Genomic DNA, 42,796 nt, shown 5'->3' with positions numbered 1-42,796 from the left:
GTGGTGCAGCTGCGCAAGCGCCTGAAGGGCGGCCGCCGGGCGAAGGAGCGGATGGTGGCGGCGAACCTGCGGCTGGTGGTGAGCGTGGCGAAGAAATACACCAAGCGGAACATGGAACTGCTGGACCTGATCCAGGAGGGCACGATCGGTCTGGTGCGGGGCGTGGAGAAGTTCGACCCGACGCGGGGCTACAAGTTCTCGACCTATGCGTACTGGTGGATCCGGCAGGGGATCACGCGGGCGATCGCGGAGAAGAGCCGCACGATCCGGCTGCCGATCCACATCACCGAAACGCTGAACAAGCTCAAGAAAGGTCAGCGGGAACTGAGCCAGGAACTGGGCCGTACCCCCACGATCACGGAGCTGGCGGAGGCGGTGGAGCTGCCGGAGGAGGAGGTGAAGGACCTGCTGTGCCGTGCGCGCCAGCCGGTGAGCCTGGAGACGAAGGTGGGCGACGGGGAGGACACGGAGCTGCTGGACCTGCTGGCGGCGGATGGCAGCCAGCCGGAGGAGCTGGTGGATGGGGAGTGCCTGCGGGGCGACATGCGGGCGCTGCTGGAGCGTCTGCCGGACCTGCAGGGTCGGGTGCTGAAGATGCGCTATGGCATCCCCTGTGCCGATGTGCCCAATCCCGATGAACCGATGAGCCTCACCGGCATCGGCCGCATCCTGGGCATGAGCCGCGATCGCGTGCGCAACCTTGAGCGCGATGGCCTGGCGGCGCTGCGGCGGCTCAGTGAGACGGTGGCGGAGTACGTAGCGGCTTGAGGTGGCGCCTGGTGCCGGGGCGTGTGCTGCGGCGCTGCCTGCGGCACGCTTTGCAGCACACGCCCCGGCACCAGGCGGTCTGGGGGTGGTGGGGGGGGGGGGAGTGAGCTTCCCCGACGGGATGACTTGGAGGTCAGCGGGGGAGCACCGCTGATCTGGGGTGTCTCTAGACCCTCGCTCCCCACTGGTGTGTGACGGAGGGTGGGGAGTTTGGGGGCGTTCCGTTAGTGCTGGCTAGGTTCCTGGGGATGTTGAAGCTCTCTCCCCAGGGATGGCGGTCGTGCCGGGCGGTTGGCTGGCCGACGCTGACGCTGTTGCTGCTGGCCGGCAGCGGGCTGGGCACCGGCGTGCCGCCCGCCCATGGTGCGACCTGCCTGGGCCAGGCCGACGGCCCGCGCTGGCGGGTCGGCATCGTGCCGCAGCTGCCACCCCGGGAGATCGTGGCCAACTGGACGCCCGTGCTCAGCGCGGTGGGCCAGCGCTCAGGCCAGTGCTTCGAGCTGGTGGTGGCGCCGTCGATCGCCGCCTTTGAGAAGCAGCTCCGTGCGGGGGATCTCGATTTCGCCTATCTCAATCCCTACCACCAGGTGATGGCCCAGCGCTGGCAGGGATTCGTTCCCCTGGTGCGCGATGGCCTGGTTCCCCTGGAGGGCCTGCTGGTGGTGCGCAAGGACAGTCTGGTGCGCCGTCTCGCGGATCTGAACGGTGCCACCGTGGCCTTCCCGTCTCCGAATGCCTTTGCGGCCTCCCTGGTGCCACGGGCCCTGCTCGCCCGCGAGGGCATCCGCATCACGCCCAGCTACGTGCGCACCCACTCCAACGTGTACCGCTCCGTGATCCTCGGCAGCAGCCGGGCCGGTGGTGGTGTGAACAACACCTGGCGGCGCGAACGGCCGGAGGTGCGCGAGCAGCTGCGGGTGCTCTGGCGCACGCCCCCGTTCCCCTCCCATCCCTTCTCCGCCGCCGCCAAGGTGCCTGCCGCCGTGCGACAGAAGGTCCAGACGGCGTTCCTGCAACTCGGCAGCACGGCCCAGGGGCAGAAGCTGCTGGGCAAGGTGCAGTTGCCCAAGGTGGTCAAGGCCGACCACCGGCGCGATTACGCGCCGCTGACGCGGCTCGGGCTGGAGCGCTTCGTGGTGGAGGGGGGTGACTGATCGCCGCCAGCCCAATCTGCCGCCGGTCGCCCTGATCGCGAGTCTGGGGATCCTCGGCGGCGTGGTGGTCTCCGGTCTCTCCTACCAGTACTCCCGCAACCTGATCGAGCAGTCGCAGGATCGCGCCAGGGTCGCGCTGGCCCGGGGGCTGGTGGTCGCCTTGAGCGACGACCTGGTGGTGCACGACTACGCCGGCCTGGAATCGCGGCTGTTGCAGGCCATGGCCGACGAGTCGCTCGCATCCGTGCTGGTGACCGACACCGCCGGCAAGGTGCTGGTGAATCTGCAGCGCGATCGGCCCCAGGCCGAGCCAGCCCTGCTGTTTGAACCCACGCAGATCCCCACACCCGGCAAGGGCCAGGCCGCCGGCAGCCGCACCGGCGACCTCACGACGCGCTGGACGGTCATCGAGTCGGGGGAGCCGGTGGGCTGGCTGCGCCTGCGCACCTGGTCGACACAGACGGATGCGGTGCTGGATCTGCTGGCCCGGCAGTACCTGCTGCTGGGCGCGCTGGCGGCGGCCTTGCTGGGCACCATTTTCGGAAGCGGGTACCGGCAGATCCGCCGGCAGGCCGAGCAACGCGAACACCGCCTGCAGAAGGAGAAGGCCGAGCTGGAACGCAAGGCCCTCACCGATCACCTCACCGGCGTCTACAACCGGCGCGGCCTGGAGCTGGAACTGCAGCGCACCCTGGAGAACCCGGAGCGCCGCCGCCAGGCCCAGCTGGCCATCTGCATGATCGACCTGGATGATTTCAAGCCGGTGAACGATGTCTACGGCCATGGCATCGGCGATCAGCTCCTCCAGGCCGTGTGCCGTCGGCTGCGCGGCATCCTGCGGGACGGGGATCTGCTGGCGCGGCTCGGCGGCGATGAGTTCATCGTTGTGTTCCAGCACTGTGGGGATGCGGCGCTGGCGCTCCAGCTGGCCCGGCGGATCACCACGGGCCTGAGCACCACCTTCCGCATCGAAGACCTGCAGGTGCGCATCGGCGCCAGCGTGGGCGTCGCCCTCGATGTGGATGCTCCGGACGACTCCCTGGCGGCCCTGCTGCAGCGGGCCGACCAGGTGATGTATCGGGCCAAGGAGACGGCCAAGGGCCATGTGGCCCTGGCGCCGGGCCCCACGACCCTGGAGTCCCCCCGGGTCTCCGACCTGGCGGACAGACTGCCCCAGTGAGTGCGCCGGCGTCCGTGGCGGTCAGCCCTGATGGGACCCTCCGGCCATCCCCATGGCCACCCTCCCGGTGGGCTTCCGACGGGGAGAGGCTGGCGGCCACGGCGCCGGCGTTGCGCCAGCAGCTTCTGGACTGGTGGGAGCGGCAAGGCCGGCGCAGCCCGGAGCAGAAGCCCTGGATGTTCACCGCCGACGGCCGCTGGCCGGCATCCGGCGAGGACCTGTGCTGTCTTGGCGCCTGGGTCGCGGAGGTGATGCTGCAGCAGACCCAGTTGCAGGTGGCGCTTCCCTACTGGCGGCGCTGGATCGCGGCCTTCCCGAGCCTCGAGGCCCTGGCCGAGGCCGAGGAACACGACGTGCTGCTGCACTGGCAGGGCCTCGGCTACTACGCCCGGGCCCGGCGGCTGCACCAGGGGGCGCGGCGGCTGCTGGAGCCCGCGGGTGCCGCCGCCGCAGGGGCGGCGGCCGATCCCTTCCCCCGCACGCTGGAGGCCTGGCTGGCGCTGCCGGGCATCGGCCGCAGCACCGCCGGCGGCATCCTCTCCTCGGCCTTCGATCTGCCCCAGCCGATCCTGGATGGCAACGTGAAGCGGGTGCTGGCGCGCCTGATCGCGAGCCCCCGGCCGCCGGCGCGGCAGCTCGCCGGGTTCTGGCAACTGAGCGAGCAGCTGCTCGATCCGCGGCGGCCCCGGGAGTTCAACCAGGCGCTGATGGACCTGGGCGCCACCCTCTGCACCCCCCGTCAACCGCGCTGCGGCGCCTGTCCCTGGCAGGGGAGCTGCGCTGCCTACGCTGCCGGCGATCCCGCCCGCTATCCCGTGAAGGACGCCAGCAAGCCCCTGCCCTTCCAGGTGATCGGTGTGGGGGTGGTGCTCGATGGCGACGGCCGGGTGCTGATCGACCAGCGGCTCAACGAGGGCCTGCTCGGCGGCCTGTGGGAATTCCCCGGCGGCAAGCAGGAGCCGGGGGAGGCGATCGAGGCCACCATCGCCCGCGAGCTGGCCGAGGAGCTGGCGATCGAGGCGTCGGTGGGGGAAGAGCTGATCACCCTGGAGCACGCCTACAGCCACAAGCGGCTGCGCTTCGTGGTGCACCTCTGCCGCTGGACCTCCGGGGAGCCCCAGCCCCTCGCCAGCCAGCAGGTGCGCTGGGTGCGGCCCGAGGAGCTGGGCGCCTACCCGTTCCCGGCGGCCAATGCCCGGATCATTGTGGCGCTGCTGGAGCGGCTGGGCGGAGAGGCGGCTGGGGCTCCCTAAGGCCCACGGCGGTCCAACGTGGCACGCATCCGATCGCCCATCTGCTGCGCCGTGAGGGGCTTATCAAAGAAATAGCCCTGATACGTGTCGCATCCCAGCGTTTGGAGCAGCTGCCACTGGGCCTCGTTCTCCACCCCTTCGGCCACGGTCTGCAGCCCGAGTTGGCGGGCAATGAGCAGCACGCCCTGCACCAACTGCAGATCGGTTGTGCTTTCTGGGAGCCTCTGGACAAAGCTCTTGTCGACCTTGACCACCTGCACGGGGAAGGTCTGCAGCAGCTGTAGGGAGGAGTAGCCCGTGCCGAAGTCGTCGATCCCGAGCCGAAAGCCGCCGGCCACCACTTCTTCCAGTTGCTGGAGTGCCAGCGCCCTGTTGCGCAGAACAGCTGTTTCGGTGATCTCCAATTCAATCTGATCGGGTGTGATGCCATGGCGCCGGCAGGTGGCCAGCAGCAGCTCCCCCACCGACGGCTCCTCAGCTGACGGTTCGAGTTGCACCGACGACAGATTGATCGCCAGTCGCGGCGGTTGCAACCCCTCCTGACGCCAGCGGTCCAGTTGGGAACAGGCCGTGTCCAGCACCCACTGACTCAAGCCACGGATCTGACCGGTCTGCTCCGCGATCGGGATGAAGACATCGGGTCCAATGCTGCTGCCGTCTGGTTGCGGCCAGCGCAGCAGAACTTCCGCGCCGATCCAGTCGCCGTGGCGATCCACCTGGGGTTGATAGACCAGCTGGAAGCCCCCGCGCTCGATCGCCAGGTCGAGGTCTCTCTCCAGGTGCAGACGCCACTCGATCGCCTGGCTGAACGCCTCTGAGTAGATGCAATAGCCGGCCTGGCCCCGCTGCTTCGCCTCCATGAGTGCGGTATTGGCCTGTTGCAGCAATGTCCTGGCACAGGTGACTCCGCTGGGATTCAGGGAAGCACCGCCGCTGAGGGTGAGCCGCAAGGGCAGCTCAAGGCGCTCGGCAAACCCGCGTTGGATCGTTTCCTGAAACAGCCGGACAGCCGCTTCCGCCTCGGTGGCCAGATCACTGGAAGCGGGAGCGCTGGGATGGTCGGACCCTTGTCGGTTTGGGTGCAGGATCACCAGGAATTCATCGGCCTCCAGGCGGGCCAGCCAGGCCCCGGCGGGCAGCTGCTGGCGCAACATGGCGGCCGCCTGCTGGATGACGACATCCCCGGAGGCCTGGCCGAAGCTGTCGTTGATCGATTGAAAGCGATCCAGATCCAGATTGATCACGGCCAGATCAGGATCCGGTTCGTGATCGAGAACACCTTGTAACCATTGCTCGGAGGCCAGGCGGTTAGGCAGTGTGGTGAGTTTGTCTTCCAGGAGGAGTTGCATGACCTCCGTGAGCTCCGTCATCACGCCTTCGGTGATGAGAAGCCCATTCTCGTGGCCATAGATCCTTGAGCGGACCTCGTGCCAGCCCCAATCGCCTTGTTGTTTTCGAGCTCGGAAGCGCTGGCTGGAGAAGGATGGAACCGCGCCTGGGTCAATGCCTTGGTAGCAGCTCTGGTAATGGGCCTGGATGTAGGAGACCATCTCAGCCTGGTCGTCGGGGTGGACCTGGCTGACCATGTCGGTCAGGAAAGCTTCTGCAGATCCTGTGGCCCAGACCTCAGCGGACGTGAAGTGGGTGAAGCAGGCATCGGCACTGGTTCGGTTGTAGGTGCGCATCGCCTCTCCTTCTGGGAAGAGGGCAAAATTGAAAATATCGACGCCGGCATCGCTCGTGCTCAGGATGAGCTGGATGGCACGATTTTTCTCGGTAGCCAATGTGTCTTTGCCCGGGCCGTTCTGATCGACAAGGCGGTGCATTGCTGCTTCGCCGGGCCCTTGGATCCCCATTATGAGGTACGCAGCTGGCTCTGTCTCGTTGCCGCGCCGTCGGAGTGGCTGCAGGCTGACCGCAGTTCCGATCCGTCTGGATGAATGCCCGAGTTCTGTCTTCGGTCATCCCCTCAGCAGTGCAGCCTCCCCAGGTGATCTGTCTGGGGGAAGCCCTTCTGGATCGGCTGGGGCCGCCCGGCGGCGATCCGGCCACCGCGCCGGCCGATCAGCTCGACGACCGCCTGGGGGGAGCCCCCGCCAACGTGGCCTGTGCCCTGGCCCAGCTGGGCACGCCCGTGGCCTTCCTCGGCCGCCTGGGGCGCGACGCCATCGGCGCGGCGTTTGCCGAGCTGTTCGCCCGGCGCGGGGTGGAGGTCTCGGGCCTGCAGTGGGATGGGGAGCGGCCCAGCCGCGTGGTGCTGGTGCGGCGCGACGCCTCGGGAGAGCGCCACTTTCAGGGCTTTGCGGGCGGCCGGGATGGCGGTGCCGGCGGCGGCGTGGCTGACGCGGTCTTCGCCGACCAGGCCCTGGCCGCCGAGGCCCTGACCGAACCGCTGCAGCGGCTGATGCCCCAGGCCGCCTGGCTGCTGGTGGGCACGATTCCCCTCGCCAGCCCGCCGGCGGCCGGTGCCCTGCAGCTGGCGCTGGAGCGGGCCGCGGCCGCGGGGGTGGCGCTGGCGGTGGATGTGAACTGGCGGCCCACCTTCTGGGATGGGTGCGCAGCGGCGACGGCGGGCCCATCGGCGGTGGCGACGGCGCGGATCCGGCCCCTGCTGGAGCGGGCCGCCCTGCTCAAGCTGGCGGCCGAGGAGGCCACGTGGCTGTTCGCCAGCCGGGATCCCGCGGCCATCCGCGCCGCCCTGCCCCAGCGGCCCGCCGTGGTGGTGACCGATGGCAGCGCGCCGGTGGCCTGGTGCTTCGGCGACCAGGCGGGAGCGTTGCCGGCCTTCGCGGTGCCCGTGGTCGACAGCACCGGTGCGGGCGATGCGTTCCTGGCCGGGCTGCTGCATCGGCTCTGCCTGGAGCCCGACCTGCTGCGGGCCGCGGCGGACGATGGGCCGCGCCTGCAGGCCGCCATCCGCTTCGCCAGCGCCTGCGGCGCCCTGGTGTGTCAGGGCTCGGGCGCGATCGATCCCCAGCCGATCGAGCAGACCGTGACAGACTTCCTCGCAGGACAATCGAACGAATCGGCAACGCCCCCTAAATCAATGATCGGGCCATGAATAACAGTCTTTTCAGTATCTATATTCAAAAGCATAGTTGCGAATCGCAAGTGTCGGCGCCCTTGGCTCGTCACATCGCATCGTTTAAGGATCATTGTCGGGCATGCTCGGGTACGCACTATCTGCTTGGCGACCAGGATATCCGCGAGGTCTTGGCGGCCAGGCTCGATCGTGCCGTCCTCAAGGCATACGACAGTGTCCGTCCACACGCCTTCAAGTCCGACATTGCCCGCTATGCTCTTCTCTATGTTTACGGGGGAGTTTATGCTGATATCTCCATGCAATTCCTGAATCCACTTCCACCTCTGGTGGATCAGGAAAATGCCTGTCTGAGTTATGGAATAAAAAAGCCGAATATCTACAATGGCCTGCTTGCAGCGCGGCCAGGAGAGCCCCTTTTCGGTAAGGCTCTAGAGTTAATAGTCGAACGGGTCCAAGCGCGCTATTATGGCCCTACGCCAGTCAGTATCACCGGTCCCAGACTATTGGCCGATGCATGTGAAGAGGTGTCCACTTCCGGTTGTCGCTTTTACACCGTCAGAGCCCTGACCCCAGCCATGAGCCATCTCAATATGGCGATTCTGGATGAACAGGGAAATATTATCTGCCTCCGCAATAAGCAGAAGGTGGGTGGGGTCGAAGAGCTCGGACTGCCAACGACTGACTATCGACAGATGTGGAAGGCGCGCGAGGTCTACGGAAGCCCGGGCTGATCCACCAGGGCCAGGCGACCACTCGCCGGATCGCCACTCCAGGCCAATGAGAGCTTGATCCTCCACGCCCGTTCGGGTCTGAAGCTCAGCCTGCAGGGCCATTCCACCGCCAGCAGGGCCCCGAGCGCCAAGGCCTCCTCCTCCTCTTGGGCGAAGAGTTCGTCGGCTGCGGCCGGCAGCTCTAGGCGGTAGAGGTCGAGGTGCACCAAGGCGTGTCCTGATCTCCTTCCCCACGTCTCACCGTAATGATGAGCCAAGGCGAAGGTGGGGCTGGTGATGGCTTCCGGGATGCCGAGGCCCTCAGCGATGCCTTGCACCAGGCAGGTCTTGCCTGCCCCCAGATCACCCTCCAGCAGCAGGATGGCCGGCGTGGCACCCGTGCCTTGGGCGGCGGCGGCAGCCGTCAGCCATTGCTCTGCCAGCTCACGGCCTAGGGCCTGAGTGGCGGCCGCATCGGCCAAGAACACGTTGCGGGATTCCATTCCGGTAGATTGGCCTCAAGCGAGCCCGAAGCCTCGGCGTCTCTGCAGATATTGCACAACACTCCCTCTCCAGGCTGGAATTGACCGGCGGAGCTGGAGCATCAGCATCCCTGACGTCTTCTCTGATGACGCTGGGGTCTTCCTGCATCCACACCCCAACCCTACGCGTCCAACCATGGTGGTCACCCCCGCCCCAGTCTCTGCCAGCCCCGCGCTGCAGACCACGTCGTCGTACGTGATCGCCGACCTCGGCCTGGCCGACTTCGGCCGTAAGGAGATGGCGATCGCCGAAACCGAGATGCCCGGCCTGATGGCCCTGCGGGCCAAGTACGGCGCCGAGCAGCCCCTCAAGGGCGCCCGCATCGCGGGTTCCCTGCACATGACGATCCAGACCGCCGTTCTGATCGAGACCTTGGTGGCCCTCGGCGCCGAGGTGCGCTGGGCCAGCTGCAACATCTTCTCCACCCAGGACCACGCCGCTGCGGCCATCGCCGCCGCCGGTGTGCCCGTGTTCGCCTACAAGGGCGAAACCCTGGATGAGTACTGGGCCTTCACCCACCGCATCCTCGAGTGGGGCGATGGCGGCACGCCCAACATGATCCTCGACGACGGCGGCGATGCCACCGGTCTGGTGATCCTGGGCACCAAGGCCGAGCAGGATCTCTCCGTGCTCGACAACCCCTCCAACGAGGAGGAGACCGCCCTCTTCAACTCCATCCGCCAGAAGCTGGCGGCCCAGCCCGGCTTCTACTCGCGCATCCACGCCAACATCCAGGGCGTCACCGAGGAGACCACCACCGGCGTGGCCCGTCTCTATCAGCTGCAGAAGAGCGGCGAGCTGCCCTTCCCGGCGATCAACGTCAACGACTCGGTCACCAAGAGCAAGTTCGACAACCTCTACGGCTGCCGCGAATCGCTGGTCGACAGCATCAAGCGCGCCACCGACGTGATGGTGGCCGGCAAGGTGGCCCTGGTGCTGGGCTACGGCGATGTGGGCAAGGGTTCGGCCCAGTCGCTGCGGGGCCTCGGCGCCACCGTGATGATCGCCGAGATCGATCCGATCTGCGCCCTGCAGGCGGCGATGGAGGGCTACCGCGTCGTCCGTCTCGACGACGTGGTGGGTGATGTGGACATCTTCGTGACGGCCACCGGTAACTTCCGGGTGATCCGCCACGAGCACCTGATCCAGATGAAGGATCAGGCGATCGTCTGCAACATCGGCCACTTCGACAACGAGATCGATGTGGCGTCGCTCAAGCAGTACCCCTGGGACAACATCAAGCCCCAGGTGGATCACATCGTGCTGCCCTCCGGCAACAAGATCATCCTGCTGGCCGAGGGTCGGCTGGTGAACCTGGGCTGCGCCACCGGCCACCCCAGCTTCGTGATGAGCAACTCCTTCACCAACCAGGTGCTGGCCCAGATCGAGCTGTTCACCAAGGGTGATCAGTACGGCAAGGAGGTGTACGTGCTGCCCAAGCACCTGGATGAGGCCGTGGCCCGTCTCCACCTCGACAAGATCGGCGCCAAGCTCACCGAGCTCACCGCCGAGCAGGCCGCCTACATCAACGTGCCGGTGGAGGGGCCGTACAAGCTCGACCACTACCGCTATTGAGTTGGTGCTCCCTGACGGGAGCTGTCCGGGGCAGGCCCACTGCGTGACGCCTGCCCCGGACAGCTCCCGCCAGGGATGGCTTGGGGCATGGGTGAGGCTCGTGCTCTGACGTTGGGATCCCGCTGCCGCCGCACTGCTGGTGGGGTGGGGTCCTTGCTTTGTCTTGGTTGGCAGGCCCGGCGGGCGGGAGCGGCAGGGCTTTGTTGTGGCCCTGGTTGGGGCGGTTCGGCTGGGGGCTTCAGGATCGATGCCGGACAATCAGCGCAGCAAGCAGGAACCGCGATGGGGATCACTGAACTGGTGCAGCAGCTGCCGCAGCTGATCGGTTCGGCCGTGGAGGCCAATCCCCTGCTGGGCTATGGCGCCATCTTCGCGGCGATGTTCCTGGAGAACCTCTTCCCGCCAATTCCCTCGGAGCTGATCATGCCCCTGGGGGGCTTCTATGTGCAGCAGGGCCAGCTGGCCCTGATCCCGGTGGTGCTGGCGGGCCTGTTCGGCACGGTGCTGGGGGCCCTGCCCTGGTATGGCATCGGCCGGCTGATCAATGAGCAGCGCATCGAGCAATGGCTCGAGCGCCATGGCCGCTGGATCGGCATCAGCCCCCAGGAGCTGCACCGCAGCCGCGACTGGTTCTCCCGCTACGGCACGGCCCTGGTGTTCTGGGGCCGGCTGGTGCCCGGCATCCGCACGCTGATCTCAGTGCCGGCGGGCATCGAGATGATGCCCTTCACGCCGTTTCTGATCTGGACCACCGCGGGCAGCCTGATCTGGACCCTGCTGCTCACCCTGGCGGGCCTGGCCCTCGGTGAGGGCTACACCAACGTGGAGCACTGGATCGAGCCGGTGGCCAAGGCCGTGAAGGTGCTGCTGGTGCTGGCCGTGGCCGGCTTCGCCGTCTGGCTGGGGCTGCGCACCTGGAACAAGCGCAACAACTCCCACTGACGGCTGCCGGGCGAGTCCCGCTGACGCCTGGCGAAGTCGACGGGGAGGCCCCAGGGATCGGCCTGGGGTGACGCTCCCCTTCAGGGCGCCTCGGCCCGGGGTGGCCTCAGAACGGCACTTCCTCGTCGCTGGGCTCGCCGCCGCCGAAGCCGCCGCTGCCCCCGAAGCTGCCGCCGCCGCCGCCGAAGCCGCCGCCCTCGGCGTCGCGCTTGGAGCCGAGCAGTTCCAGCCGGTCGACCCGCACCACGGGCTTGCTGCGCTCCTCGCCACTGGCGCGGTCGGTCCAGCGGTCGAGCTTGAAGCTGCCGATGATCCCCAGCAGCGAGCCCTTGCGGACGTAGTCGGCGGCCACCTGGGCCTGCTTGCCCCAGATCTCGAGGTTGAACCAGTCGGGCTCGTCGTCGCGGCTGCGGCGGTTCACAGCGAGGGTGAGGTTCGCCACCATGCTGCCGGATTCGAAGTAGCGGACTTCGGGGTCGCGGCCGGCCCGGCCGACGAGGGTCACGGAATTGACGCCCATGGCGTTCTCCTGGATGTTCGGTTGGTCAATGATGCGCCACCCGCTCCGGGCGTCGCCTCCAGAGAGTTCCACCGCCGGGCCCGGTTGTACCGCGGGCCTGGTCAGGGGGTCTGGTCGGGGCCGCCGTGGAGGCCCCTCCTATGATTCGCCCCGCTTGGTGGCTGCTCCGTGTTCTTTCGACGTTTCCAGCTCTCCCGTGACATCGGCATCGATCTGGGAACGGCCAACACCCTGATCTATGTGTCCGGCAAGGGCATCGTGCTGCAGGAGCCCTCGGTGGTGGCCCTGGATCTCGAGCGCGGCGTGCCCCTGGCGGTGGGTGACGAGGCCAAGCTGATGCTCGGCCGCACCCCCGGCAACATCCGTGCCGTGCGGCCCCTGCGCGATGGCGTCATCGCCGACTTCGACGCCGCCGAGCAGATGATCAAGACCTTCATCCAGAAGGCCAACGAGGGCCGCGGCATCGTGGCGCCCCGCCTGGTGATCGGCATCCCCAGCGGCGTCACCGGCGTCGAGCGCCGTGCCGTGCGCGAGGCCGGCCTGGCCGGCGCCCGCACCGTGCACCTGATCGATGAGCCGGTGGCGGCCGCCATCGGCGCCGGCCTGCCGGTGACCGAGCCCGTGGGCACGATGATCGTGGACATCGGCGGCGGCACCACCGAGGTGGCCGTGCTCAGCCTCGGCGGCACCGTGCTCAGCGAGTCGGTGCGGGTGGCGGGCGATGAGCTCAGCGACGCCATCGGCGTGTACCTCAAGAAGGTGCACAACCTGGTGGTGGGCGAGCGCACCGCCGAGGACATCAAGATCCGCATCGGCTCGGCCTTCCCCGACGACGCCCACGACAACACGTCCATGGACGTGCGCGGCCTGCACCTGCTCTCCGGCCTGCCCCGCACCATCAACGTGCGGGCCGGCGACATCCGCGAGGCGATGGCCGAGCCCCTCAACGTGATCGTGGAGGCCGTGAAGCGCACCCTGGAGCGCACCCCGCCCGAGCTGGCCGCCGACATCGTGGACCGCGGCATCATGCTGGCCGGCGGCGGCGCCCAGGTGCGCGGCATCAGCGACCTGATCAGCCACGAGACCGGCATCCTGGTGCACGTGGCCGAGGATCCGCTGCTCTGCGTGGTCAACGGCTGCGGCCGCGTGCTGGAGGACTACAAGCGCCTCGAGCGCGTGCTCGACACGCCCGACTTCGCCCGGCAGTCGATCTGAACCCCATGAACGGGCGCCTGCCCCGCGTCCCCACCCTGCAGAAGCTGCTGCAGGCCTGGCCCTGGTGGCTGCTGGTGCTGGCCCTGGTGGGGGTGCGGCTGAGCAAGGGGGCCTTCCTCACCGATGCCTACGCCCTGCTGAGCCGGCCCTTCTGGCCCGGCACCGCCCAGGGGGACTGGATCAAGGCCGCCAGTGGGCTCTCGGACCAGACGCGCCTGGCCCAGCTGGAGCAGGACAACCGGCGCCTGCGGGGGCTGCTGGATCTGCAGCGCAGCCGCGGCGAGGCCGTCACGGCCCCGGTGATCTCCCGCGACGCCGGCGGTTGGTGGCAGCAGCTGGAGCTGGGCAAGGGGCAGCTCGAGGGCCTCGCCGCGGGGAATGCGGTGCTCGGGCCCGGCGGTCTGCTGGGTGTGGTGCACAGCGTGACCCCCAGCACCGCCCGGGTGCGCCTGCTCACCGACCCCGGCAGCCAGGTGGGGGTCTGGGTGGGCCGCACCCAGCGCCATGGCCTGCTGATCGGCCAGGGCACGGCCCGCCCTGTGCTCCACTTCCTCGACAAGGACACGGGTGTGCGGCCCGGCGACGTGGTGTCCACCTCCCCCGCCAGCACCCTGCTGCCCGCCAACGTGACCGTGGGTGTGATCCAGACCGTGAACGACCAGGCCGTGCCGGCCCCCGAGGCCGTGGTGCAGCTCAGCGCCCCCCTCGACGCCGTCGACTGGGTGCAGGTGGTGCCCCGCCGCGCCGGGGCCTGAGCCATGGCCCGCCTGTCTGCCCAGCTCTGGTGCGGTGCCACGGGCCTGTCGGTGCCGCTGCTCACCCTGGCTGCACCCGGGCTGCTGACGATCGGCGGGGTGGGGCCCAGCTGGGCGGTGCTGTGGCTGCTGCCCTGGGCCCTGGTGGACGGGCCCCGCTCCGGCGCCGTGGCGGGCCTGGCCCTGGGAATGGCCCTCGATGGCCTGCAGCTGGGCGGTGCCAGCCAGGTTCCGGCCCTGGCGCTGCTGGGCTGGTGGTGGGGCCGGCTGGGCCGCAACGGCCCCCCGATCGAGCGCAGTTTCAGCCTGGGGCTGCTGGCGGCCCTCGGCAGCCTGCTGCTGGGTGCCAGTCTGCTGCTGCAGCTGGGCCTGCCCGGGCTGGGGGGCTGGAGCGCGGGGGCGGTGCGGCTCTCCGGCCTGCACACCCTCCTGGCCCAGGGGCTGATCACGGCCCTGCTGGCGCCGCTGGTCTGCTCCTTGCTGCTGTTGTTCTGGCGCCAGCAGGTGTCGCTGCGGAACTGACTCCATGGCCCTCCGTCGCCCCTTCCGATTCGTTGCCCTGAGTTCCGCCCTCGTGCTGGCGGCTGCGGCCCTGGGCCTGGCGGGCTGCGGCCGGCCCAGGGTCGAGCGGCGCCAGCTGCAGGTGTGGACCCTGGATCTGGCCCCCAAGTTCAACGACACCATCAACGGCGCCATTGCCGCCTGGGAGCGCCAGCACCCGGATGTGGACGTGGTGTGGACCGACGTGCCCTGGGGCTCGGTGGAGCGCAAGCTGCTGGCCGCCGTGTTCGCCCGCACCGCGCCGGATGTGGTGAACCTCAACCCCCTGTTCGCCGCCAACCTGGCCAGCAAGGGTGGCCTGCTGCCCCTCGATCCGCTGCTGCCCCCCGGCGCCGAGGCCAGCTACCTGCCCCGGCTCTGGCAGGCGGGCCGCAGCGCCGGCCCCGACGGCCGGCCCCAGCAGTTCACCGTGCCCTGGTACCTCACGGTGCGGATCACCCTGGCCAATACGGGTCTGTTGCGGCAGGCGGGCTACACGGCACCGCCGCGCCGCTGGCAGGAGGTGCCGGCCTACGCCGAGGCGGTGAAGCGCAAGACCGGCCGCTACGCCCTGTTCGTGACCGTGGTGCCCGACGACTCGGCCGAGCTGCTGGAGTCGATGGTGCAGATGGGGGTGACCCTGCTGGACGGGCGCCAGCGGGCCGCCTTCAACAGCCCGGCGGGCCGCCGCGCCTTCGCCTTCTGGACCGACCTCTACCGCCGCGGCCTGCTGCCCCGCGAGGTGGTGAGCCAGGGCTACCGCCGCGCCATCGAGCTGTATCAGAGCGGTGAGCTGGCCCAGGTGGGCAGCGGCGCCGAGTTCCTGCGCAGCATCCAGACCAACGCCCCCCGCATCGCCGCCGTCACCCGCCCCTTCCCGCCGCTCACCGGCGCCTCGGGCGACGCCAACGTGGCGGTGATGAACCTGGCGGTGCCCAAGCAGACCCGGCTCCCCAGGGAGGCCCTCAGCTTCGCCCTGTTCCTCACCGACGCCACCAACCAGGCCCGCTTTGCCGAGCAGGCCCGGGTGCTGCCCTCCTCGAAAGGCGCCCTGCGCCAGCTGGAGGCCGGCCTGCGCCGCGAGCGCCCCGCCAGCCCCGACGAGGCCCTGGTGCAGCAGGCCCGCCTGCTCTCCGCCGACACCCTCGAGCGCGCCCGGGTGCTGGTCCCCGCCAGCCCCGGCGTGAAACGCCTGCAGGCCATCGTCTACACCCAGCTGCAGCGGGCCATGCTCGGTCAGCTCAGCAGCGACGCCGCCCTGGCCGAAGCCGAACGCCAGTGGAACGCCTACGCCACCTCCCGCTGGCCCTAATTCCCCAAGACCCGCCGCGCCCGCCCTTCCATGCCCCAGCTCCCTCTCCGGCCAGCCCAGCGGGTGTGCGCCGCACGCAGCGTCGCGCAGCGGGCTGCGGTAGGCACACACCCGCTGGGCTGATAAGAGTCAGCCCAAAGAAAACCTTAAGAGTTCGGGATTGGGGCTGTTTCGCACCGCGCTGGCGGCGCGTGGGGCCCTGTGTGAGCGGTAGTGTTGCGCTTCTTCATCCCTCTGTGCCCATGCCCCTGGAGGATCTTTCCCGGCATGGTCTTGAGCGGACCGGGCGAGGCGTGAGCGGTCAGGGCGTGGGCGAGAACGACGAGGGGCCGGGCCAGGCCGAGCACCGGGCCACCCTGCTGGTGGTGGACGACGAGGCGGCGGTGCGGCGGGTGCTGGTGATGCGCCTGCAGCTGGCGGGGTACCGGGTGGTGTGCGCCGAGGACGGCGAGGAGGCCCTGGCCCTGTTCCACAAGGAGCAGCCCGATCTGGTGGTGCTCGATGTGATGCTGCCGAAGCTGGACGGCTTCGCGGTGTGCCGGCGGCTGCGGGCGGAATCCTGCGTGCCGATCATCTTCCTCTCGGCCCTCGATGCCATCGCCGAGCGGGTGGCGGGCCTGGATCTCGGCGCCGACGACTACCTGCCCAAGCCCTTCAGCCCCAAGGAGCTCGAGGCCCGCATCGCCACGATCCTGCGGCGGGTGGGCCGCGGCTCCGCCGGCGCCGAGCCCCGCGACGTGCCGGCGGGCCAGGGCGTGCTGCGGGTGGGAGATCTGGTGGTGGACACCAACCGCCGCCAGGTGACCCGCGACGGTGAGCGCATTGGCCTCACCTACACCGAATTCAGCCTGCTGGAGCTGCTGTTCCGGGAGCCGGGGCGGGTGGTGCCCCGGGCCGAGATCCTCGAGCAGCTCTGGGGCTATCCCCCCCGCCGTGCCGCCGATCTGCGGGTGGTGGACGTGTACGTGGCCCGGCTGCGGGGCAAGCTCGAGCCCGACCCCCGCAACCCGGAGCTGATCCTCACGGTGCGCGGCACCGGCTACGCCTCCCAGCGGGTGGGCGATCCCGCCCTGGCCACGGCGGTCTGAGCGGTCCCGTCTGGCCCCGGCCGGGCATGAGCTCCGGGTTCCGGCGTTCCTGCAGGATGGCTCCCAGCTGAGACCCCTGGAGCCTTGTCGGAGCTGCGCGAGACCCGCCTGGAGAAAGCCCGGACCCTCGCCGCCCTGGGCCAGGGCCCCTACGGCCTGCGCTTCGAGCCCACCCACCGCACCGCTGCCCTGCAGCACGACCACGCCGACCTGCCCAACGGCCAGGAGCGCGACGTGGCCGTGGCCGTGGCCGGTCGGGTGATGACCCGCCGGGTGATGGGCAAGCTCGCCTTCTTCACCCTGGCCGATGAGAGCGGCCCGATCCAGCTGTTCATCGAGAAGGCCACCCTCGCCGCGTCGATGCCCGAGGACCCCGACGCCTTCGCCCACCTCACCTCCCTAGTGGATGCCGGCGATCTGATCGGCGTGCACGGCAGCCTGCGCCGCACCGACCGGGGCGAGCTCTCGGTGAAGGTGACGGGCTGGACCATGCTCACCAAGGCCCTCCAGCCCCTGCCGGACAAGTGGCATGGCCTGGCCGATGTGGAGAAGCGCTACCGGCAGCGCTACCTGGATCTGATCGTTTCGCCCGACACCCGCGAGACCTTCCGGCGCCGGGCCCTGGCGGTGAGCGCCATGCGCCGCTGGCTGGATGAGCGCGACTTCCTGGAGATCGAGACCCCCGTGCTGCAGAGCCAGCCCGGCGGCGCCGATGCCCGGCCCTTCGAGACCCACCACAACGCCCTGGATCTGCCGCTGACGCTGCGGATCGCCACGGAGCTGCACCTCAAGCGGCTGGTGGTGGGCGGCTTCGAGCGGGTGTACGAGCTGGGCCGGATCTTCCGCAACGAGGGGGTGAGCACGCGCCACAACCCCGAGTTCACGTCGGTGGAGATCTACCAGGCCTACGCCGATTACACCGACATGATGGCGCTCACCGAGCAGCTGATCGCCCACGTGTGCCAGCAGGTGTGCGGCAGCACCCGGATCAGCTACCAGGGCACCGAGATCGACCTCACGCCCCCCTGGCGCCGGGCCACCATGCACGAGCTGGTTCAGGACGCCACGGGGCTGGACTTCACCGGCTTCAGCAGCCGCGACGAGGCCGCCGCGGCGATGCAGGCGAAGGGGCTGGAGGTGCCGGCCCTGGCGGATTCCGTGGGCCGGCTGCTGGTGGAGGCCTTTGAGCAGCGGGTGGAGGCGGATCTGATCCAGCCCACCTTCGTGCTCGATTACCCGGTGGAGAATTCACCCCTGGCCCGCGCCCACCGCAGCAAGCCGGGGCTGGTGGAGCGCTTCGAGCTGTTCATCGTGGGCCGCGAGACGGCCAATGCCTTCAGCGAGCTGATCGATCCGGTGGATCAGCGCCAGCGCCTGGAGGCCCAGCAGGAGCGCAAGGCCGCCGGCGACGACGAGGCCCAGACGGTGGATGAGGACTTCCTGCACGCCCTGGAGGTGGGCATGCCCCCCACGGGCGGTCTGGGTATCGGCATCGACCGGCTGGTGATGCTGCTCACCGACAGCCCCTCGATCCGCGACGTGATTGCCTTCCCGCTGCTGCGTCCAGAGGCGCGGGCTGAAGCGCGCCAGGAGCCGCGGCCGGCCGCAATGGGATAATCGATCACAGTAGGCAATCTCCCCCATCCATGAGCGGTGAGCGCGTCGGTTTTCGCTTCAAGCACGCGGACGCGGTGGTGAAGCGCAACCCCCAGGGCCGTTCCCGCCGGGGATGGGTGATGGAGCCAGTGGAGCAGACCACCAGCCGGGGCACCAAGATGCCGGCCTACCGGATCCGCTGGCGCGACAGTGAACGCCCGGAGATCGTGCTCCAGCACATGCTGATCGCCGATCCCGACCCCACCCCGCCGCCCGAGGGCGTGAGCCTGGTGCCGCCGGCGCCCAAGGGCTGACTTCAGCCCCCACCCCTTCAGCCCTGGCGGCGGCGTAGCTGCTCCAGCTCCTGTTCCGCTTCAAAGCGCGCCCAGGCCTGCTCCAGATCGGCAGGATCGGACTGTGCCCGATCCGCCTGGGCTCGATCGGGCTGGGACCGGTCGGTGCTTGCTCCTTCGGCTTGGGGGTTCCCCTGCGCCTGGCTCGCTGCCGCCTGGGCCAGGGCGTCGAGCTCCTGCTCCACCTGGCGGAACTGGCTGCCCAGCTCGCCCAGGGCCTGCCAGCGGTCGCGGCCCTGGGCCATCAGCCCATGGAGGTGCTGGTCTGCCCGGGCCGCCAGGTCGCTGGCTCCGGCGGCCCGGGCCCGCTCCACCCGCCGCTGCCACTCGGCGATCTCGGCGGCCAGCTGCAACAGCCCGGCGCGGGCCTGCTCGGCCTGGCCCCGCAGCTCCAGCCGCCGGCGCTTGAGCCGCTGCTGGCGTTCCTGCTGTTCCTGTTCGCGCAGCAGGGCCTCCTGGGCCGGGTTGGCGGCCAGGAAGGCCTCAAGCTGCTGCTCCAGCTGGGCCTCCAGCCGTTCAAACCAGCCCGCCGCCTCGCCGGGATCCGTGCCGGTGCTCATGGGGCCGGATCCGGCGCGCGGGTGATCAGCGGCGCCTCGATCTCCTCCTGCAGCGGCGTGATCGCCGCCTCGCGGGAGCGCAGCAGCAGCTGGGTGAGCCGGGCGATGCCGCCCTCCCCAAGATCCTGGCCGGCGACCCGGTCGAAGGCCTGCATGTAGAGCTCCTCCAGCTGGGCGATCAGGCCCTCGCGCAGCTCGCGCACGGCACGGCGCTGGTCTTCCCTCGACATGGCTTCTCCCGCGGCGCCGTTCAGTTCCCAGAGTCTGCCTGCACCAGCAGGTGCAGGCTCAGATCGCCGGCCGGATCGCTCCAGCGCTGCGCCCCCCGCCAGCCGGCGGCGGCCGCCAGCGTCAGGAAGGCCTCAGGGTCATATTTGGCGCTGGTTTCGGTGATCAGCGCCTCGCTCGCCGCGAAGGTCCAGCGCTGTCCCGCCAGGGTCACCGTCTGCTCCCGCTCACTCACCAGGGCCATCTCGATGTGGCTGGCCTGTGGGATCCAGCGGGCCCTGTAGCGGAAGGCGGCTGGATCGAAATCCCCCGCCAGCTCCCGGTTGAGCCGGGCCAGCAGGTTGAGGGCGAAGGCGGCCGAGATGCCGGCGGCATCGTTGTAGGCGGCCTCCAGCCGATCCACCGGCTTGGGCTGGTCGATGCCGATCAGCAGCGTGCCGCCGGGGCCCAGCAGCCGCCGGAACTGACGCAGCAGCGCGCAGGCCGCCGCCGGCTCGAAGTTGCCCAGGGAGCTGCCGGGGAAGAAGCCCAGATGGGCGCTGCCGCTCAGCAGCGGGTGCTCCGGCAGGGCCTGCAGCTGGCTGTAGTCGCAGCAGATGCCCGCGATCGCCGCGGCGGGATGGCGCCGCTGCAGCCGGCCGCAGGCCTCCTGCAGGTGCTCGGCGCTGATGTCGAGCGCCATGTAGGCCGGTGTCCGCCCGGCGGCCTCGATCGCCTCCAGCAGCGGACTCACCTTGCGGGCGCTGCCCGCCCCGAACTCCACCAGGGTGCCGGGGCCCAGGGCCGCGGTGATGGCCGGGGCCTGCGCCTCCAGCAGGGCTGTTTCGGTGGCGGTGAGGCTGTATTCGGGCTGCTGGCAGATCAGGTCGAACAGGCGCGAACCTTCGGCGTCGTACAGGAACCAGGCCGGCAGCTGCTTCGGGCTGCGGCTGAGGCCCTCGATCACCAGCCGGCGCACATCGGCCGGCGCCGGGTGCAGGTCGAGCAGGTCAGGCATCGCCCGCCAGCCGCAGGCCGCTGGCCATCCAGCGGCTCGCCGGTGGATAGAAGTTGCGGTAGGTGAGCCGGGCGTGGCCTTCGGGGGTCAGGAAGCAGCTGCCGCGCAGCACGAACTGGGAGGTCATGAACTTGCCGTTGTATTCCCCGATGGCGCCCGCCGCCGGTGCGAAGCCCGGGTAGGGCCGGTAGGGGCTGGCGGTCCACTGCCAGAGGCTCCCGAAGGCCTGGGGCAGGCCGGCGGCGGCGGCCACCTCCCACTCCGCCTCGCTGGGGAGCCGGGCCCCGGCCCAGCGGGCGTAGGCATCGGCCTCAAACCAGCTCAGGTGCCGCACCGGCGCCTCCGGCGGCCGCGGCCTTCGGCCCGCGAGGCTGAACTCCCAGTCGCCCCGCCAGTAGCGCGGCGCCCGCCAGCCCCGCTGCTGCACCGCCGCCCAGCCCTCGCTCATCCACAGCTCCGGGCGTTGGTAGCCGCCGTCGGCGATGAAGGCGGCGAAGTCGCCGTTGCTCACCAGCCGCTCTGCGATCGCGAAGGGTTCCAGCCAGACGCGGTGGCGGGGCGCCTCGTTGTCGAAGTGGAAGTCGCCGGGCGAGGCGTCGGGGCCGCCGCCGCCACCCGGGTGGCCGATCTCCACCAGCCCTCCCGCCACCTGGATCCAGCTCGGGCGGGCCGGGGCCATGGCGCCGCCGGCCGCCGCCCAGCTGCCCAGATAGGCCAGCTCGGGACTGATGGGCGCCTGGTGCCCCGGCTCCTCCTCCCCCTCCAGCGGCCAGGCCGCCGGCTCCAGGGGGTTGCGGCTGAAGCCGTCGAGCAGGTCCATCAGCAGCAGCTCCTGGTGCTGCTGCTCGTGCTGCAGGCCCAGTTCCACCAGGGCCAGGCCGGCGGCATCGCCCGCGGCCTCCAGCTGCTCCACCAGGGCCTCCAGGGCGTTCGTCACCCGCTGGCGCCAGGCCAGCACGTCGGCGATCGGCGGTCGGGTGAGCAGGCCCCGCTGCGGCCGCGGCTGCCGCGGCCCCACCGCCTCGTAGTAGCTGTTGAAGAGGTAGCGCCAGCGCTCGTCGGCGGGTTCATAGGCCGGGATCGGCCCGCGGCCGGGCTGATCCCCTGCCGCCCGCCCCCGCAGCAGGAACTCCTCGAAGAACCAGCTGGTGTGGCCCAGATGCCACTTGGCAGGGCTGGCCTCGGCCATGCCCTGCAGGCAGAGGTCTTCCGGTTCGAGGCCGGCGATCAGGGCCTCGCTGCGCCCACGGATCCGCCGCACCCGGGGCAGCAGGGCGGCGGCGGGCGGGAGCGCCATCGGGGCGGTGTGTCTGGGCAGACCCTAGGGCTCTGGAGCGGTCCCATCAGCGCCCCTACGATCGCGCCACAGCAGAACGTGGGCACCGACCGCATGGTTGCCAGCACACCGGCCAGTTCCACCGCCAGCAGCCAGGCCCGGACCACCGGCATCACCGCAGGCTTCGTCGGCGCGGTCGGCCACACGCCCCTGATCCGGCTCCAGGCCCTCAGCGAGCTCACGGGCTGCGAGATCCTCGGCAAGGCCGAGTTCATGAACCCCGGCGGTTCGGTGAAGGATCGGGCGGCCCTGGGCATCCTGCAGGAGGCCGAGGAGCAGGGGCTGCTGCAGCCCGGCGGCACCGTGGTGGAGGGCACCGCCGGCAACACCGGCATCGGCCTCACCCACCTCTGCAATGCCCGCGGCTACAGGGCCCTGATCGTGATCCCGGACACCCAGTCGGCCGAGAAGATCGGCCTGCTGCGCAGCCTCGGCGCCGAGGTGCGCACGGTGCCGGCGGTGCCTTACCGCGACCCCAACAACTACGTGCGCCTCTCCGGCCGCATCGCCGCCGAGACCCCCGGCGCCGTGTGGGCCAACCAGTTCGACAACCTCGCCAACCGCCGCGCCCACTACAACTCCACCGGCCCGGAGATCTGGCAGCAGACGGGGGGCCAGGTGGATGCCTGGGTGGCGGCCACCGGCACCGGCGGGACGTACGCCGGCGTGGCCCTGTATCTGAAGGACCAGAACCCCGCGGTGCGCTGCGTGCTGGCCGATCCCCACGGCAGCGCGCTCTACAGCTGGGCCAGGACCGGTGAACTGGCCAGCGAGGGCAGCTCGATCACCGAGGGCATCGGCAACAGCCGCGTGACCGCCAATCTGGAGGGTGCCCCGGTGGATGACGCCGTGCGCATCGACGACCAGCAGGCCCTCGACACCATCTACCGGCTGCTGTGGCAGGAGGGCCTGTTTCTGGGCGGCTCGGTGGGCATCAACGTGGCCGCGGCGGTGGAGACCGCCCGGCGCCTCGGCCCCGGCCACACCATCGTGACCGTGCTGTGTGACAGCGGCGATCGCTACCGGTCACGGCTCTATGACCACGACTGGCTGGCGGCCAAGGGGCTTCGGCAACCTGTGCGCCAGTCGTGAGCGGCGCCGTGCTGGGTGAGGTGATCGGCGAGCGCTACCGCCTCGAGGCGGAACTGGCCCGCGGCAGCCAGGGGGTGCTCTGGCGCGCCAGCGACCAGCTGGCGGGCGGGGCGCCGGTGGTGCTGCGCCAGCTGGGGGCCGAGCAGCCCCAGCTGCAGGCCCAGGTGCGTGAGCTCTGGCCGCGGCTGCAGGGGGTGCTGCATCCCCAGGTGCCGCGCTTCGGCGGGCTGATCGAGGCCGACGGAGCCCTCTGGCTGGTGCGGGAGTGGCAGGACGGCCGCACCTACGCCGAGCTGCTGGAGGCCCGGCGCCAGCGCCAGCTCGTGTTCGGCGCCGGCGAGGTGCTGCTGCTGCTGCGTCAGCTGCTGCCGGTGCTGGCGGTGCTGCACAGCCAGGAGCTGCTGCACGGGGATCTCACCCCCGCCAACCTGCTGCGCCGCGAACGCGACGGGCTGCCGGTGCTGCTGGATTTCGGCCTGGTGCGGGGCCACGGTGCCACGGCCGCCGGCGTCACCCCCGGCTACGGCGCTCCGGAGCTGGGCCGCGGCGAACCGGCCGAGCCCTGGATGGACCTCTACGGCCTGGGGGTGGTGGCCCTGGTGCTGCTCAGCGGCGACGAGCCGGCCGAGCTGCTCGATCCGGTGACCCTGGAGTGGCGCTGGCCCGCCGCCCTCGATGGCGAGCCCGCCCTGCAGGCGGCCCTGGAGCCGCTGCTGGCCAGCGACCCCGGCCGCCGCTACCCCTCGGCAGGCTCCGCGCTGCAGGCCCTGCAGCAGCTGCCCATGCCCGACAGCACGGGGCCGGTGCCCCGCGCCGATCGCACCGTGGTGCTGGTGCCCCAGGCTCCCCTGCCGGAGCCGGTCCAGGGTGGGGACGTTGCCCCAGGGGTGCCGCCCGCCCCCCCCGCCGAGTCGGCGGCCCCAGCGCAGCCATCGGCCCCACCGCCGTCGCCTGGCGAGGCACCCGCCACCGCTGGGGCTCCCGAGCTGCCCCCGGTTGCCGTGGCGGCCCCCACCCCCCTCGCCCAGCCGCCGCTGCGCAGCCGCCAGGAGGAGCGCGAGGAGGCGGCGGAGGGGCGGCTCTGGCCCGTGGTGCTGGCGCTGGTGATCTCCGCCGTGCTGGGCACGGCCCTGGGCTGGCTGGTGCTCAGCCGCGGGCGGGTGGCCACCACGGAGCCGGGCAGCGGTCTGCAGCTGCCCAGCAGCCTGCCGCCGGCGGAGGTGGACCAGCGCCAGCAGCTGCTCAACCGGCTGCGGGCCCTGCAGATCGACCGCGGCTGGTTCCTCAAGCTGGTGGATGCCAGCCTGCTGGCCCAGTTCCCGGAGCGGGGCGGCCGCCTGCCCAACGACTCCCTCGACGACGCCCCCCTGCGCAAGATCTGGAACGAGCTGGCCCAGGAGTGGATCAGCCGGGTGGAGCAGCTGCCCCTGGAGATCCGCACCCGCCTGGGCAGCTTCACCGCCGGCGACTGGCAGAAGCGCCAGGCGGCCCTGGTGGCCCGCGGCCTCAGCGCCGAGGTGCTGCGCCAGCTGGTGTCGGGCAGCGCCCAGAACCTGCTGCCCGGCCGCTCCGCCGGCGACATCCCGCCCGAGCCCTTCCGCCAGCTCTGGTATGCGGCCGCCGAGCAGGGCCTGGCCAACGTGCGCATCGAGCCGATCCAGACCCGCCTCGGCCAGACCAATGTGGTGTCGGCCCAGGTGGATGCCGGCGGCGCCCGCCTGTTCCCGATCCGCCTCACCCCTGGCACCCGCCTGGTGCTGGGGGTGAACGGCTCGCCGCTGATGCAGATGAGCGTGTTCGGCGCCGACGGCGGCGTGCTCGAGGCCAAGGGGCCGCTGCGGGTGGTCAGCCTCGCCCGGGTGGCCGGCTCGCCCGTGCAGCTGCTCGTGACCAACGACGGCGTGGCGCCGGCCCTGATCACCCTGTCGCTGCGGGTGGATCCGGCGGCGCCGGAGGCCACGGCCCGCCCGGGGGAGGCGGCCCTGCCCCCCGCCGGCAGCACCGCCCAGCCCGCCGATCCCGCGCAACCCCAGGCCCAGCCCGCGCCGGCCAGCCCCGCCGCGCCGGCCCAGCCGGCCCCGGCCGCCCCCGCGACCCCGGCAACGCCCCCGAGCCCGCCGCCGCCGGTGAACTGACCGCGGGCCCTGACCCCTGCTCTACAGGCGGGCGATCGCCGCCTTGGCGTCCTTGATGTCCTGCTTGCGCCGCTCCTCCTGGCGCTTGTCGTGCAGCTTGCGGCCCTTGCCCAGGCCGATGGTGAGCTTGATCCAGGAGCCCTTGAGGTGCAGGTTCAGCGGGATCAGGGTGAGCCCCTTCTGCTCCAGGGCCACGCGCAGCTTCTCGATCTCGCGGCCGTGGGCCAGCAACTTGCGCACCCGCAGCGGGTCGTGGTTGAAGTAGGCGCCGGCGTGGCTGTGGGGCGAGATGTGCACGTTGTGCAGCTGCAGTTCGCCCTTGCGGATCAGGCAGAAGCCGTCGCGCAGGTTGCACTGGCCGGCCCGGATCGACTTCACCTCCGTGCCGCGCAGCTCGATGCCGCACTCGAGGGTTTCGAGGATCTCGTACTGATGGCGCGCGAAGCGGTTGTCGGCCAGCAGCTTGTTGGCGGCATCGCGCTGGGCCTTGGCGCTCGTCTTGCCTCCGCCCTTCGCCATCGCCGCTCCGCCCATCCGCCCAGAATCTTCCGACCCTAGGGATCCCCCGGTACCGTCAGCCCATGGCGATTGTCTCCTCGGGTTCCGCGGCGCCCCGCGGCCGCGCCGCCGCTGATGGCGCCCGCGATCGCCCGGGGCCTGGGCCGGCGGCGTCCGAGCGGCTGGTGGCCCCCCAGGCCACGGCCGACGAGACCAGGGCCGACGAGACCAGGGCCGACGAGGCCCCCGAGGCGCCGATCCTGCGGGAGGACAGCCTGCGGCCGCGGCGGCTGGCCGACTACATCGGCCAGAGCGAGCTCAAGCAGGTGCTCGGCATCGCCGTGGAGGCCACCCGCGCCCGCGGCGAGGCCCTCGATCACGTGCTGCTCTACGGCCCGCCGGGCCTGGGCAAGACCACCATGGCCCTGGTGCTGGCCGAGGAGCTGGGGGTGCGCTGCCGCATCACCAGCGCCCCGGCCCTGGAGCGCCCCCGCGACATCGTGGGCCTGCTGGTGAACCTGCAGCCCCACGAGCTGCTGTTCATCGACGAGATCCACCGGCTCAACCGGGTGGCCGAGGAGATCCTCTACCCGGCCATGGAGGACTTCCGCCTCGATCTCACCGTGGGCAAGGGCACCACCGCCCGCACCCGCAGCCTGCCGATTGCCCCCTTCACCCTGGTGGGGGCCACCACCCGCGCCGGCTCCCTCAGCTCGCCGCTGCGGGATCGCTTCGGGCTGATCCAGCGGCTGGAGTTCTATGGCCTGGCCGACCTGCAGGCGATCGTGCAGCGGGCCGCCACCCTGCTGCAGGTGGAGCTCGACGGCGCCGCCGCCCTGGAGGTGGCCCGCCGCTGCCGCGGCACGCCCCGCATCGCCAACCGGCTGCTGCGGCGGGTGCGCGATGTGGCCGCCGTGCACGGCCATGGCTCCGTCAGCGCCGAGCTGGTGCATGAGGCCCTGAGCCTGCACCGGGTGGATGGCCGCGGCCTCGACGCCAGTGACCGGCGTCTGCTCAGCCTGCTGCTGGAGGGCTACGGCGGTGGCCCGGTGGGCCTCGACACCCTGGCCGCCGGCCTGGGCGAGGACCCGGCCACCCTGGAGGCGGTGGTGGAGCCGTTCCTGCTGCAGCAGGGCCTGCTGCAGCGCACGCCCCGGGGCCGGGTGATCACCGACGCCGGCCGGGCCCACCTGGAGGCGGCGTGATCGGTTCCCTGCTGGCCCTGGTCCTGGGGGTGCTGCTGGCCTTCGGCCCTGTCGCGATGGCGGTGGCCGCCACGCCCAGCTCCGGCTCCGAACCCCTGGCCGAACCCCTGCCCCAGCTGTTCGATCGCGCCCTGCGGGCCAGCCGCGACGGCCGCTTCGGCGATGCCCTGCCCCTCTGGGATCAGGTGATCGCCCGCGCTCCCGACGATGCCGCCGCCTGGAGCAACCGCGGCAACGTGCGGCTGGCCCTCGGCGATCCCCAGGCCGCCATCGCCGACCAGGGCCGCGCCATGGAGCTCGATCCGATCAGCGCCGATCCCCACCTCAACCGCGGCACCGCCGAGGAGTCCCTGGGGCTGTGGCAGGCCGCGGCGGCGGACTACCGCTGGATCCTGGAGCGGGATGGGGCGGCGGGCCGCCCGCCCGATGCCTCGGCCCTCTACAACCTGGGCAACGTGCAGGGGTCCCTCGGCGACTGGCCGGCCGCCCGCGACAGCTTCGCGGCGGCGGCCGAGGCCCGCCCGGGCTTCGCCATGGCCCGCTCCAGCGCCGCCCTGGCCGCCTTCCAGCTGGGCGAGCTGGAGGAGGCCGAGCGGCAGCTGCGCAACCTGATCCGCCGCTACCCCCTGTTCGCCGATGCCCGGGCCGGCCTCACGGCCCTGCTCTGGCGCCGCGGCGCCGGCGGCGAGGCCGAGAGCCACTGGGCCGCCGCCTCCGGCCTCGATCCCCGGTATCGGCAGCCAGAATGGCTCCTTGAGAGTCGGCGCTGGCCCCCGCAGCCGGTGCAGGCCCTCGAGGATTTCCTCGCCCTGGCCAGCCGATGACCCCCGCCGCCAAGGTTCCCGCCGCCCAGGTCCCTGCCGCTCCGGTGCCCGTTGCCCCGGTGCCCGCCGGCCAGGCGCCGGTTGCCGGTACCGCCGGCGCGGGCATGGGGAGTCCCTGGCAGCGCCATGGCCTGGACTCGGCCCTGGCGGCGGCCCTGCCGGAGCTGATCGCCCTGCGGCGCCACATCCACGCCCACCCCGAGCTGAGCGGCAACGAACACCAGACCGCCGCCCTGGTGGCCGGCGAGCTCCGCGGCCTGGGCTGGCGCGTGCGCGAGGGCGTGGGCCGCACCGGCGTGCTGGCCGAGCTGGGCCCCGAGGGTCCGGGGGTGCCGCTGGTGGCCCTGCGGGTGGACATGGACGCCCTGCCGGTGGAGGAGCGCAGCGGCGTGCCCTTCGCCTCCGTGCACCAGGGCCTGATGCACGCCTGCGGCCACGACATCCACACCGTGGTGGGGCTGGGGGTGGCGCGGCTGCTGGCGCCCCTGGCGGACCAGCTCACGGCCCGGGTGCGGCTGCTGGTGCAGCCGGCGGAGGAGACGGCCCAGGGGGCCGCCTGGATGCTGGCGGATGGCGCCATGGACGGGGTGGAGGCCCTGTTCGGCGTGCACGTGTTCCCGAGCCTGCCGGTGGGCAGCATCGGCGTGCGCAACGGCAGCCTTACGGCCGCGGCGGGGGAGCTGGAGGTGGAGGTGCTGGGCGAGGGCGGCCACGGCGCCCGCCCCCACCAGAGCACCGATGCGATCTGGATCGCGGCGCGGGTGGTGAGCGGTTTGCAGGAGGCGATCAGCCGCCGGCTCGATGCCCTCCACCCGGTGGTGGTGAGCTTCGGGCGGATCGAGGGGGGCAAGGCCTTCAACGTGATCGCCGACCACGTGCGCCTGCTCGGCACCGTCCGCTGCCTCGACCTGGACCTGCACGCCCAGCTGCCGGGCTGGATCGAGGAGACGGTGCAGGCCCTCTGCGTCGGCCATGGCGGCGAGGCGCGGGTGCGCTACCGCTGCATCTCGCCGCCGGTGCACAACGATCCCGCCCTCACCGAGCTGGTGGCGGAGGCCGGTGTGGAGCTGCTGGGCCGCGCCAACGTGCGCTGGCTGGAGCAGCCCTCCCTGGGCGCGGAGGACTTCGCCGAACTGCAGCGCGACACGCCGGGCACGATGTTCCGCCTGGGGGTGGCGGGCCCGGAGGGTTGCACGCCCCTGCACAGCAACAGCTTTGCCCCTCACGAGGACTGCCTGGCCGTGGGCGTGCAGGTGCTGACCCTCAGCCTGCTGCGCTGGATCGAAGCCCGTGCCGGCCAGCCGGACGGCGCCGGCTCCCGCCCGTGAAGCGGGCCCTGCTGGCGCTCTCGGCGCCGCTGCTGATCCTGCTGGCCCTGCTGGCCCTGCTCCTGCGCCAGGGCTCCGACCGGCTCCAGGCCCTGCCGGCGCTGCTGGTGGGCGGGGGCCTGCTCACCTACAGCGGCCTGACCTGGCGCCGCCGTCGCCGCGCCCTGCTGGCGGCCCTGCGGGAGCGCCAGCCTGAGCCGGGGGCCGGGGCCGGCGGGCCACCCCCCTAGCGTGAACGTCCCTGCCGCTGGGACCGATGGATCTGGAACAGCTGCGCGCGGAGATCGCCTCCGGCGACCCGGCCCGCTCGATGCCGGCCCTGGCGCGCCTGCGTGGGGCCACGCCGGAGCAGGCCGAGCCGCTGCTGCTGCTGGGCCTGCAGCAGAGCCCCTTCCTGGTGCGCTCCCTGAGCTGCGCCGGCCTGGGCATGAAGCCCACCCCCGCCGGCTGGGAGGCGCTGGTGGCCGCCCTGGAGACCGATGAGGACGCCAATGTGCGGGCCGAGGCGGCCAACGCCCTGGTGAGCCATTCCCTGGAGCGGGCCTGGCCGCTGCTGCGGCTGGCCTTCGCCCGCGACGACCAGTGGCTGGTGCGCTGCAGCATCCTCTCGGCCATGGCCGAGCACCCGGCGATGGCCGCGGCGGATCTGCTGGAGCTGGCCCGGCTGGCCCTGGTCGATGCCGACGGCACGGTGCGGGTGGGTGGCGCCGAGATCCTGGGTCGGCTGGTGCGGGAGGCGGGAAATGGCACCCCCGGAGCGGCGGCGGCAGCGGCCGAGGCCCGCGCCGAGCTGGTGCGCCTCCAGAACGACAGCGACCACCGGGTGGTGGCCGCGGCCCTCAACGGCCTGCAGGGCTGATCGGGCCCGCGGCCGGCGCCATTTCGGCCTTGCTAGGTTTCCAAAGTCACTAGGGGTGCCCGGTCGTGCCAGCGCGACCCCGGGCTGAGATCACACCCTCCGAACCTGATCCGGGTCATGCCGGCGCAGGGAAGTGAGAACGAACTCCAGCTGCGCCCCGAAGCTGTCGGTTGTCCCGTCAGTCCTCCCTTTCGCCGTAGCCCTGTCATGCGTAGCGCCTGGATCGAGAAGCGCCAAGGCCAAGCCAATGTGTCGCAGCTGCACTACGCCCGCCAGGGCGTGGTGACCGAGGAGATGGCCTTTGTGGCCAAGCGGGAGAACCTGCCCGAGTCGCTGGTGATGGAGGAGGTGGCCCGGGGCCGGATGATCATCCCCGCCAACATCAACCACCTCAACCTGGAGCCGATGGCGATCGGCATCGCCAGCAAGTGCAAGGTGAACGCCAACATCGGCGCCTCGCCCAATGCCAGCGATGTGAGCGAAGAACTCAAGAAGCTCGAGCTGGCGGTGAAGTACGGCGCCGACACCGTGATGGATCTCTCCACCGGTGGCGTGAACCTCGATGAGGTGCGCACGGCGATCATCAACGCCTCGCCCGTGCCCATCGGCACGGTGCCCGTGTATCAGGCGCTGGAGAGCGTGCACGGCTCGATCGAGAAGCTCTCGGAAGACGACTTCCTGCACATCATCGAGAAGCACTGCCAGCAGGGCGTCGATTACCAGACCATCCACGCCGGTCTGCTGATCGAGCACCTGCCCAAGGTGAAGGGTCGCCTCACCGGCATCGTGAGCCGCGGCGGCGGCATCCTGGCCCAGTGGATGCTCTATCACCACAAGCAGAACCCGCTCTACACCCGCTTCGACGACATCTGCGAGATCTTCAAGCGCTACGACTGCACCTTCTCCCTGGGTGATTCATTGCGTCCTGGCTGCCTGCACGACGCCTCCGATGAGGCCCAGCTGGCCGAGCTGAAGACCCTGGGTGAACTCACCCGCCGCGCCTGGAAGCACGATGTGCAGGTGATGGTGGAGGGTCCGGGCCACGTGCCGATGGACCAGATCGAGTTCAACGTGAAGAAGCAGATGGAGGAGTGCAGCGAGGCGCCCTTCTATGTGCTCGGCCCGCTGGTTACCGATATTGCCCCCGGCTACGACCACATCACCAGCGCCATCGGCGCGGCCATGGCCGGCTGGTACGGCACGGCGATGCTCTGCTACGTGACTCCCAAGGAGCACCTGGGCCTGCCGAACCCCGAAGACGTGCGCAACGGCCTGATCGCCTACAAGATCGCCGCCCACGCCGCCGACATCGCCCGCCATCGCCCCGGTGCCCGCGACCGCGACGACGAACTGAGCCGCGCCCGCTACGCCTTCGACTGGAACAGGCAGTTCGATCTCTCCCTGGATCCCGAGCGGGCCCGCGAGTACCACGACGAAACCCTGCCGGCGGACATCTACAAGCAGGCCGAGTTCTGCTCGATGTGTGGCCCCAAGCACTGCCCGATGCAGACCAAGATCACCGACAAGGACCTGGAGGGTCTGGAGCAGGTGCTGGCGGAGCAGCGGGCCGGGGAAGCGGCGGCCGTCTGAGCCGTCGTGGGGGCAGGTCAGTCCGCTGACCCGCCCCCCAGCAGCGCACGCACCTCAGCGGCGGCGGCCAGGCCCGCCTCGATGGCCCCCTCGAAGTAGCCGGGCCAGCGGCTGGCGGCCTCGGTGCCGGCCCACACCACCCGGCCATGGGCTTGCTGCCCCACGGGGCCATAGGTGGTGTGGGCGCCGGGGGTCAGGAAGCTGGTGAAGGCGCCGCCGCTCCAGCTCTCGTCGTTCCAGTTGTGCAGCACCAGCTCCGTGGGCTCGGCGGCCTCCGGGCCCCACCAGCTCGCCAGGTCGGCCAGCACGGCCCGCCGCCGCTGGGCTTCGCCCAGCTGCTGCCAGCGCACGGCCCGTTCGCCGGCGATGAAGCCCGCCAGCAGGCCCGGTCCGCCCGGCGGGGTGCTGTCGACCGTGAGCTCCAGGGTGGGCAGGTTGCCGATGCCCAGGCCGTTGAGGCCCCGCTCGCGCCAGAACGGCCGCGGGTAGAGCGCCAGCACCTTCACCATCGAGCCCATCGCCGAGCGCTGCAGCAGGCCGCTGCACTCGGGCGGCAGGGCCGGGCTGAAGCGGATGCCCAGCCGCAGGGGCGGAGGGATGGCCACCACCGCGGCGGCCGCCGTGACCACCTCCCCGGCGCCGTGGCTCACCCGCACGCCGCCGCCGTCCTGCTCGATCGCCCCCACCGGCGCCCGCAGCTGCAGCCCATCCGCCAGTTCACTGGCCAGGCGGTCGGCCAGCTGGGCGGCGCCCCCCTCCACCAGCCAGGCCTCCGGGGTGTCGTGCTGGGGGGCCGTGGCCTGGGTCCAGGCCAGGTGCAGGATCGAGCTCTCGTGGGGTTCGAAGCCGCCGGAGCCACCCATGCGCGTGAGCCAGGCGAAGGGGTAGCGGGCCAGCTCCCCGGCCGACTGCTCCTGCAGCCAGCCCGCAATGCTGATCCGATCGAGGGCCTCGGCGCCGGGGGCGTTCCAGGGCGCGGCGGACGGCACCTGGTCCACCAGCTCCAGGAACCGCCGCTGCAGCGCCAGGGTCTCCTGGAGTTCGGCCGCCGGCAGACCCAGGTCCCCTGGTCGGAAGAACAGCAGGCTGGCGCGGTAGTCGTGCTCCAGCCCGGCCCGGTGGGGTGTGCCCTTCCAGTGGAAGATCCCCTCGCCGTCGTAGGGGGTGGGGTAGCGGCGCAGGCCGTAGTGCTCGAGCAGGCCGATCAGGCGGTGGTGGGTGGCGCCCACCCACTGGCCGCCCAGATCCACCCGCAGGCCCGAGGCGGTGGTGTGGCCGTGCAGGCGCCCGCCCCAGCGCTCGCGTGCCTCCAGCAGCTGCACCTCCAGGCCCTGACGCCGCAGCTCGCGGGCGCAGATCAGGCCGGAGAGGCCGGCGCCCACCACCACCACGTCCACGCCAGCCTCCGGGGTTGCCGCTGGATCCGCCATGGGCAGAGCCTGCCATGGGAGAGCGCTCGGTTGTGAGGTTTCGCCAGGGGGCGGGGCCCTAGCCCGCAGGCCGATACACCGAGCGCCCGTCGCCGGGCAGCAGTGCCAGGGCGGCGGGGTCGATGCGGCGGCCGATGGTGATCTCGGTCTCGTCGTCGTTCCAGCGCTCCACCGACAGCACCCGCTGGCCCTCGGCTTCGTAGTCGGCGAAGCGGCAGCTGGCGAGGTGGCGGTTCATGGTGCGGGCGCTGGAGGTGGCCGAGGCCCGGCCCTCCTCCCGCCGCTCATAGGTGAGGCCCTCGCAGTGGATCTGATCCGGGAAGGGGGTGGCTGCGCTGGCCAGTTGGCGAAGCAGGGCGGGCGGGCCCTGCTCCAGCCAGCTCACCTCCAGCCAGTCGTCTTCGCACACCGCCAGCCAGCGGGCCTCGGGGCCGTCACGCAGCAGATACTCCAGCCACTGGAAGCCGTCCTCGTCGTAGAGCAGCCGGTCTTCCACCACCCAGTCGCGCCCGTCGCACTGCACGATGTCGCCGGTGCGCAGGTCGAACAGCGTCCGTGCCGCCGGCAACGCGCTGGGCTGGGTCCGGCGCAGCCGTTGCACCCGCAGCAGCGCCCAGGCCGCCACCAGCAGCACCAGCAGCACCAGCCAGATCGCCATCGGCTCACCCTATCCACCCCCTGACCTGTGGCCCCCGCGCCGGCTCAGGTCCCGCCCCACAGCCCCTGCCGCTGGTAGTCGGCCAGCACCGGCCGCGACAGCCGGTTCGGCAGCACCGTCTGCCCCGGCGGCGGCTGCAGATCGCGGGGCAGCACGAACAGGCGCTGCAGCTGGGCCGCATCGATCCAGCGGCCCCGGAACGGCAGGGCCGCCGCCGTCAGCGCCTGGCCGGGGCGGTGGGCCAGCACGAAGCCCCACGGCCCGAAGCTGGGCACATCCACGCTGTAGGGCCGGCTCTGCAGCGACAGCTCCGCCAGCGTGGCCCGGATCGAGGCCATCACCCTGGGGGTGAAGAATGGCGTGGAGGCCTGGGTCACGAGCAGGCCATCGGGGGCCAGCCGCTGCAGCACCCGCCCGTAGAAGGTCACGCTGTAAAGGCGCGCCAGGGGCGCGGTGGCGGGATCGGGGAAGTCGGCGATCACCACATCGAAGGGCCCCGCCAGCCGCCGCACCAGCTCAAAGGCATCGCCCACGTGCACGTGCACCCGCGGGTCGTCGAGGCTGCCGCGGTTCAGGCGCTTCAGGAACGGGTGGCGGCGCGCCAGCCGCAGCATCTCGCCATCGAGCTCCACCAGATCGACGCGTGTGACGCCCGGCCAGCGCAGCACCTCCCGCACGGCCAGGCCGTCGCCGGCCCCCAGCACCAGCACCCGCCGGGGCCGCGGATGCAGGGCCAGGGCCGGATGCACCAGGGCCTCGTGGTAGCGGTACTCGTCGAGGCTGGAGAACTGCAGGTTGCCATCGAGGAACAGGCGCAGATCGTCGCGGCGGCGGGTGAGCACGATCCGCTGGTGGCGGGTCTGGCGGCGCCCCACCACGGGATCGTCGTAGAGGGAGTCCTCGAGGCGGTCGCCCAGGGGCACGATCAGCCAGGCCGCCAGGGCCGCCAGGGGCCAGGCGAGCGTGAGGGGCCAGCGCCAGCGGCGGCCCGCCGGAAACAGCCAGCAGAGCAGGGCGCTGTTGGCCAGCGGCACCAGCGCCAGCAGCCCCGCCGTGGGCAGCAGCCCCAGCCAGGGCAGCAGTACCAGCGGAAACAGCAGCGACCCCACCAGGGCACCGAAGTAGTCGAGCGCCAGCACCCGGGCGAGGGCCTGGCGCAGCTGCTGCTGGGTTTCCAGCAGGCGCGTGAGCAGGGGCACTTCCATGCCCCCCAGCACCCCCACCAGCACCGTGAACACCACCAGTCCCAGCCACACCGGGCCATCGGCGCTGAACAGGGCGAACAGGGCCAGCGGCGCCAGCAGGCACAGGGGCGCCAGGCCCACCTCCACCAGCAGGAAGGTCCGCAGCAAGGCCTGCTGGGGCTCTGCTCCGCCCACCACGAACTGGCTCAGCCAGGCGCCGAGCCCCATGGCGGCCAGGAACGTGCCGATCACCACGCCCGTGGCCAGGGCGGCATCGCCGAGCAGGTAGCTGGCCTGGGTGGCCAGCATCAGCTCCAGCACCAGGCCCACGCTGGAGGAGAGCGCCGCCGTGGCCAGCAGCACCCGCACCTGCAGGGGCGTGAGTTCGCTGCTGGCCGTGGGTCGCTGCGCCATGGCTACTTGGCCGAGCCCGGTCCACGCCCCTGGAAGCGCGACCAGTCGCGGGGGCGGCCGTGGGGCACCCAGCGGCCGCCCCGGTAGGAGCCGCTGTAGCTCACCCCCGAGGAGGCGCTGGGGGTGCCGTCCTGGCCGAGCCGGAACAGCAGGGGCCGGGTGATGGCGGCGGTGGTGCCCACGCCCACCGCCGTGAGGGTGAGCACCAGGATCAGGGCGCGCTCCATCGGCATCTCAGCCCCCCTCCATCGGCATCTCAGCCCCCCTCCCGATTCAGATCCAGCGGCAGGGCCGCCACCGGCTGCGGGCACACGACCCCATCCTCCAGCACCAGCTCGATCCACTCGATGGCCCAGGGTTCGCCGCCGTCCGCGAGCTGCTCCGTCAGAACGGCCCGCACCCGCACACTCTCCCGCTGCGCCAGGCGCAGGTGAACGGTCTGCGTCACCGTCAGCCAGTGGTCGCCGTCGCTGCTGTGCCGGGTCGGCACCAGCTTCAGCGCCTCCTGCAGCAGCTGCTCCCCGCGCGGGCCGGCCACGCTCAGCTCCAGCCGCACCGGCGGAAGCCCGGCGGCAGGTGGACGGTCGCTGCTGGGCCGTTCGTAGCGGGCCCGCACCACCGCCCGCAGCAGGCCGTCGCCGCCCGCCCGCAGGCGGATCGCGGCGCGGCTGTCCTCCAGCCGCAGTGCCCGCCGCTGCCGCCAGTTGCCGTACACCGAGGACTGCAGGATCCGCACCATCGCCAGGCCGATGGCGGCGGTGAACCAGAGCAGCAGTGCATCCACCCGGTGCTGACGCACCTCCACCTGCACCACGATCGGCGTCTGCAGGGGCTGGCCGGCGCTGTCGAGCAGCTCCTCCGTTGTGAGGCGCAGGCGGTAGCTGCCGTTCTCGGGCGGCCGCAGCGCCAGGTCCGCCTGGTCGTCGCGCTCCTCCCAGGTGCCGCTCTCCCCGCCCTCACTCCAGGTGCCGCTCTCGCGCCAGGCCTGCTTGCTCAGCGCCAGCACCACGGCGTCCTGGCTGTCGAGCAGCTCCAGCGTCAGTTCCAGGGCGCTGTTGGCGGGCAGGTCAGCGCGCAGGCTGATCTGCGGGCTGCCCAGGGGGCCGGCCTCCAACCGGAAGGGTTCGCTGATGGTGGGCTGCTCAGGACCCAGCACCACCGCGAGCCGGCGACTGGGGGCCAGGGCGGACAGGGCCAGGACCAGCAGCGGCAGCAGCGGCAGCAGGCCACACCAGCGGGGCCAGCGCACCACCTCCCTACCGTGGCGAGGTGTGTTGGGCGAGGCGATGGCCAAACCGCTGCTCCAGTTGCTGCTGACGGTCGGCTGGACCTTCGTGGGAGTCATCCTCATCTATGGCGGCCTGCTCCTCTTCGACGCCCTCTCCCCCACCGACTACCGCGCCGAGATCCGCAAGGGCAACGTGGCCGCCGGCCTCGTGGTGGGCTCGGTGACCCTGGCCATCGCGGCGGTGGTGGTGGCGGTGCTGAGTACCTGAGACGTGGTGCGGGTCTGGGTCCCCCTGGGCTGGAGCGCAGCCTGCATGGGGTGAAGCCGAGTCGGCCCTGGATCGCACGAAGTCCTGTGTCCCTTCCGGCCGCGCCTGGTGGCGCTGCCTACGGTCCGGTGAGTGCGTTCAGGCCAGCAAGCCCGATGACCGAACTCGGCAAGTGCCCCTTCAGCGGCCATGGCGGAACGGCCGTGGCCGGCCGTGGGCCGTCCCCGCGCGACTGGTGGCCCCAGCAGCTCAACCTCGGGATCCTGCACCAGCACAGCCCGGCCTCCAATCCCCTGGGCCCGGCGTTCCACTACGCCGAGGCGTTCAGTCAGCTCGATTACGCCGCCCTCAAGCGCGACCTGATCGCGCTGATGACCGACTCCCAGGACTGGTGGCCCGCCGACTGGGGCCACTACGGCGGGCTGTTCATCCGCATGGCCTGGCACAGCGCCGGCACCTACCGCACCGCCGATGGCCGTGGCGGTGGCGGCACCGGCAACCAGCGCTTCGCGCCACTCAACAGCTGGCCCGACAACGGCAACCTCGACAAGGCCCGCCGGCTGCTGTGGCCCATCAAGCAGACCTACGGCAACCGCATCTCCTGGGCCGATCTGATGATCCTGGCCGGCACCTGCGCCCTCGAGTCGATGGGGCTGCGCACCTTCGGCTTCGGCGCCGGTCGCGTGGACATCTGGCAGCCCGAGGAGGACATCTACTGGGGTAACGAGACCACATGGCTCGGCGCTGGGCGCTACAGCGGTGATCGCCAGCTGGAGCAGCCCCTGGCGGCGGTGCAGATGGGTCTTATTTACGTGAACCCCGAGGGCCCCGATGGGGTGCCCGATCCGGTGGCCTCCGGCCGCGATGTGCGCGAGACCTTCGCGCGCATGGCCATGAACGACGAGGAGACCGTGGCCCTCACCGCCGGCGGCCACACCTTCGGCAAGGCCCATGGCGCCGGCAGCGAAGAGCTGGTGGGGCCGCCGCCGGAGGGGGCTCCGCTCGAGCAGATGGGTCTGGGCTGGGCCAACCGCCACGGCAGCGGCAAGGGGGCCGATGCCACCACCAGCGGCATCGAGGGTGCCTGGAAACCCCATCCCACCCGCTGGGACATGGGCTACTTCGACATGCTGTTCGGCTACGAGTGGGAGCTGATCAAGAGCCCCGCCGGCGCCTGGCAGTGGCAGGCCAAGGACTGCCGCGAGGAGCATCTGATCCCCGACGCCCACATCCCTGGCCTGAAGCACCCGCCGATGATGACGACGGCGGATCTGTCGCTGCGCTTCGATCCGATCTACGAGCCGATCTCGCGTCACTTCCACCAGCACCCGGAGGCCTTCGCCGATGCCTTCGCCCGGGCCTGGTTCAAGCTCACCCACCGCGACATGGGGCCCAAGAGCCTCTACCTCGGCCCCGAGGTGCCCGCGGAAGACCTGATCTGGCAGGACCCGATTCCGGCGCTGGATCACCCCCTGGTGGATGGGCCCGCCATCGCCGAGCTCAAGGCGCGCCTGCGGGCCTCCGGGCTGAGCGTGGCTGAGCTGGTGAGCACCGCCTGGGCTTCGGCCTCCACGTTCCGTGGTTCCGACAAGCGCGGCGGCGCCAACGGCGCCCGCATCCGCCTGGCGCCCCAGAAGGACTGGGCCGTGAACCAGCCCGAGCAGCTGCAGCGGGTGCTGGGCGTGCTCGAGGGCCTCCAGCAGGCGTTCAACGCGTCCCGCTCCGATGGCGTGCGCGTGTCGCTGGCGGATCTGATCGTGCTGGCCGGCGGCGTGGGCGTGGAGCAGGCGGCCGCTGCCGCCGGCCATGCCGTGGAGGTGCCGTTCACGCCGGGCCGCATGGATGCCAGCCAGGAGCACACCGACGCCGCTTCGTTTGCGGTGCTGGAGCCCCAGGCCGATGGCTTCCGCAACTGGCAGAAGGGCCCGATGAGCGTGCCCGCCGAGCACCTGCTGGTGGATCGCGCCCAGCTGCTGGGCCTGAGTGCCCCGGAGATGACCGTGCTGGTGGGCGGCCTGCGGGTGCTCGGTGCCAACAGCGGCGGCAGCCGCCACGGCGTGTTCACCGAGCGGCCGGGGGTGCTCAGCAACGACTTCTTCGTGAACCTGCTGGCCATGGCCACCACCTGGACCCCCACCGATGACAGCGGCGAGCTGTTCGAGGGGCGCGATCGCCTGAGCGGGGAGCGGCGCTGGAGCGGTACCCGGGTGGATCTGGTGTTCGGTTCCAACTCCCAGCTGCGGGCGATCGCCGAGGTGTATGCCCAGAGCGATGGTGCCGCCACGTTCGTGGCCGATTTCGTGGCCGCCTGGGTGAAGGTGATGCAGGCCGATCGCTTCGACCTGAAACGCTGAAGTTCCTGCCGGGCCAGGCCTGCCCAGCAAAAAGCCCCGCCGATGGCGGGGCGCGAAAGGCGGGGGGCTCAGCCCCCCGCCTTTTTCAGCTGAGTAATCAGCCCAGGGCCTTGGCCTTGGCCACCACGTTGTCCACGGTGAAGCCGAACTTCTCCATCAGCAGGGGGCCGGGGGCGGAGGCGCCGAAGCGATCGATCGACACGCTGTCGCCGTCGAAGCCGGTGTACTTGTGCCAGCCGAAGGAGCTGGAGGCTTCCACCACCAGGCGCTTGCGCACGGAGGAGGGCAGCACGCTCTCGCGGTAGGCCTCATCCTGCTCTTCGAACAGCTCCACACAGGGCATCGACACCACCCGCACGTTCTTGCCGTCGGCCCGCAGCTGGGCGGCGGCCTTGGTGCAGAGCTCGAGCTCGGTGCCGGTGCCGATCAGGATCAGATCGGGGGTGCCGGTGCTGTCTTCCAGGATGTACCCACCCTTGGCCACGCCGGCGGCGCTGGAGTTGGCCTGGTTGGCCATGGCCTGACGGCTGAGGAACAGCACGGTGGGGCGCTTGCGGTTGGCAATCGCCACCTGGTAAGCACCGCTGGTCTCGTTGCCGTCGCCAGGACGGATCACCAGCATGTTGGGCAGGGCCCGCAGGCTGGCCAGGGTCTCGATCGGCTGGTGGGTGGGGCCGTCCTCGCCGAGGCCGATGGAGTCGTGGGTGAGCACGTAGATCACGCCCAGTTCGCTCAGGGCGGAGAGGCGCATGGCGCCCACCATGTAGCCGGCGAACACGGCGAAGGTGCCGCCGTAGGGCACCAGGCCGCTGCCGTGGTAGGCGAGGCCGTTGAGGATCGAGGCCATGGCGTGCTCCCGCACACCGAAGTGCAGGTAGCGGTTGGCTTCGGCACCCTTCTGGAAGCCCTTCTCCCCCTTGATGTCCGTGAGGTTGGAGTGGGTGAGGTCGGCGGAACCGCCGATCAGCTCGGGCAGGTTGGGGCCGATGGCGTTGAGGCAGTTGTAGGAGTGCTGGCGAGTGGCCAGGCCCTTGTCGTCGGCGCTGTAGCTGGGCAGGTTGGCATCCCAGCCCTGGGGCAGCTCACCGCGCAGCTGGCGCTCGAACTGGGCGGCCTCGCTGGGGTACTTGGCGCGGTAGTCGGCCAGGGTGGCGTTCCAGGCGGCCTCGGCGGCGGCACCGCGGCTGATGGCCTGGCGCCACTGGTCGTAGGCGTCCTGGGGAACTTCGAACTCGCCGTAGCTCCAGCCCAGGGCCTCACGGGTGAGGGCGGCTTCCTCGGCGCCGAGGGCGGCACCGTGCACCCCTGCCGTGTTGGCCTTGTTGGGGGAGCCGTAGCCGATGGTGGTGGTCACCTTGATCATCGAGGGACGATCGGTGACGGCCTTGGCCTCGGCGATGGCCTTGGCGATGGCGTCCACGTTGGTGTTGCCGTCGGGCACGTGGATGGTGTGCCAGCCGTAGGCCTCGTAGCGCTTCAGCACATCCTCGGTGAAGGAAACGTTGGTGTTTCCGTCGATGGTGATGTGGTTGTCGTCGTAGAGGGCGATTAGCTTGCCCAGGCCCAGGTGGCCGGCCAGGGAGGCGGCTTCACCGCTCACGCCTTCCTGGTGGCAGCCGTCGCCCATGATCACGTAGGTGTAGTGATCAACAACCTTGCAATCGGCCTTGTTGAACTTGGCGGCGAGGTGGGCCTCGGCCATGGCCAGACCCACGGCATTGGCGATGCCCTGACCCAGCGGGCCCGTGGTGACTTCAACCCCAGGGGTTTCGAAGGTCTCGGGGTGGCCGGGGGTCTTGGAGCCCCACTGGCGGAACTGCTTGATGTCCTCGATGCCCACCGAGTCGTAGCCGGTGAGGTGCAGCAGCGCGTACAGCAGCATGCAGCCGTGGCCGGCGGACAGCACGAAGCGATCGCGGTTGAACCACTTGGGGTTCTTGGGGTTGTGGCTCAGGGCCTTGTCCCACAGGGCGTAGGCCATGGGCGCGCATCCCATGGGCAGACCGGGGTGCCCGGAGTTCGACTTGTTGATCGCATCAACCGCCAGGAAGCGGATGCTGTTGATGCAGAGGGTGTCGACGGACTGGGTTCCGAGGGTGGGGGCGGCGGCGACCATGGGATACGGGTAAGGGGTGGGGTGGGGCGTGTTTGCCGGGCAGGCGGCCGTGGGGGAGTGGGCGGTGATCCCGGCGCAGGGCGCGGGAGCAGCGATCGCCTCAGCTCATCCGACGGAACGCGAGGCAGACGTTGTGACCACCAAATCCGAAGGAGTTGGACAGCACGACATCCAGTTTCTGTTCCCGCGCCTGGTTGGGCACGACATCCAGATCACAGGCCGGATCTGGCGTTTGGTAGTTGATCGTAGGCGGCACAAGGTTGTGGCCTATGGCCAGCACGGAGGCCACGGCCTCGATGCCACCGCTGCCACCCAGCAGGTGACCCGTCATCGACTTGGTGGAGCTGACGGGGATCTGGTTGGCCCGCTCGCCCAGGGAGGCCTTGATGGCGGCGGTCTCGTTGCTGTCGTTGGCCTGGGTGCTGGTGCCGTGGGCGTTGACGTAGTCCACGTCCTCCGGTTCCAGGCGCGCGTCGCGCAGGGCCAGGCGCATGGCCTCGGCGCCACCCACGCCCCCCGGTGACGGGGAGGTGATGTGGTGGGCGTCGCAGGTCATGCCGTAGCCAATGATCTCGGCCAGGATCTCGGCGCCGCGGGCCTGGGCATGCTCCAGGCTCTCGAGCACGAGCACGCCGGCGCCCTCACCGATCACGAAGCCGTTGCGCTCCAGGTCGAAGGGGCGGCTGGCTGTGGCGGGGTCGTCGTTGCGGAACGACAGCGCCTTGGCGCTGGCGAAGCCGGCCACCCCCAGGGGAGTGATCGCCGATTCGGCGCCGCCGGCCAGCATGGCGTCAGCCAGGCCGAGCTGGATCAGCCGGAACGCGTCGCCGATGGCATTGGAGCCGGCGGCGCAGGCGGTGGCCACGGCGGTGCTGGGCCCCTTGGCGCCCAGGGCGATCGCCGCCAGGCCCGTGGCCATGTTGGGGATCATCATCGGCACGCAGAACGGGCTGACCCGGTCTGGTCCGCGGTCCGCCAGCACGTGGGCCTGGGTTTCCATCATCAGCAGGCCGCCGACACCGGAGCCGATGGCCACGCCCACCCGGTGCTGGTTGTCCTCGTTAATGCTCAGACCGGCCTGGGCCACGGCCTGCTTGGCCGCCACCACGCCGAACTGGCAGAACCGATCCCAGCGCTTGGCTTCCTTGGGCTCGATGGAGCCCTTCGGATCAAAGCCCTTCACCTCGGCGGCGAAGCGACAGGCATGGCGCGACGCGTCGAACAGGGTGATCGCCTCGACCCCGTTACGGCCCGTGCGCAGACCTTCCCAGTACGCGGAAACGTCGTTGCCGATCGGTGTGACCGCGCCGAGGCCTGTGACCACGACGCGGCGGAGACCCTCCACCATCGGGATCCTCAGGCCTGCTTGTCCTGGATGTACTTGACGGCGTCGCCGACGGTGGCGATGCCTTCGGCCGCCTCGTCGGGGATCTCGATGTCGAAGGCCTCTTCCAGGGCCATGACCAGTTCGACGGTGTCGAGGGAGTCGGCGCCCAGGTCGTTCTGGAAGTTCGATTCGGGCTTCACATCGCCTGCGTCGACGCTGAGCTGCTCGACAACGATCGAGCGGACTTTCTCGAAGATCGCGTCCTGGGACATGGCCGGAGTGTTCGGAGGCCGCATCCTACGGGGCGGCCTGCGGCGGCCCCCCGGGCCGTATGAAAAAGGGTGACGGCGCGGTGGTGGTAGCAGGGACCACCCGGTCAGCGCGGGTACTTTTGGCGTCACGCCGTTTGTTCCCGGCCCAGGCCCATGTCCCACGCCGTCAAGATCTACGACACCTGCATCGGCTGCACCCAGTGCGTGCGGGCCTGCCCCCTCGACGTGCTCGAGATGGTGCCCTGGGACGGCTGCAAGGCCGGCCAGATCGCCTCCTCCCCCCGCACCGAGGACTGCGTCGGCTGCAAGCGCTGCGAAACCGCCTGCCCCACCGACTTCCTCTCGA

42 protein-coding genes and 1 riboswitch (1 of these 43 cut by a window edge) are annotated in these 42,796 nt (G+C 70.9%); of the genes, 26 read left to right on the top strand and 16 right to left on the bottom strand.

All coding sequences use genetic code 11. The features are described from left to right. The 4 genes from ACLV7J_RS12805 to mutT form a co-directional block, all read left to right on the top strand. A partial coding sequence (locus ACLV7J_RS12805) for a sigma-70 family RNA polymerase sigma factor (RefSeq protein ID WP_411869456.1) occupies window positions 1-768 on the top strand: 768 nt, incomplete at its 5' end. Window positions 769-1,082: 314 nt separating this feature from the next. Then, window positions 1,083-1,922, top strand: a complete 840-nt coding sequence (locus tag ACLV7J_RS12800; RefSeq protein WP_411869455.1) for a phosphate/phosphite/phosphonate ABC transporter substrate-binding protein — start codon at window positions 1,083-1,085, stop codon at window positions 1,920-1,922. Then, complete coding sequence (locus tag ACLV7J_RS12795; protein ID WP_411869454.1) at window positions 1,915-3,102, top strand: diguanylate cyclase domain-containing protein; 1,188 nt, start codon at window positions 1,915-1,917, stop codon at window positions 3,100-3,102. The genes ACLV7J_RS12800 and ACLV7J_RS12795 overlap by 8 nt, the downstream gene beginning before the upstream one ends. 110 nt (window positions 3,103-3,212) lie before the next feature. Beyond that, window positions 3,213-4,355 carry an 8-oxo-dGTP diphosphatase MutT gene (mutT, locus tag ACLV7J_RS12790; protein ID WP_411869453.1) on the top strand — a complete coding sequence of 381 codons (1,143 nt, stop codon included), beginning with the start codon at window positions 3,213-3,215 and terminating at the stop codon, window positions 4,353-4,355. Here mutT and ACLV7J_RS12785 read toward each other — a convergent pair. Then, window positions 4,352-6,181 carry a putative bifunctional diguanylate cyclase/phosphodiesterase gene (locus ACLV7J_RS12785; protein WP_411869452.1) on the bottom strand — a complete coding sequence of 610 codons (1,830 nt, stop codon included), beginning with the start codon at window positions 6,179-6,181 and terminating at the stop codon, window positions 4,352-4,354. The genes mutT and ACLV7J_RS12785 overlap by 4 nt on opposite strands. 110 nt (window positions 6,182-6,291) lie before the next feature. On the opposite strand from ACLV7J_RS12785, the gene ACLV7J_RS12780 reads away from it, so the two are divergent. Continuing rightward, window positions 6,292-7,416, top strand: a complete 1,125-nt coding sequence (locus ACLV7J_RS12780; RefSeq protein WP_411869451.1) for a carbohydrate kinase family protein — start codon at window positions 6,292-6,294, stop codon at window positions 7,414-7,416. Further along, window positions 7,413-8,129: a glycosyltransferase family 32 protein gene (locus ACLV7J_RS12775; RefSeq protein ID WP_411869450.1), complete on the top strand. Its 717-nt coding sequence runs from the start codon at window positions 7,413-7,415 to the stop codon at window positions 8,127-8,129. Before ACLV7J_RS12780 ends, ACLV7J_RS12775 begins: the two co-directional genes overlap by 4 nt. Here ACLV7J_RS12775 and tsaE read toward each other — a convergent pair. Then, a complete protein-coding gene (gene tsaE / locus ACLV7J_RS12770) occupies window positions 8,111-8,611 on the bottom strand; it encodes a tRNA (adenosine(37)-N6)-threonylcarbamoyltransferase complex ATPase subunit type 1 TsaE (protein WP_411869449.1) in 501 nt (166 codons plus the stop codon). The two genes, ACLV7J_RS12775 and tsaE, sit on opposite strands and share 19 nt — an antisense overlap. 175 nt (window positions 8,612-8,786) lie before the next feature. On the opposite strand from tsaE, the gene ahcY reads away from it, so the two are divergent. Next, on the top strand, window positions 8,787-10,226 hold the full coding sequence (ahcY, locus tag ACLV7J_RS12765) for an adenosylhomocysteinase (protein ID WP_411869448.1): 1,440 nt from the start codon (window positions 8,787-8,789) through the stop codon (window positions 10,224-10,226). Window positions 10,227-10,508: 282 nt separating this feature from the next. Beyond that, entirely contained in the window at window positions 10,509-11,168 is a 660-nt protein-coding gene (locus tag ACLV7J_RS12760; protein WP_411869447.1) for a DedA family protein, read from the top strand. 106 nt (window positions 11,169-11,274) lie between these two features. On the opposite strand, the gene ACLV7J_RS12755 is transcribed toward ACLV7J_RS12760, so the two are convergent. Further along, window positions 11,275-11,688, bottom strand: a complete 414-nt coding sequence (locus tag ACLV7J_RS12755) for a single-stranded DNA-binding protein (RefSeq protein ID WP_411869446.1) — start codon at window positions 11,686-11,688, stop codon at window positions 11,275-11,277. A 168-nt stretch (window positions 11,689-11,856) separates the two neighbouring features. Between ACLV7J_RS12755 and ACLV7J_RS12750 the strand changes: the two genes are divergently transcribed. The 7 genes from ACLV7J_RS12750 to ACLV7J_RS12720 all read left to right on the top strand — a co-directional run bounded on the left by ACLV7J_RS12750 (window position 11,857) and on the right by ACLV7J_RS12720 (window position 18,508). Beyond that, window positions 11,857-12,903 carry a rod shape-determining protein gene (locus ACLV7J_RS12750; RefSeq protein ID WP_255128517.1) on the top strand — a complete coding sequence of 349 codons (1,047 nt, stop codon included), beginning with the start codon at window positions 11,857-11,859 and terminating at the stop codon, window positions 12,901-12,903. A gap of 5 nt (window positions 12,904-12,908) precedes the next feature. After that, the gene (gene mreC / locus ACLV7J_RS12745) at window positions 12,909-13,658 is read left to right on the top strand and encodes a rod shape-determining protein MreC (RefSeq protein ID WP_411869445.1); all 750 of its coding nucleotides are present in this window, start codon (window positions 12,909-12,911) and stop codon (window positions 13,656-13,658) included. Between the two features lie 3 nt (window positions 13,659-13,661). Next, window positions 13,662-14,180 (top strand): rod shape-determining protein MreD, encoded by a 519-nt coding sequence (locus ACLV7J_RS12740; protein WP_411869444.1) that lies wholly within the window; start codon window positions 13,662-13,664, stop codon window positions 14,178-14,180. Between the two features lie 4 nt (window positions 14,181-14,184). After that, window positions 14,185-15,510 carry an extracellular solute-binding protein gene (locus ACLV7J_RS12735; protein ID WP_411869443.1) on the top strand — a complete coding sequence of 442 codons (1,326 nt, stop codon included), beginning with the start codon at window positions 14,185-14,187 and terminating at the stop codon, window positions 15,508-15,510. A gap of 293 nt (window positions 15,511-15,803) precedes the next feature. Next, window positions 15,804-16,598, top strand: coding sequence for a response regulator transcription factor RpaB (gene rpaB / locus ACLV7J_RS12730; protein ID WP_411869442.1), 795 nt, complete (start codon window positions 15,804-15,806; stop codon window positions 16,596-16,598). 84 nt (window positions 16,599-16,682) lie between these two features. Beyond that, window positions 16,683-18,215, top strand: a complete 1,533-nt coding sequence (gene lysS / locus ACLV7J_RS12725) for a lysine--tRNA ligase (RefSeq protein ID WP_411869441.1) — start codon at window positions 16,683-16,685, stop codon at window positions 18,213-18,215. Window positions 18,216-18,244: 29 nt separating this feature from the next. Continuing rightward, window positions 18,245-18,508, top strand: coding sequence for a hypothetical protein (locus ACLV7J_RS12720; RefSeq protein ID WP_094591976.1), 264 nt, complete (start codon window positions 18,245-18,247; stop codon window positions 18,506-18,508). A 17-nt stretch (window positions 18,509-18,525) separates the two neighbouring features. Here the strand turns inward: ACLV7J_RS12720 and ACLV7J_RS12715 are convergent, their stop codons facing one another. Genes ACLV7J_RS12715 through egtB form a run of 4 tightly spaced genes read right to left on the bottom strand, consistent with a single transcriptional unit; the run spans window position 18,526 to window position 21,629 of the window. Then, entirely contained in the window at window positions 18,526-19,107 is a 582-nt protein-coding gene (locus ACLV7J_RS12715) for a hercynine metabolism protein (protein ID WP_411869440.1), read from the bottom strand. Next, window positions 19,104-19,337 (bottom strand): hercynine metabolism small protein, encoded by a 234-nt coding sequence (locus ACLV7J_RS12710; RefSeq protein ID WP_411869439.1) that lies wholly within the window; start codon window positions 19,335-19,337, stop codon window positions 19,104-19,106. Before ACLV7J_RS12710 ends, ACLV7J_RS12715 begins: the two co-directional genes overlap by 4 nt. Before the next feature lie 20 nt (window positions 19,338-19,357). Next, window positions 19,358-20,332 (bottom strand): L-histidine N(alpha)-methyltransferase, encoded by a 975-nt coding sequence (gene egtD / locus ACLV7J_RS12705; protein ID WP_411869438.1) that lies wholly within the window; start codon window positions 20,330-20,332, stop codon window positions 19,358-19,360. Beyond that, window positions 20,325-21,629 carry an ergothioneine biosynthesis protein EgtB gene (gene egtB, locus ACLV7J_RS12700; RefSeq protein ID WP_411869437.1) on the bottom strand — a complete coding sequence of 435 codons (1,305 nt, stop codon included), beginning with the start codon at window positions 21,627-21,629 and terminating at the stop codon, window positions 20,325-20,327. The genes egtD and egtB overlap by 8 nt, the downstream gene beginning before the upstream one ends. Window positions 21,630-21,722: 93 nt before the next feature. Between egtB and ACLV7J_RS12695 the strand changes: the two genes are divergently transcribed. Beyond that, the gene (locus ACLV7J_RS12695) at window positions 21,723-22,760 is read left to right on the top strand and encodes a cysteine synthase A (protein WP_411869436.1); all 1,038 of its coding nucleotides are present in this window, start codon (window positions 21,723-21,725) and stop codon (window positions 22,758-22,760) included. Then, window positions 22,757-24,895 carry a serine/threonine protein kinase gene (locus tag ACLV7J_RS12690; protein ID WP_411869435.1) on the top strand — a complete coding sequence of 713 codons (2,139 nt, stop codon included), beginning with the start codon at window positions 22,757-22,759 and terminating at the stop codon, window positions 24,893-24,895. Before ACLV7J_RS12695 ends, ACLV7J_RS12690 begins: the two co-directional genes overlap by 4 nt. Window positions 24,896-24,916: 21 nt before the next feature. Here the strand turns inward: ACLV7J_RS12690 and smpB are convergent, their stop codons facing one another. Beyond that, complete coding sequence (gene smpB / locus ACLV7J_RS12685; protein WP_255128497.1) at window positions 24,917-25,414, bottom strand: SsrA-binding protein SmpB; 498 nt, start codon at window positions 25,412-25,414, stop codon at window positions 24,917-24,919. A gap of 62 nt (window positions 25,415-25,476) precedes the next feature. Here smpB and ruvB point away from each other — a divergent pair, with 62 nt between their 5' ends. From ruvB to thiC, 6 genes are all read left to right on the top strand, one after another. Next, window positions 25,477-26,598: a Holliday junction branch migration DNA helicase RuvB gene (ruvB, locus tag ACLV7J_RS12680; RefSeq protein ID WP_411869434.1), complete on the top strand. Its 1,122-nt coding sequence runs from the start codon at window positions 25,477-25,479 to the stop codon at window positions 26,596-26,598. 56 nt (window positions 26,599-26,654) lie between these two features. Further along, the gene (locus ACLV7J_RS12675; protein ID WP_411869459.1) at window positions 26,655-27,422 is read left to right on the top strand and encodes a tetratricopeptide repeat protein; all 768 of its coding nucleotides are present in this window, start codon (window positions 26,655-26,657) and stop codon (window positions 27,420-27,422) included. 104 nt (window positions 27,423-27,526) lie between these two features. Next, window positions 27,527-28,750, top strand: coding sequence for an amidohydrolase (locus tag ACLV7J_RS12670; protein WP_411869458.1), 1,224 nt, complete (start codon window positions 27,527-27,529; stop codon window positions 28,748-28,750). Then, a complete protein-coding gene (locus ACLV7J_RS12665; protein ID WP_411869433.1) occupies window positions 28,747-28,980 on the top strand; it encodes a DUF3188 domain-containing protein in 234 nt (77 codons plus the stop codon). The genes ACLV7J_RS12670 and ACLV7J_RS12665 overlap by 4 nt, the downstream gene beginning before the upstream one ends. Window positions 28,981-29,006: 26 nt before the next feature. Then, on the top strand, window positions 29,007-29,609 hold the full coding sequence (locus tag ACLV7J_RS12660) for a HEAT repeat domain-containing protein (RefSeq protein WP_411869432.1): 603 nt from the start codon (window positions 29,007-29,009) through the stop codon (window positions 29,607-29,609). Window positions 29,610-29,650: 41 nt separating this feature from the next. After that, window positions 29,651-29,758, top strand: a riboswitch (TPP riboswitch). A gap of 58 nt (window positions 29,759-29,816) precedes the next feature. Beyond that, window positions 29,817-31,199, top strand: a complete 1,383-nt coding sequence (gene thiC / locus ACLV7J_RS12655) for a phosphomethylpyrimidine synthase ThiC (protein WP_411869431.1) — start codon at window positions 29,817-29,819, stop codon at window positions 31,197-31,199. 17 nt (window positions 31,200-31,216) lie between these two features. On the opposite strand, the gene ACLV7J_RS12650 is transcribed toward thiC, so the two are convergent. The 5 genes from ACLV7J_RS12650 to ACLV7J_RS12630 are packed head-to-tail and all read right to left on the bottom strand — an operon-like array spanning window position 31,217 to window position 36,137. Beyond that, complete coding sequence (locus ACLV7J_RS12650; RefSeq protein WP_411869430.1) at window positions 31,217-32,629, bottom strand: flavin monoamine oxidase family protein; 1,413 nt, start codon at window positions 32,627-32,629, stop codon at window positions 31,217-31,219. Window positions 32,630-32,687: 58 nt separating this feature from the next. Further along, window positions 32,688-33,287 (bottom strand): DUF4178 domain-containing protein, encoded by a 600-nt coding sequence (locus ACLV7J_RS12645; RefSeq protein WP_411869429.1) that lies wholly within the window; start codon window positions 33,285-33,287, stop codon window positions 32,688-32,690. A 44-nt stretch (window positions 33,288-33,331) separates the two neighbouring features. After that, a complete protein-coding gene (locus ACLV7J_RS12640; protein ID WP_411869428.1) occupies window positions 33,332-34,885 on the bottom strand; it encodes a polyamine aminopropyltransferase in 1,554 nt (517 codons plus the stop codon). 2 nt (window positions 34,886-34,887) lie between these two features. Next, window positions 34,888-35,112, bottom strand: coding sequence for a hypothetical protein (locus tag ACLV7J_RS12635; RefSeq protein ID WP_411869427.1), 225 nt, complete (start codon window positions 35,110-35,112; stop codon window positions 34,888-34,890). Window positions 35,113-35,141: 29 nt separating this feature from the next. Beyond that, window positions 35,142-36,137 (bottom strand): hypothetical protein, encoded by a 996-nt coding sequence (locus tag ACLV7J_RS12630; RefSeq protein ID WP_411869426.1) that lies wholly within the window; start codon window positions 36,135-36,137, stop codon window positions 35,142-35,144. Window positions 36,138-36,171: 34 nt separating this feature from the next. Here ACLV7J_RS12630 and ACLV7J_RS12625 point away from each other — a divergent pair, with 34 nt between their 5' ends. Both ACLV7J_RS12625 and katG read left to right on the top strand, forming a co-directional pair. Next, the gene (locus ACLV7J_RS12625) at window positions 36,172-36,381 is read left to right on the top strand and encodes a DUF350 domain-containing protein (RefSeq protein WP_255128486.1); all 210 of its coding nucleotides are present in this window, start codon (window positions 36,172-36,174) and stop codon (window positions 36,379-36,381) included. Between the two features lie 155 nt (window positions 36,382-36,536). Continuing rightward, complete coding sequence (katG, locus tag ACLV7J_RS12620; RefSeq protein WP_411869425.1) at window positions 36,537-38,735, top strand: catalase/peroxidase HPI; 2,199 nt, start codon at window positions 36,537-36,539, stop codon at window positions 38,733-38,735. Window positions 38,736-38,832: 97 nt separating this feature from the next. Here katG and tkt read toward each other — a convergent pair whose 3' ends face one another. The 3 genes from tkt to acpP all read right to left on the bottom strand — a co-directional run bounded on the left by tkt (window position 38,833) and on the right by acpP (window position 42,450). Next, the gene (gene tkt, locus ACLV7J_RS12615; protein WP_411869424.1) at window positions 38,833-40,851 is read right to left on the bottom strand and encodes a transketolase; all 2,019 of its coding nucleotides are present in this window, start codon (window positions 40,849-40,851) and stop codon (window positions 38,833-38,835) included. Between the two features lie 100 nt (window positions 40,852-40,951). Continuing rightward, a complete protein-coding gene (gene fabF, locus ACLV7J_RS12610) occupies window positions 40,952-42,199 on the bottom strand; it encodes a beta-ketoacyl-ACP synthase II (RefSeq protein ID WP_411869423.1) in 1,248 nt (415 codons plus the stop codon). Between the two features lie 8 nt (window positions 42,200-42,207). Beyond that, window positions 42,208-42,450 (bottom strand): acyl carrier protein, encoded by a 243-nt coding sequence (gene acpP / locus ACLV7J_RS12605; RefSeq protein ID WP_094591539.1) that lies wholly within the window; start codon window positions 42,448-42,450, stop codon window positions 42,208-42,210. Between the two features lie 153 nt (window positions 42,451-42,603). Here acpP and psaC point away from each other — a divergent pair, with 153 nt between their 5' ends. Further along, window positions 42,604-42,796 carry the 5' portion of a photosystem I iron-sulfur center protein PsaC gene (gene psaC / locus ACLV7J_RS12600; RefSeq protein WP_006850103.1) on the top strand. Its footprint extends 53 nt past the window's final position, so only the first 193 of its 246 coding nucleotides appear in the window; its start codon is at window positions 42,604-42,606; its stop codon lies off the right edge, out of view.

It is taken from the genome of Vulcanococcus limneticus LL, assembly GCF_943369875.1.
Classification (GTDB): domain Bacteria; phylum Cyanobacteriota; class Cyanobacteriia; order PCC-6307; family Cyanobiaceae; genus Vulcanococcus; species Vulcanococcus limneticus_A.
The sequence above is the reverse complement of the archived record's forward strand: the minus strand, read 5'-3'. Positions and strand labels throughout refer to the sequence as shown.

Coding starts and splice junctions, on each gene's coding strand:
- ACLV7J_RS12785 (WP_411869452.1), bottom strand. CDS start 6,181: ATGCACCGCCTTGTCGATCAGAACGGCCCGGGCAAAGACACATTGGCT.
- ACLV7J_RS12780 (WP_411869451.1), top strand. CDS start 6,292: ATGAATGCCCGAGTTCTGTCTTCGGTCATCCCCTCAGCAGTGCAGCCT.
- ACLV7J_RS12775 (WP_411869450.1), top strand. CDS start 7,413: ATGAATAACAGTCTTTTCAGTATCTATATTCAAAAGCATAGTTGCGAA.
- tsaE (WP_411869449.1), bottom strand. CDS start 8,611: ATGGAATCCCGCAACGTGTTCTTGGCCGATGCGGCCGCCACTCAGGCC.
- ahcY (WP_411869448.1), top strand. CDS start 8,787: ATGGTGGTCACCCCCGCCCCAGTCTCTGCCAGCCCCGCGCTGCAGACC.
- ACLV7J_RS12760 (WP_411869447.1), top strand. CDS start 10,509: ATGGGGATCACTGAACTGGTGCAGCAGCTGCCGCAGCTGATCGGTTCG.
- ACLV7J_RS12755 (WP_411869446.1), bottom strand. CDS start 11,688: ATGGGCGTCAATTCCGTGACCCTCGTCGGCCGGGCCGGCCGCGACCCC.
- mreC (WP_411869445.1), top strand. CDS start 12,909: ATGAACGGGCGCCTGCCCCGCGTCCCCACCCTGCAGAAGCTGCTGCAG.
- ACLV7J_RS12740 (WP_411869444.1), top strand. CDS start 13,662: ATGGCCCGCCTGTCTGCCCAGCTCTGGTGCGGTGCCACGGGCCTGTCG.
- ACLV7J_RS12735 (WP_411869443.1), top strand. CDS start 14,185: ATGGCCCTCCGTCGCCCCTTCCGATTCGTTGCCCTGAGTTCCGCCCTC.
- ACLV7J_RS12720 (WP_094591976.1), top strand. CDS start 18,245: ATGAGCGGTGAGCGCGTCGGTTTTCGCTTCAAGCACGCGGACGCGGTG.
- ACLV7J_RS12715 (WP_411869440.1), bottom strand. CDS start 19,107: ATGAGCACCGGCACGGATCCCGGCGAGGCGGCGGGCTGGTTTGAACGG.
- ACLV7J_RS12710 (WP_411869439.1), bottom strand. CDS start 19,337: ATGTCGAGGGAAGACCAGCGCCGTGCCGTGCGCGAGCTGCGCGAGGGC.
- egtD (WP_411869438.1), bottom strand. CDS start 20,332: ATGCCTGACCTGCTCGACCTGCACCCGGCGCCGGCCGATGTGCGCCGG.
- egtB (WP_411869437.1), bottom strand. CDS start 21,629: ATGGCGCTCCCGCCCGCCGCCGCCCTGCTGCCCCGGGTGCGGCGGATC.
- ACLV7J_RS12695 (WP_411869436.1), top strand. CDS start 21,723: ATGGTTGCCAGCACACCGGCCAGTTCCACCGCCAGCAGCCAGGCCCGG.
- smpB (WP_255128497.1), bottom strand. CDS start 25,414: ATGGCGAAGGGCGGAGGCAAGACGAGCGCCAAGGCCCAGCGCGATGCC.
- ruvB (WP_411869434.1), top strand. CDS start 25,477: ATGGCGATTGTCTCCTCGGGTTCCGCGGCGCCCCGCGGCCGCGCCGCC.
- ACLV7J_RS12675 (WP_411869459.1), top strand. CDS start 26,655: ATGGCGGTGGCCGCCACGCCCAGCTCCGGCTCCGAACCCCTGGCCGAA.
- ACLV7J_RS12670 (WP_411869458.1), top strand. CDS start 27,527: ATGGGGAGTCCCTGGCAGCGCCATGGCCTGGACTCGGCCCTGGCGGCG.
- ACLV7J_RS12660 (WP_411869432.1), top strand. CDS start 29,007: ATGGATCTGGAACAGCTGCGCGCGGAGATCGCCTCCGGCGACCCGGCC.
- thiC (WP_411869431.1), top strand. CDS start 29,817: ATGCGTAGCGCCTGGATCGAGAAGCGCCAAGGCCAAGCCAATGTGTCG.
- ACLV7J_RS12650 (WP_411869430.1), bottom strand. CDS start 32,629: ATGGCGGATCCAGCGGCAACCCCGGAGGCTGGCGTGGACGTGGTGGTG.
- ACLV7J_RS12645 (WP_411869429.1), bottom strand. CDS start 33,287: ATGGCGATCTGGCTGGTGCTGCTGGTGCTGCTGGTGGCGGCCTGGGCG.
- ACLV7J_RS12640 (WP_411869428.1), bottom strand. CDS start 34,885: ATGGCGCAGCGACCCACGGCCAGCAGCGAACTCACGCCCCTGCAGGTG.
- ACLV7J_RS12635 (WP_411869427.1), bottom strand. CDS start 35,112: ATGGAGCGCGCCCTGATCCTGGTGCTCACCCTCACGGCGGTGGGCGTG.
- ACLV7J_RS12625 (WP_255128486.1), top strand. CDS start 36,172: ATGGCCAAACCGCTGCTCCAGTTGCTGCTGACGGTCGGCTGGACCTTC.
- katG (WP_411869425.1), top strand. CDS start 36,537: ATGACCGAACTCGGCAAGTGCCCCTTCAGCGGCCATGGCGGAACGGCC.
- tkt (WP_411869424.1), bottom strand. CDS start 40,851: ATGGTCGCCGCCGCCCCCACCCTCGGAACCCAGTCCGTCGACACCCTC.
- fabF (WP_411869423.1), bottom strand. CDS start 42,199: ATGGTGGAGGGTCTCCGCCGCGTCGTGGTCACAGGCCTCGGCGCGGTC.
- acpP (WP_094591539.1), bottom strand. CDS start 42,450: ATGTCCCAGGACGCGATCTTCGAGAAAGTCCGCTCGATCGTTGTCGAG.